The following is a 57,200-nucleotide window of genomic DNA, read 5'->3' as shown; positions in this document are numbered from 1 at the left end:
CAAACGGAACTGGTGCTGTACCGGGTCGCGCAGGAGGGGCTCACCAACGCCGCCCGGCACGCCGACGCGGCCCGTGTCGACCTGGTGCTGCGCCGTGTGCCGGACGGTGTGGTGCTGTCCGTGGAGGACGACGGGCGGGGCGTCGGCGTGGCCCGCGAGGGCGCCGGCATCCGGGGCATGCGGGAGCGCGCCCTGCTCTCCGGCGCCGCGCTCGACATCGCCCCCGGCCGCGGCGGCGGCACCCGGGTGTCCCTGTCCGTACCGGCCGCGGGGAGGCCCGCGTGAACACCGGCCGCGGGGAGGCCCGCGTGAACCGGCCCGGGGCCTCCGTCACCCGGATCCTGCTCGCCGACGACCACGCGCTGGTCCGGCGCGGCATCCGGCTCATCCTGGACGGCGAGCCGGACCTCCGGGTCGTCGCCGAGGCCGGGGACGGCGCCGAGGCCGTCGCCATGGCCCGCGAGCACCCCGTCGACCTGGCCGTCCTGGACGTCGCCATGCCCCGGATGACGGGGCTCCAGGCGGCGCGGGAGCTGTCGGCGCGCCACCCGGCGCTGCGGATCCTCATGGTGAGCATGTACGACAACGAGCAGTACTTCTTCCAGTCCCTGAAGGCGGGCGCCTGCGGGTACGTCCTCAAGTCCGTCGCCGACCGGGACCTGGTGGCGGCCTGCCGGGCGGCGATGCGCGGCGAGCCGTTCCTGTACCCGGGCGCCGTGACGGCCCTCGTCCGCGACTACCTGGACCGGGCCCGGCACGGCGGGGAGCCGCCCGACCGGGTCCTCACCGCGCGCGAGGAGGAGGTCCTCAAGCTGGTCGCGGAGGGCTACTCCTCGAAGGACATCGCGCAGATGCTGGTCATCAGCGTCAAGACGGTGCAGCGGCACCGGGCGAACCTGCTGCAGAAGCTGGGCCTGCGCGACCGCCTCCAGCTCACCCGCTACGCCATCAGGGCGGGCCTGATCGAACCGTGAGCGACCGCGCGGCGGGATAGGGACGACACGACGGGAGGGGGGAAAGGCCATGCCGCGGTACGACGCACCGGCCGCGCGCCGTGCCGCGGGCGCCCTCGGCGCGGTCGCGACGGCCGTGGCCGCCGTCCTCCTCGCCGTGCTCGGCGTCCTCGCCCCGGCCGCCCCCGCGCCCGCCCCGTCCCCGTCCGGGGCGCCCCGGGCCGTGGCCGTCGACGACCTGTGCGCGGCGGTCTGCTCGGCCGCGCCCCGCCCGTACGCGGACGTCTCCGGGACCCGGTCCGTCCCGCCGCCCACCAAAGCGGCCCCGCCCCCGGCTCCCCCGGACCTCGCACCGCCCGCCGCCCGCGCCGCCGCGCCGGTGCCGCGCCACGACGCCGCGCACGTCCACCGGCCCACGCGTCGCACCGGGCGCGCCCCGCCCTCCCCTCCAGTCGGCTGACCCTTCCCGTCACTCCTCCGCGCGCCGCCGGACGCGGCCGCGGTCCCGCCTGCTGGAGGCCCCTTTGACCCGCGCCATGCGGGTGCGAGCGCTGCTCGCCCTCGCCGTCGTCGCCCTGTCCGTGTACATCGCCGTGACCGTCCCCGCCCGGCTGGGCCTCGATCTGCGCGGTGGCACGCAGATCGTGCTGGAGACCCGCGACTCCCCCACCGCCACCGCCGACCCGAACGCCACCGACCGCACCCTGGAGGTCCTGCGCCGCCGCATCGACGCGCTCGGCGTCACCGAGCCCGTCCTCACCCGCTCCGGCGACCGCCGGATCATCGTCGAGCTGCCCGGCGTGCAGGACCCGCGCGAGGCCGCCGAGGTGCTGGGCCGCACCGCCCAGCTCGCCTTCCACCCCGTCACCGGCACGGCGGGCACGTCCCCGACCGGGTCCGCCGCGCCGGGGCCGGAGCGGCCCGGGGAGCTCGTCCTGCCCGACGAGGGCGGCCTCCGGCTGCGCCTGGGGCCGCCGTCGCTGTCCGGCGCCGACGTCGCCGAGGCGAAGGCCGTGCTCGACCCGAGCAGCGGCCTCGGCTGGTACGTCGACGTGGAGTTCACGGACGAGGGCGGCGACGGGTGGGCCCGGCTCACCGGTCAGGCCGCGTGCGCGGCGCCCGGCGACCCGGCCCGGCGCGTCGCGATCGTCCTGGACGGCGAGGTCATCTCGTCGCCGCAGGTCGACGAGGCGATCGGCTGCCGCGCCGGCATCGTCGGCGGGTCGACCCGGATCACGGGCGGCTTCGGTGGCGACGAGGCGCGCGAACTGGCGCTGCTGATCAACGGCGGCGCGCTGCCCGTCCCGGTGGAGACCGTCGAGCAGCGCACGGTCGGCCCGACGCTGGGGGCGGAGGCGATCAGCAGCAGCGCGCGGGCCGCCGTGATCGGCACGGCCCTCACCGGCCTGTTCATCATCGCCGCGTACCGGCTCCTGGGCGGTCTGGCCGTCCTCGCGCTGGCCTGCTACGGCGTCATCTCGTACGCGGCGCTGGTCGCCCTCGGGGCGACGCTCACCCTGCCGGGCCTGGCCGGGTTCGTCCTGGCGATCGGCATGGCCGTCGACGCGAACGTGCTGGTCTTTGAACGGGCCCGCGAGGAGTACGCGCGGCGCGCCGCCGCCCGCAGGAGCCTGCGCGCGGCGCTGGTGGCCGGGTTCCGGCAGGCGTTCGGCGCCATCGCGGACTCCAACGTCACCACGCTCATCGCGGCCGTCCTGCTGTTCCTGCTGGCGTCGGGGCCCGTCCGGGGCTTCGGGGTGACGCTCGGCATCGGGGTCCTCGCGTCGATGGTGAGCGCGCTGGTCGTCACGCGTGCCCTGGCCGACTTCGCGGTGGCCCGCACGGCGGTGCGGCGGCGCCCGCGCCTGTCCGGCATCGGGGACACGGGGGCCGTGCGGGACCGGCTGCTGCGGTGGGACCCGGACCTGATGGGCCGCCGTCGCCGCTGGCTGGCCGTGTCGGCGGCCGCCGTCCTCCTGTCGGTCGCCGGGATCGTCGTGCGGGGGCTGGACTTCGGGGTGGAGTTCACGGGCGGGCGGCTGGTGGAGTACGCCACCTCGTCGCCGGTGGACACCGACCGGGCGCGGGACGCGCTGGCCGACGCCGGGTTCCCGCGCGCCGTGGTGCAGTCCTCCGGGGAGGGCGGGCTGACGGTGCGCACGGACCGGATGTCGAACGGGGAGGAGGCGCGGATCGGCGAGGTGGTCGGCGCGCTGGCCGGAGGGGAGGCGGAGAAGGTCCGCGACGAGCTGATCGGCCCGAGCCTGGGCGCCGAGCTGCGGCGGGGCGCCCTCGTCGCGCTCGCGGTGGCGGTGGGCGCGCAACTGCTGTACCTGGCGGTGCGGTTCCGCTGGCGGCTCGGGGCGTCGGCGGTCGTGGCGATGGTCCACGACGCGGTGATCCTCGTCGGGGTGTTCGCCTGGCTGGGCAAGCCGGTCGACGGGGTGTTCCTGGCGGCGCTGCTCACGGTCATCGGCTACTCGGTGAACGACTCCGTCGTCGTGTTCGACCGGGTCCGCGAACGGTGGTCGGCCGGACGGGGAGAGTCCTTCGCGCGGGTGACCAACACGGCGCTCCTCCAGACGGTGCCGCGCACCCTGAACACGGGCATGGGCGCGGTGTTCATCCTGGCCGCGCTGGCGCTGCTGGGCGGCGGGTCGCTGACGGACTTCGCGCTGGCCCTGCTGATCGGCATCGTCGTGGGCACGTACTCGTCGATGCTGACGGCCGCGCCCCTGGCGGTGGAGCTCCACGCCCGCGGCGGGGAGCCGGCGCGGGGCGGCGCCCGGCGGCCGGCCCGGAAGGAGGAGCCGGTGCGCGCCTGACCGGTGCGGCCCGGTCCCCGGCGGGGCCGGGCCGCCTCAGCCGCCGTCCCGCGCGTCCGCCCGCGGCAGGTGCGTCACGACGAGGGCGAACGCGGCCAGCACGACGTTGCGGGTGGCCGCGTCGAGGCCGTTCCAGTCGGAGGACTGCCACATGGCGAACCACTCGCCGCCGATGGCGATGAACCCGAGCCCGAACAGCAGCAGCACCATGACCAGCCCGACCGTGCTCACCGCGCGGGCGCGCGCGTGGGTGCCGCGGCGTGGCGCGGCGCACCACAGGCCGGTGGCGAGGAGGAGGACGCAGGCGGCCAGGGTCTCCCAGACGATGATCGCCACGTAGGCGGCGTCCTGGAGGGCGGGCGACTCGACGGCCCGCCACATCAGGTCGGGGTCCTTGAAGGTGGTGTCCATGGCGAGGACGTGGCGGACGAACTCCCGGTTCGTCCCGAAGTCCGTGATGTTCCCGAAGGCGACCAGCGCCATGTAGACGGCGACGGTGCCGGTCAGCGCCGTCGCGGCGAACGTCACCGTGCCGAAGGTCCGCCGCCGCGCCCGTCGCCCGCCCGTCCGGGTCCCGTCGTCCGCCATGTCATCCGCTCCCGCCGTAGACGCCGACCTCGCGGAGCGAGTATCCCCACTCCGTGCCGCGTTCCCACCCGTGGACGCGGACGTACCGGGCCGGTGCGGCGGCGAAGTCCGCCGTGTCGAGGCCGCCGTTCCCGGCGGTGGTGGACCAGACGGTGCGCCAGTGCGCCCCGTCGGCGGAGACCTCCACGCGGTACGCCTTCGCGTACGCGTCCTCCCAGTCGAGGGTGACGCGCCGGACGTCGCGGAGGGTCCCCAGGTCGATCCGGAGCCACTGGTCGTCGCTCCACTCGCTGGCCCAGCGGGTGCGGGTGTCGCCGTCGACGGCCCTGCCGGGCGCGTGGCCGGAGAGGGGGTCCCACCCCTGCGTGGAGCTCGCCGTGGCGGTCGCGCCCGCCGCGAGGTTCGCGCCCGGGTCGTGGCGTTCGGAGGCGCTCCAGGTGCGGAGGTACGACTCGGCGCCGAGGAGCAGGTCGTCCACGACGTCCTGGCCGCCGGTGACCCGGATGTCCTCCAGCCAGTCGGGGACGAGCCCGTAGTGGGCGGCGCCGTCCGTGTTGAGGTCCCAGGTGCGTTGCCCGGTGGTCTGCCGGTCGACGAGGGAGCCCCCGTCGGCGCTGCGAAACGGGTACCGCACCGGGTCCGGGGTGTCGGCGCCGCGCGGGCCGGGCCAGCCGCCGACGCCGTTCATGTCGGTGCCGTACCCGTACCCGACGCCGTACCGGGCGCGCAGGGCGGCGGTGCGCCGCGCCTCCGCCGTGAACTCCTCGGCGCCGTGCATGTACTGGGCGACGAAGCCGCCGAGGCGGTAGACGCGCCCGGTCCATTCGGCGTCCATCCAGCTGTGCGAGGAGAGCACCCCCGGGTACGACGCGGACTCCAGGATGTCGAGGGCGCGGCCCGCGGCCTTGACGCTCATGTGGTCGATCTCCAGCATCATGCCGCGCCGCATCATCCCGCGCAGCGCGTACGCGCCGAGGTCGGTGAGGCCGCGGGTGTTGCACCGGGCGTCCTGCGCGTACGCGGGGACGGTGACGCCGGGCGGGAGCTTCGCTTCGGCACCGGGCGCGGAGGCGCCGCCGATGGGGTTGTCGTGCTGGGGCCCGGTGCACCGCTCGGTCTTCCAGAACGTGCCGGTGGACAGGAACTGGCCGACGTTGATCGCCGTGCCGAGGGCGCCCGAGTCGAAGCGGACGCCGCACAGGGCGTTGTCGAACTTGTGGCACAGGAACATGCTGCGCACCCCGAGCCGGTGCAGTTCGTCGAGGCCGCGGTCGATGTCCTCGCGGTCGCACCGCGCCACGTCCAGGACCTGTTTGCAGCCGAACGGCTCGGACGTCTCGACGCCGAGGACGACGGCGAGCTTCCCCTGCCGGACGACCTCGCGGGCCTGGGCGCTGTCGGTGACGATCCTGAACCAGCCCTTGCCGGGCCCTCCGTACATCCGGTCCACGTACGCCTGCATGTCGTACGTCTTTCGCGCCTGGAGGCGGATGGAGTCCATCTCGTCGCAGCCGCGGTCCTTGAAGACGTAGACGGAGCAGATCACGCCGTTGGTGACGAGGTCGTTGACGAGGACGCGCTGGCCGCCGCGCCAGGCGCGTTCGATCCAGGCGTAGTAGTTCTGCTGGTGGGTCAGGGAGTCGTGGGCGGGCCAGTCCTCGAAGGTGGGCCAGCCGTCCGGGTCGTGCCTGCCGTCGCCCCCGCGGGTGATGAAGTCGAACAGGGCGAGGGAGCCGTCGGGGTAGTGCTCGGGGCAGTCCTTCAGCGCGTCGGCGACGCCGTGCTCGGAGAACGGCTTGCCGCAGATCAGCCGGCCGCCGAAGCCTTCGTTGGACATGATGTGGTTGTGCGCGTCGACGAAGCCGCGCACCCGGCCCTGGGGGTCGGTGCCCCGGAAGGGCTCGCCGGTGACGTTCACCTCCGAGTCGGGGGCGGGCCGCGCGACCGGTTCCCACCAGCCGGGCGGCGACTCGGCGCCGGAGGCCGCGGTGGGGCCGAGGGCCAGGGCCGCCGCGGTGACGAGGAGCGACAGCAGCGCGAGGAGCCCGCGCCGGCCTAAGGGGGGTCGGGTCATGGGCGCACCGCCGATGTGTCATGTCCCGTCTGATGGTGTGACGAGGATCGCGGCGGTGCGACGAGCAGTCAAGTGCCGTGACGACGGCGCCCGCCGTGCGGGCACGGCGGGCGCGGGGCGGGTCGGCGGGATGTGTGCGGGGCGTGTGCGGCGGGCGGTCAGTCCGCCAGGTCCGCCTTGCCGAAGAGGACGGCGTAGCCGCTGGGGAGCTGGCTGATGATCTGGTTCAGCTCCCCGCCCGAGATGGCGTCGGCCAGGGTCGACAGGACGGCGCTCGCGTCCCACTGGGCGGTGCGGGGGCGTGCTCCGGTGCGTTCGCCGACGCGCCGGTAGAACTCCTCGATGCCGAAGCGCTCGGTCGGGCGCCCGCCGTCGGCGTCGGCGGTGAGCGCGTCACCGAGGTCGCCGGGCAGTTGCGCCGCCAGGTCGGCCGCCTCACCGGGCGTGATGCGGTGGCCGAGCACTTCCAGTACCGCCCGGGTGATCTGCGCGGCCTCGTCCTGGTCGTGGTACTCGCCCCGCTCCCGCACCCGGGCGAGGAACTCGTCGTGCCGCATCGTCTCTCCCTCCTGCCGTACGGCCCTCGGAGAGCCGCCCCCGCCACCGTAGAACCGGTCGGGGCGCCCCGCACATCAGGACGGGCCGTTCGCGGGCGCCGCCGGTGGCCGCGGGCCGTCGGCGGCGCGGCCGAGGGAGGCGCGGAGGCGGTCGTAGCGGTCGACGTCCGTCCACACGTCCATCGGGTGCGGCCGCGAGGCGTACCAGGCCCACAGGCTCGCGCCGAGGGCGGCCGTCAGCGGGACGAGCAGCCAGAGAAGCGGCTCCATGTGGTGGGGTCCCCCCTTCTTCGCGGTCGTCGGTCGTCGGGTGCCTCCCGCGGTCGCCGCCTGCGCGGCGGCACGGGGCCGCGCGGGCGGTGACCGCGGGTTGCCGGGTCGTCCGCCGGTCAGGGCCTCAGCGCCTTGCGGCCGGCCCCGCCGATCTGGATCCTGCGCGGCTTGGCGCGCTCGGCCACCGGGATCCTCAGGCGCAGCACCCCGGCGTCGTACGTCGCCTCGACGCCGTCCGCGTCGAGCGTGTCCCCGAGGAACAGCCGGCGGCTGAACGCGCCGGTGGGCCGCTCGGCGAAGAGCACCTCGGCGCCCTCCTCCACCGGCGATCCGCGCTCGGCCGTGACCGTCAGCACGCCCCGCTCGACCCGGAGGTCGATCGAGTCGGGGTCCACGCCCGGCAGGTCGAACGCGACCCGGACCGCGTCGTCCGTGCGCCAGGCGTCCATCGGCACGTCCGCCGGCCGGCGGACGTCGTCGAAGAGGTCCCGCGTGAGTCGGTCCAGTTCACGGAAGGGGCCCGTCCGCATCAGCATCCGTCATCGCCTCCTCGCACAGGTTTCGTACCGATGCTCCTCACAGCGATGGTTCTTATATAACTCGCGGCAGCGTTGTTGACAAGCACGGACTCAAGTTTTCTGGTGGCCCCGACCCCACCCCTTCTCGACGGGACCGCTTCCCACCGCTCCGGGGCCCTTCGCGCGCCCGCGCCCCGGGTCCGGACGCGCGAAGGGCAGGAATCGCGGCGGCCGTACGGGGCACCCGTGCGGCGGAACGCAACTGGGTGACGCACGAGACGTACAGCAGGAGGACTCCGTGGCCACCGGCCCGCCCATGAACGACGGCGCCGACCGGAGGGACGCCGACGACCTGGAGGCCCGCTTCGACGGGGCGCTGGAGGACGTGTCCGCAGCCAGACTCCTCGCCGACCGCTACCTCGACGCGCTGGAGCGGGCGGCGGCCCCCTCGGAGCCGGACCGGCGCGACGACGTGCTGCTCGTCGTCACCGAACTGACCGGCAACGCCGTGCAGTACGCGCCCGGCCCGTTCTCCCTGCGGCTGCGGCGCACCTTCGACGGCGTCCACGTCGTCGTGCGGGACAGCAACCCGCGTCCGCCGGTCCCCCGCCCCTGGTCGCCCGTCGACAACACCGGGTCCGTGGGCTGGTACCTGGTGAACGCCCTCGCCACGCAGGTGTCCGTGCTGACCCGGCCCGAGGGCAAGGACGTCCACGTCTTCCTGCCGTGGTGACTCACCCGGACGGACCGGCAGCGGCGGCGGCCGGACCGCGGGCGTGCTGGGCTGGGGGCAAGCGTCGTCCACCGCACGGGGAGCCGCCATGTACGAGATGCGCGTCGGTACGACCGCCACCGGTACCGGCCTGGTGTGGCACGTCGTCGGCCACGACCAGTCCTCCGCCCTCTGCGGGCAGCCCCTCCGGGAGGAGGGCGACGAGACGGACCGGCACTGCCTGTCGTGCATGTCGATGTTCCAGGAGCTGATGCGGCGCCCCGGCCGGGCCTGAGCGGGACGCGGCCGGAGCGGACGCCCGGCCGGGGGCCCTTCCCCGCGCGTCGACGCCCCGGTCCCCTTCGCGCCGGCGGGCCCGGTCGTGTCCGCCGGGCGCTTCCTAGGGCCGGGGCGCCTCGTGGTCGTCGCGGTGCGGCACGCCGTCGACGACGCGGTCGCGGGGGGAGGGGTCGGGCGGGGTGGAGGGAGGGGTGACCGCCGAGAGGACGACGGCGCCGACGAGGAGGGCCGTCACCCCGTACACCGTGCGGGTCAGGGCCCGCAGGCGGCGCTCGCTGCCGGTGCGGACGGACCGGGCCAGCGGGAGCGTCGCGGTCGACACCGCGGCGACCAGCCCGCTCAGCCACTCGCGCAGGTCGTCGGGGTCCGCGAGGCCGGGGACCCGCTGTCCGAGCGCGGTGCGCGCGTGGTGCAGCCGGCTCGTCGTGGCCGGGACGGTGGCCGCGGTCTCGGCCGCCGCCTCCTCCACGCTCAGGCCGAGCCCGTCGCAGAGCAGGACGGTGCGGCGGTACAGCGGCGGCAGTTCGAGCAGGGCGCGGTGCGCGGGGTCGGCCGGCGGGGCCTCGGGGCGCCCGGGCCGGCGCCGGAACCGGTGCCAGGGGGCGAGCGCGTACTCGTACGTCCGCGCCCGGACCCAGCCGGCCGGATCCGGGTCGAAGGCGACCTCCGGCCAGTGCTCCCAGGCGCGCTGGAAGGCGTGCTCGACGGAGTCGAAGGCGTGCCTGCGGCGCCCGGTGAGCAGGTACGCCTGGTGGACCAGCGCCGGGGCGGCGGCGGCGTAGAGCGCGTCGAAGGACTCGACGGGGGTGGGGGCGGGGGCGGACGGGGGCGGTGCGGTGCTCTGGCTCATCGGGACGACGACCCACTCCGAACGAAAAAGTGCATAGGCGCATCTTGACCCGGCACGGAGGTGCTACACGCATTGCGCCACGACATCCGACACTCCTGGCAGAAACGTTACTGTCGGCGGCCGGGACCGTGCCCCCGCGCGTCGGCGGGCGGCGGCGCGGCAGCCTCGGAGGGGGTCGGTTTTCGGCCGAGCGTGTGACGGAGGAAACCAAAGGGGCGGGTGGGAACGTCGTGGTGGGTGTTTTCCGCTGTCCGAGACGAAGGGGCCCTCATCGTGAATCCCGCCGGTGCACGTCCGAACCGCCGCGCCGTCCTCGCCACGGGGGCGGGGGCCGCGCTGGCCGCCGCCGTCGCGGTGGCCGCGCCCGCGCACGCCGCGCCGGGGCGGGCCGCGTCCGGGAGGGGGGCGCGCGCCGAGGGGCGGCTACGGGCGCTGGAGCGGACGCACGACGCGCGGCTCGGCGCGTTCGCGTACGACACGGGGACCGGCCGGACGGTGCTGTACCGGGCGGACGAGCGGTTCCCGATGGCATCGCTGTTCAAGACGCTCGCCGTCGCCGCCGTGCTGCGGGACCTGGACCGGGACGGCGAGGTGCTCGCCCGGCGCGTCCACTACACCGCGCGGTACGTGCAGGAGTCGGGCTTCTCCCCCGTCACCGGGCTGCCGGAGAACGTGGCGAACGGGATGACCGTCGCCGAGCTGTGCGACGCGACCCTCACCCGCAGCGACAACGCGGCGGGCAACCTGCTCCTGCGCGAGCTGGGCGGGCCGACCGCGGTGACCCGGTTCTGCCGGTCGGTGGGCGACGGCGTCACGCGGCTGGACCGGTGGGAGCCGGAGCTGAACTCGGCCGAGCCGTGGCGGGTCACCGACACGACCACGCCGCGCGCCATCGGCCGCACGTACGGGCGGCTGCTGCTCGGTGACGCGCTCGCGGCGCACGACCGGGAGCGGCTGACGCGGTGGATGCTCGCCAACAAGACGAGCGACGAGCGGTTCCGCGCGGGCCTGCCCGAGGGCTGGCTGCTGGCGGACAAGACGGGCGGCGGCGGGTACGGCAGCAACAACGACGTCGGCGTCGCCTGGCCGCCCGGCCGGCCGCCGGTCGTGCTGGCCGTCCTGACGACGCGGTCCACCCCGGACGCGGCGGCGGACAACGTGCTCGTGGCCCGGGCGGCGGAGCTGCTCGCGGAGGCCGTGGGCTGACGCGGGAGGGGCCGTGGGGGCGGGCGGGATGCCCCTCATGGCCCTGCACCGGCCGTCCCCCGCGGCGGGGCCGGGCCATGATGGGCGGTGGAGCCCGTTCTTCGCGCCCGTACCGTGTGCCCCCGGCGTTTGCGGGCACCCGGGCGGTCGACGACCAAGGAGACGCCGCCATGAGCCCAGGCACGGACCGCGGTCCGGTGGTTCCCGCGCTGCGGTCCGCGCGTGCCGTCGTGTTCGACACGGACGGGGTGCTCACCGACTCGGCGCGGGTCCACGCGGCGGCCTGGAAGGAGGCGTTCGACGCGTACCTGGGCGGCCTGCCGCCGGGCGCCGCGGACGCCCCGGCGCGGCGGCCGTTCGACGCGGCGGAGGAGTACCGGCGGTACGTGGACGGACGCTCCCGGCGGGACGGGGCCGCGGCGTTCCTCGCGGCGCGCGGGCTGAGCGCGGACCCGGCCGCCGTGGAGGCCGTCGCCGCCGACAAGGAGCGCCGCTTCACCGAGCGGCTGCGCGCCCGTCCCGTGGCCGCCTACCCCGGTTCGGTGCGGCTGCTGCGCGCCCTGCGCGCGGCGGGGGTGCCGATGGCCGCCGCCTCGGCGTCCCGGCACGCCCGCGAGGTGCTGGAGGGGGCCGGGGTCCTCGGCCTGTTCGACGCGCTGGTGGACGGGGTGGAGGCGGCCCGCCTGGGGCTGCCCGGCAAGCCGGACCCCGCGCTGTTCCTGGAGGCGGCGCGCCGGCTCGGCGTGCCGGCCGGGCGGTGCGCGCTGGTGGAGGACGCGCTGGCGGGGGTGGAGGCGGGGCGGCGCGGCGGGTTCGGCCTGGTCGTGGGCGTCGACCGGGCGGCCGGGGAGGGGACGGCAGAGGCGCTGCGCCGCCACGGCGCCGGCCTCGTCGTACCGGATCTGGCGGAGCTGCTCGCCGTACGGGAGGGACAGCCGTCGTGAGCGACTGGACGTGGAGGTTCGAGGGGTACGCCGCCGAGCGCGAGTCGCTGCGGGAGGCGCTGTGCACCCTGGGCAACGGCTACTTCGCGACGCGCGGCGCCCTTCCGGAGTGCGCGGCGGACGGGACGCACTACCCGGGGACGTACGCGGCGGGCTGCTACGACCGGCTCGTGTCGGAGGTGGCGGGGCGGCGGGTCGAGAACGAGGACGTGGTGAACCTGCCGAACTGGCTGCCCGTGCGCTACCGGGTGGCCGACGGTCCCGAGCCCGGGCCGTGGCTGGCGCCGGCGCACGAGTTCCTCACCGACCACGCGCTCACCCTCGACCTGCGCGGCGGCGTCCTGGAGCGGTGCAGCCGGTACGAGGACGACGACGGGCGGCGGCTGGCGGTGCGACAACTGCGGCTGGTCCACATGGGTGACCCGCACGTGGCGGCGCTGCGGACGGAGTTCACCGCCGAGAACTGGGCGGGGACGCTGGAGGTGGAGGCCGCCCTGGACGGCGCGGTCGCCAACACGGGCGTGGCGCGGTACCGGCAGTTGGCGTCGCGGCACCTGGCGCACGTCGAGACGGGCGAGGCGGAGGGCGGCCGGGTGTGGCTGTGCTGCCGGACGGCCACGTCCGACGTCCGGATCGGGCTGGCCGCGCGGACGACGGCGCCGAAGGACGCCGAGGTGGCGCACGGCGGCGGGCGGGTGGTGCAGCGGTTCCGGCTGGAGCTGTTGCCGGGCGCGGCGGTCGTGGTCGACAAGGTGGTGGCGCTGCACACCTCGCGCGACCCGGCGATCTCCGACCCGCTGCACGCGGCGGTGGACCGGGTGGGGCGGGCGGGCGGCTTCGGCGAGCTGCTGGCGTCGCACCGGACGGCGTGGCAGCAGCTGTGGCGGCGGGCCGAGCTGGAGGTGCCGGACAAGGCGGGCCGCATCCTGCGGCTGCACCTGTTCCACGTGTTGCAGACGCTGTCGCCGCACACCGCGGACCTGGACGTCGGCGTGCCGGCGCGCGGGCTGCACGGGGAGGCGTACCGGGGACACGTGTTCTGGGACGAGCTGTTCGTGCTGCCGTACCTGAACCTGCACTTCCCGGAGGTGTCGCGGGCGCTGCTGACCTACCGGCACCGGCGGTTGGGCCGGGCCAGGTCCGCGGCGCGGGACGCGGGCCGGGCGGGGGCGATGTACCCGTGGCAGAGCGGCAGCGACGGCCGGGAGGAGACGCAGCGGCTGCACCTCAACCCGCGTTCGGGACACTGGCTGCCGGACCACTCGCACCTCCAGCACCACGTGGGCTCGGCCATCGCGTACAACGTGTGGCGGTACTGGGAGGCGACCGGGGACGACGAGTTCCTGCACACGAAGGGCGCGGAGATGCTGCTGGAGATCGCCCGGTTCTGGGCGGACTCGGCGGCGTACGACGAGGCGCTCGGCCGGTACCGGATCCGCGGGGTGATGGGGCCCGACGAGTACCACGACGCGTACCCGGGGGCAGAGCGGCCGGGCCTGGACGACAACGCGTACACGAACGTGACGGCCGCCTGGGTGCTGGCGCGGGCGCTGCACCTGATGGCGGAGCTGCCGGAGCCGCGCCGGCGGGAGCTGGAGGAGCGCATCGGGCTGCACCACAGCGAGCTGGCGCTCTGGGAGGACGTGTCGCGCCGGCTGTACGTGCCGTTCCACGACGGGGTGATCAGCCAGTTCCACGGGTACGGGGAGCTGGCCGAGCTGGACTGGGAGGGGCTGCGGCGCAAGTACGGGGACATCCGGCGGCTGGACCGGATCCTGGAGGCGGAGGGCGACACGGTCAACCGCTACCGGGCGTCCAAGCAGGCGGACGTGCTGATGCTGGGCTACCTGTTCCCGCCGGCCGAGCTGCGGGGGCTGCTGCGGCGGCTGGGGCACGTGCTGGACGACGGGACGTGGTGGCGGACCGTCGACTACTACCTGCGGCGCACGAGCCACGGCTCGACGCTGAGCGTGCTGGTGCACGGGTGGGTGCTGGCGCGGGTGCGGCGGGCGGGGGCGTGGGAGTTCTGCCAGGAGGCGCTGGAGGCGGACATCGCGGACCTGCACGGCGGGACGACCGGCGAGGGCGTCCACCTGGGCGCCATGGCGGGCACGCTGGACCTGGTGCAGCGGGGGCTGACGGGGCTGGACACGCGGGGCGGGGCGCTGCGGCTGGACCCGGTGCGGCTGCCGGAGCTGTCGGAGTACGCGTTCACGCTGCGGTTCCACGGGCACTGGGGGGTGCGGCTGCGGATGACGCCGGAGAGCCTGCACGTGGCGGTGCCGGAGTCGGGGGTCGCGCCGATCGACATCGAGCTGCCCGGGACCGCGGTCTCCATCGAGCCGGGGCGGTCGGTGCGGCTGCCGCTGCCGGAGTAGGCGCGGCGCCCCCCGACCGGGTTCCGCCGGGGCGCCGACACGCCGCTCCCACCAGGGACGACACGAAGAAGGGGCGCACAACTGGGGGCGCGCGATGGCGGATTGGCGCCCTCCGCGCGCGGAACGCGCCGTCAGAAAGCCTTGATCTTTCTACAGGTTAGGCTAACCTAACCTTCCGTAGGCGGCGGTGGGCACCCCCACCGCGCCTGCCGCGTGCGCGCCTCGTGCGCGTCCTCCGCAACACGACCGAAGGGCATCCGCCATGCCGAACGGTGCGCTGCGCGCCGAGCTCCTCGAGCGCCAGGAGCGACGTGAGTCCTCCGCCCGTACCTACGCGAACACCCTGCCCGTCGCCCCCGTGCACGCCGCCGGCGCGGTGGTCACCGGAGCCGACGGGCGCACGTACCTGGACTGCCTCTCCGGCGCGGGCACCCTCGCGCTGGGGCACAACCACCCCGCGACCGTCGCCGCCCTCCAGTCGGTCCTCGCGTCCGGTGCGCCGCTGCACACCCTGGACATGATCACACCTCAGAAGGACGCGTTCTGCGGGGAGTTACTCCGGCGGCTGCCCGGCGGGCTGCGGGACACGGCGCGGCTGCACTTCTGCAGCCCGGCCGGTACGGACGCCGTCGAGGCGGCGCTGAAACTGGCCCAGCACGCGACGGGCCGGCGCGGGATCGTCGCCTTCACCGGCGCCTACCACGGGATGACGCTCGGCGCGTCCGCCGTGTCCGGGCCGTCCCGCATGAGCGGCGCGGTCGGCGCGGACGCCGTCCCGGTGACCCGCCTCCCCTACCCGTACGGGATGCGCTGCCCGTTCGGGACGGGCGACGGCGAGGAGTCCGGGAAGCTGTCGGCGCGGCTGCTGGAGAGCCTGGTCACCGACCCGAGCAGCGGGGTCGGCACGCCCGCCGCGGTCATCCTGGAGGTCGTCCAGGGCGAGGGCGGCGTCGTCGAGGGCCCGGACGGGTGGCTGCGGGAGGTCCGCCGGATCACCGAGGAGCACGGCATCGTCCTCGTGGTCGACGAGGTGCAGACCGGCGTCGGCCGCACCGGCCACTACTGGGCCTGCGAGCGCGCCGGGGTCACGCCCGACGTGCTCGTCACGTCCAAGGCCGTCGGCGGCGGGCTGCCGCTCGCCCTCATCGCGTACCGCCCCGACCTCGACACCTGGCGCCCCGGCCACCACGCGGGGACCTTCCGCGGCAACACCCTCGCCATGGTCGCCGGGGAGATCACCCTCCGCGCGGTCGCCGAGGAGCAACTGGCCGAGCGGGCGCTGAAGCTGGGCGAGCGGATCCGCCGCGGCCTGCGCGAGATCGCCGCCGCCGACCCGTCGGTCGGCGAGGTCCGCGGGCGCGGCCTGATGATCGGCGTCGAGCTGGTCGACCCGGACGGCGCCCCCGACCGGAACGGCGTCCCGCCCGGCGACCCCGCCCGTGCCCGGGCGGTCCGCGCGGCCTGTGTGGAGCGCGGGCTGATCCTGGAGCTGGGCGGCCGGGGCGACACCGTCGTACGGCTGCTGCCGCCCCTGGTCCTCACCGACGAGCAGGCCGACTCCGTCGTGGAGCGCCTCGCCTCCGCCGTGGAGGGCACCCGATGAGCCGCGGCGACGGGCACCCCGGCATACCCGGCCGCGGCGCGGACGGCGCCGGCCGCCCCGCCCCTCCGGCCGCGACCGCCGCGCCGGGAGAGGCCGACACCGCCGTCGCCGGGGACACCCAGGGACCCCTGGCCCTCGGGAAGCTGACCTCGGTGGTGCTCGACGCGCTCGCCGAGGGCGCCGCCGCCCGGGGCGGGCCGCTGCCCGGCGGCGGGCCCGGCGCGGTCGCCGAGCGGTTACGGGCCGCCTGCGCCCCCGTGCTCCCCGAGCACGGCACGGGCGCCGAGGAGGCGCTGCGCACCGTCGTACGGGCCGTCGCCGAGGGCGCCGCCGACCCCGCCGACCCCTGGTGCGCCGCCCACCTCCACTGCCCGCCCCTCGCGGTGGCCGCCGCGGCCGACCTGGCCGCCGCCGCCCTCAACCCGTCGATGGACTCCTGGGACCAGGCCCCCGCCGCCGCGGTCCTGGAACAGGAGGTCACCGCCGCCCTCGCCGCCCTCGTCTACCCCCGGTGGAGCGCGCCCGACGCGCTGATCACCAGCGGCGGCACCGAGTCGAACCTCGTCGCCCTGCTGCTCGCCCGCGAGCGGGCCCGCGCCACCCGCGCCGCCGGGGCCGCCGGGGTGCGGGTCGTGTGCGGCGGCAACGCCCACCACAGCGTGCGGCGCGCCGCCTGGCTGCTGGGCCTGCCCGAGCCCGTCGTCGTGGACTGCCCGGGCGGTCGGCTCGACCCGGCGGCCGTCGACCGGGCCCTCGCCGGCCTCACCGGGCCCGCCCTGGTGGTGGCCACCGCCGGCACCACCGACGAAGGGCTCGTCGACCCGCTCCCCCGGCTCGCCGCCGTGGCCGCACGGCACGGCGCGGAACTCCACGTGGACGCCGCCTACGGCGGTCCGCTGCTGTTCAGCGACCGGCTCGCGCCGCTCCTCGCGGGCCTGGAGTCGGCCGTCTCCGTCACGCTCGACCTGCACAAACTGGGCTGGCAGCCGGCCGCCGCCGGGGTCCTCGCCGTCCGCGACACCGAGTTGCTCGCCCCGCTGGCCCTGCGCGCCGACTACCTCAACGCCGAGGACGACGGCGAGGCCGGCCTGCCGGACCTGCTCGGCCGCTCCCTGCGCACCACCCGCCGCCCCGACGTGCTGAAGATCGCCGCCACGCTGCGCGCCCTCGGCCGGAGCGGGCTCGGCGCGCTCGTCGAGCACTGCGTGCGCACCGCACGGGACTTCGCCGTGCTCGTCGACGCGCACCCGGCGCTGCGCCGCCGCCCCGGCGGGATCGGCATCAGCACCGTGCTGTTCCGGCCCGTCGCCGCCGACGCGGCACCGCCCGCCGAGGGCGACGCGCTGGTCGCGGAGGTCCGCCGCCGGCTCCTCGCCGAGGGCCGGGCGGTCGTGGGGCGGGCCGTCGCCGAGGACGCCGACGGCACCCGGCGGCTGTGGCTGAAGGCCACCCTGCTCCACCCGCGGGCCACCGGCGAGGACCTGGCCGGTCTGCTCGACCTGGCCGCCGACGCCGCCGCCCGCATCCGCACGACGCACGCACAGGAACCGGAAGGACCCCGATGACGACCGAGCAAGCCGCCGAGGAACCGACGACCGTCGACCTGCTCGGCGTGGGCGTCGGCCCGTTCAACCTGTCGCTGGCCGCCCTGGCCGACGGGGTGGCCGGACTCGACGCCGTCTTCCTGGAGCAGCGGACCGCGTTCCACTGGCACCCCGGCCTGCTGATCGAGGGGGCCACGCTCCAGGTGCCGTTCCTCGCCGACCTGGTGAGCCTCGTCGACCCGACGAGCCGCTGGTCGTTCCTCAACTACATCCGCACCCAGGAGCGACTGTTCCCGTTCTACTTCGCCGAGCGGTTCCACATACCGCGCGCCGAGTACGACGCCTACTGCCGCTGGGTCAGCGGGCAACTGCCGTCCTGCCGCTTCGGGCACCGGGCCGACAGCGTCCGCTGGGACGAGGACCGACAGGCGTACGAGGTGGAGTTCACCCGCGTCGACGGGGCCGGCGCCGCCCTCGGCACCGGTCGGATCCTCGCCCGGCACCTGGCCCTCGGCGTCGGCACCGCCCCGCACGTGCCCGCGCCGCTGCGGGCCCTCGCCGACGACCCGGACGTGCCGGTGCTGCACTCCGCCGAGTACCTCGCCCACCGGGAGCGGCTGCTCGCCGCCGGGCACGTCACCGTCGTCGGCGCGGGGCAGTCGGGCGCCGAGGTGCTCCTCGACCTGCTGCGGGCCCGGCCCCGGGGGCGGGAGGCGCTGGCGTGGCTCGCCCGCACCCCGGCGTTCGCCCCCATGGAGTACAGCAAACTCGGGCTGGAGCACTTCACGCCCGACTACACCCGCTACTTCCGCGAACTGCCCGAGGCCGCCCGCGACCGGCTGCTGCCGGAGCAGTGGCAGCTGTACAAGGGCGTCAGCACCGACACCCTCGGCGACATCCACGACGAGCTGTACCGGCGCGCCCTGACCGGCGGCTGGCCGGACGTCACCCTCACCCCCGGCGTCGCCGTCACCGCCGCCGGCCGGCGGGGCGGCCGGGTGGAACTGGCCCTCGAGCACCGCGAGGAGGGCTCCCGGGCCACGCTCCTCACCGACGCCGTCGTCCTCGCCACCGGGTACGCGGAGCGGCCCGTCGACGGGCTCCTCGAACCGCTCGGCCCGCACATCGCCCGCGACGGCTCGGGCCGCCCCCTCGTCGACCACGACCAGCGGCTCGTCCTCGACGACAAGGTCGGCGGCGCCGTGTTCGTCCAGAACGCCGAGCGGCACACCCACGGCGTCGGCACCCCCGACCTGGGCCTCGCCGCCTGGCGCTCCGCCGTCATCCTCAACGCGCTGACCGGCCGGCCCGCCTACCCGCTGCCGCGCCGCACCGCGTTCACCACCTTCGGCCTCCCCCAGAACCACGCGAACGACGAGCAGAAAGAGTGCGCATGAGCCAGACCCAGCCCCTGGACCCCGCGGCGGAGGCCGACCGGTCCGCCGTCGACAACCTGCTGCGCTGCTGGGTGCGGGAGACCGCAGTGGAACGGCCCGCCGACGACGTGCTGCGCCTGGAGCTGCCCGCGACCGGCACGGCGGTCGAGGCGCCCGTCCTGTACTGGTCGTCCGTCGGTTGGCACCGCTTCGGGCCCGCCCGGCTGCCGTCCGGCGCCCCCGCCTCCGCCGCGGTGCTCGCCGCGCTCCTCGGCGTCGAGGCGGCCGACGGCGACCCGGAGTCCGTCGCCGACCTGACCGGGCGCGTCAGCGACTCCGTGCGCCGCGTCACCGAGTTCGTCCGGGTCCGGGCCGCCGCCCCCGGGGACCCGGCCGGCACGACGCCGTTCCTCGCCGCCGAGCAGGCCCTCCTCACCGGGCACCCGCTGCACCCGACGCCGAAGAGCCGCGAGGGGCTCACCGACGCGGAGGCCGCCCGCTACTCCCCCGAGACGCGCGGCTCCTTCCCGCTGCACTGGTTCGCCGCGGACCCGTCCGTCGTCAGCTCCGACTCCTCGCTCGACCGGAGCGCCGAGGACCTCCTCGCGGACCTCGTCGGGGAGGGCCCCGCGCGGCCCGGCGGCACGGTCCTCGTCCCCGCCCACCCGTGGCAGGCGCAGGACGCCGTCCACCGGCCCGCGGTACGGGCCCTGCTCGACGCGGGCCTGCTGCACGACCTCGGCCCGGCCGGCCCCCACTGGTCGCCCACCTCCTCCGTCCGGACGCTGTACCGGCCCGACGCGGACGTGATGCTGAAGTTCTCCCTCGGCCTGCGCATCACCAACTCGCGGCGCGAGAACATGCGGTCCGAGCTGCGCCGGGGCATCGCCGTCGACCGGCTCCTCACCGCGGGGCTCGACCGGGCCCTGCGCGCCGCCCACCCGAACTTCGCGATCGTCCGCGACCCGGCGTGGCTCGCGGTCGACACCGCGCCCGGCGGCGGCGACGGCACCGGCCTCGACGTGGTCGTCCGCGCCAACCCGTTCCCCGCGGACGCGGCGCCGCAGGGACTGTGCGTCGCCGGGCTCGTCTCCCCCCGCCCCGACCTGCCCGACGGCCGCTCCCACCTGGCGGCGCTCGTGCACGCCCTCGCCGAGCGGACCGGCCGGCCCGTCGCGGAGGTCGGCGAGGAGTGGTTCGTCCGCTACGCGGAGCGGGTCGTCGGCCCCGTCCTGTGGCTGTACGCCACGTACGGGATCGGTCTGGAGGCGCACCAGCAGAACACCCTCGTCGTCCTCGACGACGACGGCTGGCCCGCCGGCGGCCGGTACCGCGACAACCAGGGCTACTACTTCTCCCCCGCCCGCAGCGACGCCCTGTACGGCTGGGTGCCGGGCATCGGCCGGGACCTCGGCACGTACGTCGCCGACGAGGTCATCGACGAGCGACTCGCCTACTACGTCGGCATCAACAACATGCTCGGTCTCGTCGGCGCGCTCGGCTCCCAGGGCCTCGCGGACGAGGCGCGGCTGCTGCGCCGCGCCGACCGGTTCCTCGCCGGGGCCGCCGGCGAACACGGCGACCGGCTGCGGCTGGCGGCGCTGCTGCGGGACGAACCGACGCTGCGCTGCAAGGCGAACCTGCTGACGCGGGTGCGCGGCATGGACGAGCTGACCGGCCCCCTGGAGGCCCAGTCGGTGTACGTGGACATCGCCAACCCGATCGCGGAGGTGCGCAAGTGACGGGCGGTGGCCCCGTCGTCGCCGAGACGACGCTGGAGCAGGGCGTGTTCACGCTGCGCGCGGTCGACCCGGCCGTCGACGCGGGGCTGGTGCACGCGTGGATGAACGATCCGGAGGTGGCCGCGTTCTGGGAGATGGCCCAGCCCGTGGAGCGGATCGCCGCCTACCTGCGGGAGCAGGTGGGCAGCGCCCACTCCACGCCGTACATCGGCTGTGTCGACGGCACCCCGATGAGCTACTGGGAGGTGTACCGGGCCGACCTGGACCCGCTGCGCCACCACTACCCGGCCCGGCCCCGCGACGCCGGCGTGCACCTGTTGCTCGGCCCGTCCGCGTACCGGGGCCGAGGGCTCGGCACGGCGTTACTCCGGGCCGTCTCCGACTGGTTGCTGCGCGCCGACCCGTACGCCGAGCGCGTCGTCGCCGAGCCGGACGTCCGCAACGAGCGGTCCGTGCGGGCCTTCGAGCGGGCCGGGTTCCGGCTGGTCGGGCAGATCGACCTGCCGGGGAAGCGGGCGGCGCTCATGGTCCGCGAGCGCACGGCATGACGGGAGCGCGCGGGCGCCCGGTGCTGCTGGCGGCGGCCGGGCTGCACATGGTGACGCAGTCGGCGCTCGCCCCGTTCTACCCGGCGCTGTTCCGCGCCGCGTACGGGGTGGAGGCGCTGGCCGCGACCGGGCTCTTCCTGGTGCTGTGCCAGGTCTCGGCGGTCGCCGCCCTGCCCCTGTGGGGCCGGGCGAGCCGCCGCGTGCCGTTGGCCCGGCTGGTGACGGCCGGGCAGTCGGCAGCGGTGCTGCTGGCCGCCGCGCTGGTCCTCGCGCCCTCGTACGCGGTGTTCACCGGGGTGTCCGTGCTGCTCGTGGCCGCGAAGGCGGTCGTCCTGCTGGCGTATCCGGGGCTCGCCCGGAGCCACCCGCGCGGGGTGCTGCCCGGTGTCGTCCAGTACGTGGCCGTGCTGCACGCCGCGTCGGTCGCGGCGACGCTGCTGGGCGGGGTCGTCGTGTCCGTACCCGATCCGCGGTCGGCGCTGCCGCTGCTGGCGCTGCTGGAGGCGGTGCTGCTCGTGGCGTGCCTGCGGGTGCTGCGGCCCGGGGCCGGGGCGCCGGCCGGTGACGCCGGTGACGCCTCCGGGGCCGCTCGGGCCGCCGGCGGCGGGGTGTGGCGGCTGGCCGGGTACGTGCTGCTGACGGCCGTCGCCGTGTACGCGGCGCGGCCGTACTTCACCGAGTACGTGACCGGCGCGGGCGCGTCGGCCGGCACGGCGGCGGTGCTGTTCGTGCTGCCGCACGTCGCCGTGCTCGCGCTGCTGCCCGCCGCCGCGCGGCTGCGGGCGCGGCTGGGCGGGCGGCTGCTGCGGCACGGGATGCTCGTCGCCGCCGCGGGGCTCGCCGTGCAGGCGGCGGTCACCGAGCCGGGCTGGCTGGCCGCGGCGCGGCTGGTGTTCGGGGCCGGGCTGGCGATGGGCCAGGTCGCCCTCGACGAGCGGGTGATCGCCGCCAGCGGGTCGGGAGCGGCGTACAGCGTCGTCGCCGTGGGGCAGACGGCGGGGCTGCTGCTCGCGCCGCTCGTCGCCACCGGGACGGCGGCCGTGGCCCTGTGGGCCCCCCTGCTCGCGGGGGGCGCCCTGCTGTGCGTCCTGGCGCTCGCGGCGCCTGCGGTGCCCGCGGTGCCGCTTCGGCCCGCCGCCCTCCCGGACGGGTGGGCCGCGCTCCGGACCCCGCGCGCCCCGGGCCGCCCCGCGGAGCCGGACGCGCCGCTGCCGAGAGAGCTCCCCCATGCGCCGCTCGTGGCGCCGAAGGGGCGCGCGGAGGCCGGGAGGACGACCGTGCTCAGCGCTTCGCGCCCGCGCGCGGTCGCCGTCCCGGCGCCCGCTCACAGCGCCCCGGAGGCGGAACGAGCCGAAGAAGAAGGAATGACCTGCCATGACGATGCCCGGTAGTGCCCTGTCCGCCCCCGCCTCGCCGCTGCTCGAACCCGACCTGCTGGCCGCCGCCCCCGCCGGGCTCGCCGAGGTGGGGCGGCTGGTGGGCGAGATCGCCCGGGAGTGCGCCGACGGACTGCGCGGGCGCGGGGGGCCGCTGCCCGCGCTCAGCCCGGAGGACCTGACCGGCCTGGTCGACGCGCAGTTCCCCGACGGTCTCGTCCCGCGCGCCGGGGCCGGCCCGGACGCCGTGCTGGCGCTCGCCCGGGCCTGCGCGCAGACCACCGTGGACCTCGCCGACCCGCGCGCCGCCGCGCACCTCCAGCCGCCGTCGCTGGCCGTGGCCGCCGCGGCCGACGTGCTGGCGGGGATCTTCAACGCGTCCGTCGACACGTGGGACTCCGGCCCGTACGCCGTCGAGATCGAGCGGCGGCTCGTGAAGGGCATCTGCGGACTCGCCGGCTACGGGCCCGACTCGGGCGGTGTCCTCACGTCCGGCGGGAGCGCGTCCAACCTCCAGGCGCTGCTCGTCGCCCGCGACGCGGCGGCGGCCAAGCTGCGGGACGTGCGCAGCGGCGGCCTGGCCGGGTTCGGGCAGGAGCCGCTGGTGTTCTGCTCGGAGCTGGCGCACTTCTCGGTCGCCCGCGCCTGCGCCGTCCTCGGGCTCGGGGAGGGCGCGGTGCGGACCGTGCCCGTCGACGGGCGGCACCGGATGCGGCCCGAGGCGCTGGACGCGGCGCTGCGCCGGGTCGACCCGGACGCGCAGTTGCCCGTCGCGGTCGTCGCCACCGCCGGGACCACCGACTACGGCTCCGTGGACCCCCTGCCGGAGGTCGCCGCGGTCGCCCGGGAACACGGCGTGCGGCTGCACGTGGACGCGGCGTACGGGTGCGGCGCGCTGTTCTCGGACCGGCTGCGGCCGCTGCTGGACGGGATCGAGGAGGCCGACACGATCACCCTGGACCTGCACAAGACGGCCTGGCAGCCGGCCGCCGCGAGCGTCCTGCTCGCCCGGGACGCGGCGGACTTCGCCCCGACGACGGGGCTGCGGGTCGCGTACCTCAACCCGGACGACGACGGCGAGGCCGGATACGACGGGCTGCTCGGCCTGTCGCTGCAGACGACGCGCCGCGCCGACGCGCTGAAGGTCGCGGCGACGTTCCTGGCCCTCGGCACCGAGGGGCTGGGGGCGATGCTGGACGCCTGCCACGACCTGGCCCGGCACGCCGAGCGGGCCGTGGCGGCGCACCCGCGGCTGGAGCTGACCGCCGGGGCGACGCTGTCGACGGTCGTCTTCCGGTACGTCACCCGCGACCCGTCCGCGTCCGACCGCGTCAACGGCGCGCTCCGCCGCCGCCTGCTGCGCTCCGGCGCCGCGCTGGTCGGCCGGACCGACGCGCCGGGCGGCGACGGCCGCCCGGCCGTCCACCTCAAGCTCACCCTGCTGAACCCGCAGACCCGCACCACGGACGTGGACGGCCTGCTCGACGCGGTCGTCCGCGCCGGCCGGGCCGTCGAGGAAGGGAGCGCCGCATGAAGCGCCGCGAAGCGGAGCAGCGTAAGGGCCGGAAGAACAGCCGGCGTCCACACGAGAAAGGCATCGCCCGTATGACTGACGGCCACCCCGTCCCCGAACTCGCCGACGTCTCCCCCGAGTCGTGGCGCGAGGCGAACCGCAGGCTCCTCGCCAAGACGCTCTCCGAGTTCGCCTTCGAGGAGCTGGTCAAGCCACTGGAGCTGGAGGCGGAGGGCCGGTTCCGGGTCGACCTGGACAGCGGGGTCTCGTACGTCTTCTCCGCCACGCGCGGCGCGCTCGGCTCCTGGCGGGTCGCCAAGGACTCCGTGACGCGCGGCGCGGCGGGGCTCCTCGGCAACGAGATCGAGACCCCCGCGTGGGACGCGCAGCAGTTCCTCGTCGACTGCGCGGGCACCATAGGCACCGACGCGCCCACCCTCGGCATGTACCTCACGGAGCTGTCGGCGACCCTCGCCGTCGACGCGGCGCGCATCGAGCACGGCGGGCGGACGGCGGCCGAACTGCGCGAGCTGGGCCACGCGGAGCTGGAGTGCGCCATGACGGGCCACCCGACGCTCGTCGCCAACAAGGGCCGCATCGGCTTCTCCGCCGGCGACGTGCGGGCGTACGCGCCGGAGGCCCAGCAGACGCTCGCCCTCCAGTGGATCGCCGTGCACCGGGGGCTCGCCGAGTTCCGGGGCACGCCCGGGCTGAGCGAGGCGGCCGTCGTCGCCCACGAGTTGGACGGGGAGACCGTCACCGCGTTCCGCGCCCGGATCGAGGCGGTCGGCGGCGACCCCGACGCGTACGTGTGGATGCCCGTCCACCCGTGGCAGTGGGACCACGCCGTGCAGGTGCTGTTCGCCGGCGAGATCGCCCAGCGGCGGATCGTCCCGCTCGGCGAGAGCGCCGACGCGTACCTGCCGCAGCAGTCGGTGCGGACCATGACGAACGTGTCCGAGCGGGACCGGTACGACGTCAAGCTCCCCCTGAAGATCGTCAACACGCTGATCTGGCGCGGCATCCCGCCGCACTGCACGCAGGGCGCGCCGCTCACCACGCAGTGGCTGACGGGCCTGCTCGGCAAGGACCCGCTGCTCCGCGACGAGCTGCGCACCGTGTTCCTCGGGGAGGTCGCGTCGGTGACGGTCCGCCACCCGTACCTGGACCGGGTGCCGGAGATGCCGTACCAGCACCTGGAGACGCTGGGGTGCATCTGGCGGGAGTCGGTGTCGTCGCGGCAGGACGAGGGCGAGCGGGTCCGCACGTTCGCGTCGCTGCTGCACGTCGACGAGCACGGCACGTCGTTCGCGGCGGAGCTGGTCCGCGCCTCGGGGCTGCCCGCCGAGGAGTGGCTGTCGCGGCTGTTCGAGACGGTGATGCACCCGGTGCTGCACGTGATGTACACGTACGGCATCACCTTCAACCCGCACGGCCAGAACACGCTCATCGGGTACGACGCCGACGACGTGCCGCGGCGGCTGTTCCTGAAGGACTTCGTCGACGACGTGTCCGTGTCGCACACCCCGGTCCCGGAGCGCGGCCCGGAGCCGGACGGCTACGACCACGTGCTGCCCCGGAAGAACCCGGTCGTCATCCGCCAGCACGTCGTCGACCAGTTGCTGCTGGGCCACTTCCGGTACCTGGCGCCGCTCGTCGCCGAGCAGTTGGGCGTCCCGGAGGAGCGGTTCTGGCGGCTGGTGCGGCAGGCGGTCGTGTCGTACCAGAAGCGGTTCCCGGACCGGAAGGACCGGTACGCCGAGTACGACATGCTCGCGGACGAGTTCCCGCGCTACCCGTTCAACACCGACCGGCTCGTCGTCACCCGCTACGTCGACCGGGCGCTGCGGCACGCGCTGCGCCCGAACGGCACCGTCCCCAACCCGCTGTCATGAGCATCGAGATCAGCGCGCGGGAGCTCACCCTCGGCCACGGGGGCGAGCCCGTCGCCCGCGGCATCGGCGTCGCCCTGGCGCCCGGCGAGGTCACGGCGCTCGTCGGCCCGAACGGCTCCGGCAAGTCCACGCTGCTGCGGGCGCTGGCCCGGCTGCACACTCCGGACGCGGGCCGGATCGTGCTCGACGGCCGCGACCTGGCGGAGTACCGGCCGCGGGAACTGGCCCGGAAGCTCAGCTTCCTGACGCAGTCCCCGATCGTGCCCGCCGGGGTGACCGTCGAGGAGCTGATCGCGTACGGCCGCCACCCCCACCAGGGGCTGCTCGCGCGCGGCGACGGCGACGAGGACCGGGAGGCGATCAGTTGGGCGCTGGACGCCACGAACCTGCGGCCGCTGGCCGACCGCACCCTGGACCGGCTGTCCGGGGGCGAGCGGCAGCGGGCGTGGATCGCGATGGCGCTGGCCCAGCGGACCGGCCTGCTGCTGCTCGACGAGCCGACGACGTACCTCGACATCCGCTACCAGATCGAGGTGCTGCGGCTCGTGCGGCGGCTGGCGGACGAGCACGGCATCACCGTGGCGGTGGTGCTGCACGACCTGAACCAGGCCGCCGCGTTCTCCGACGCGATGGTCGTGCTGGCCGGGGGCCGGATCGTCGCGTCCGGCACGCCCGCGCAGGCGCTGACGGAGGAGACCGTCCGCACCGCCTTCCAGATCGACACGACCGTCACCCTCGACCCCCACACGGGTGTGCCGACCTGTCTGCCGACGTGGCGCGAGCCGTCGCCGGCAGCGGCCACCTGAGCACCACGGCACCACCGTTCGCACCACCCGATCGAGCAAAGGAACCATCGCCCATGCGCACTGCACCACGGGCCCGTACCGCCCTCACCGCGCTCCTCGCCGCCGCGGCGCTCGCCGTCACCGCCGTCGGCTGCGGCTCCGCCGCCGAGGAGGCGGGCGGCGGATCCCCGAAGGAGGGGAACGGCGGCGCCGGCCGGGGGGGCGGGGTCACCGTCTCCCACCTGAAGGGCTCCACCACGCTGAAGCAGCCCGCCCGGAAGGTCGTCGCCCTGGAGTGGACGTACGCCGAGGACCTGCTGGCCCTCGGGGTGTCCCCGGCCGGTGTGGCCGACGTGAAGGGGTACGACCAGTGGGTCACCGGCGGCCCCCGGTTCGGCGCGGACGTCAAGGACGTCGGGACCCGGCAGGCGCCCAGCCTGGAGACGATCAAGGCGCTGAAGCCCGACCTGATCATCACCTCCAAGGTGCGTTCGGAGGCCAACTACGAACAGCTGAACAAGATCGCGCCGACGCTGATGTTCGACCCGTACTCGACTGAGAGCGAGTACGGGGAGATGCGGGCCACGCTGAGGAAGATCGGCACCGCCGTCGGCAAACCGGAGGCGGCCGACACGGCGTTGAAGGAGCTCGACGAGAAGATCGCCGCCGCCCGGCAGAAGCTGGCGACGGCGAACAGGGACCGGGCCGAGGTGACCGTCGCCCGCGGCTACACCACGGACGGCGCCGCCGTGGTGGAGGTCCTCACCGACTCCACCATCCCCGGCGGGCTGCTGCCGCAGTTGGGTCTGAGGAACGCCTGGAAGGGCAAGGCCGACGCGTACGGCATGAGCAAGGTCGACATCGAGGGCCTCAAGCCCGTCGAGAAGTCCAGCCTCGTCTACGTCGCCGCGAAGGACGACGACGTGTTCGCCACGTCGCTGCCGAAGAACGCCCTGTGGCAGAACCTGGACTTCGCGAAGGGCAAGCGCGTCCACGCCCTCGACCCGGGCACGTGGTTCTTCGGCGGGCCGTTCTCGACCGCGCAGGTCGCCGACGAGATCGCGAGCGCGCTCACTTCATGACCGGGATCGCGACACGTCCTTCGGACACGGTGCCGGGGCGGACCGGGAGGGCGCTGCGCCTCCCGGCCGGCCCGGCCGCCATCGTCGCCGGCGGGGTGCTGGCGCTGCTGCTGGTGACCGTGGCGCACCTGGGGTACGGGCGCAGCGACGTCGGCCTCGGGGACCTGTTGGGGCTGCTGGCCGGCGGCGGGGACGCGGAGGCCCGGTCGGTGCTGCTGGGCGGGCGGCTGCCGCGCACCCTGGCCGGGCTGGTCGCCGGGGCGGCGCTGGCCGTCGCGGGCTGCCTGCTCCAGTCGTCGGTGCGCAACCCGCTGGCCTCGCCGGACACGCTCGGCGTGACGGCGGGCGCGTACCTCGCGGTGGCCCTCAGCGCGATCACCGGGTTCTCGCTGGGCGATCTGCCGCGCGGTGGCGTCGCGTTCGCCGGGGGGCTGCTCGCGGCGGCGCTCGTGCACACCGTGGCGGGCGGGTCGCGGGGGCGGCCCGCCCACCTGGTGCTGGCCGGGGTGTCGGTGACGCTGGCGCTGTCCAGCGTCACCGCGGTGCTGGTGGTGCTCTTCCAGGAGGAGACCGGCGCGGTGTTCTTCTGGGGGCACGGCTCGCTCGCGGTGGCCGACAGCACCCGGTCCCTGACGGTGCTGCCGCTGCTCGTGGCGGGGCTGCTGGGCGGGCTGCTGCTGGCGAGGCCGCTGGACATCCTCGGCACCGGGGACGAGACGGCCCGGGGCCTCGGCGTGTCGGTGGGCCGGGTGCGGCTGACGGCGGTGGTGCTGTCGGTGCTGCTCACGGCGTGCGCGGTGGCGGTGACGGGCCCGATCGGGTTCGTCGGCCTGGCCGCGCCGCACCTGGTGCGGCTCGCCGGGGTGCGGCGGCACGCGGCGCTGCTGCCGGCGGCGGCCGTGTGGGGGGCGACGCTGCTGTTGGCGGCGGACCTGCTGGCGCGGGTGACGTCGCCGACCGGCAACGAGGTCGCGGCCGGTGTGGTGACGGCGCTGTTCGGCGCGCCGCTGTTCCTGTGGCTGGCCCGGCGGCTGCCGGCGGAGCCGGCCGCGCCCGGCACGGTGATGCCGGGCCGGCGCGGGCGCCGGCTGCCGTACCCGCCGCTGCTGGTGGGCGGGGTCGCCGCGGTGGCCGCGCTGCTGGCGGGCGGGCTGGCGCTGGGCGACATCGCCGTGCCGTTCGCCGAGCTGCCGCGGCTGCTGGCGGGCGGCGGGGACGAGCTGCTGCGGGGCGTGGTGCTGGAGTACCGGCTGCCGCGGCTGCTGGTGGCGGCCCTGGCGGGGGCGCTGCTGGCGGTGGCGGGCGGCATCGTGCAGACCGTGTCGCGCAATCCGCTGGCGGACCTGACGGTGATGGGCGTCAGCGGCGGTGCCGGGTTCGGCGCGGCGCTGGTGCTGGTGGCGCTGCCCTCGGTGCCGTACGCGATGCTGCCGGTCGCGGCGCTGCTGGGCGGTACGGCGGCGTTCGCGCTGACGTACGGCCTGTCGCTGCGGAAGGGGTCGGTGGCGCCGGAGCGGCTGGTGCTGGTCGGCATCGGCACGTTCGCGCTGACCACCGCGGCGACCAACTACCTGGTGGTGGGGGCGCGTTTCCAGGTCGCGCAGGCGCTGACGTGGCTGTCGGGCTCGACGTACGCGCGGGACACGACCGACCTGTCCGTGCTGGCGGCGGCGGTGCTGGTGGGCGTGCCGCTGCTGGTGCTGTCGTTCCGGCGGCTGGACCTGCTGGCGCTGGGCGAGGACACGCCGCGCACGCTGGGGCTGCCGCTGGAGCGGACCCGGCTGGCGGTGCTGGTCCTCGCGGTGGCGCTGGCGGCGTGCGCGGTCGCCGTCGTGGGGACGGTGGCGTTCGTCGGCCTGGTCGCGCCGCACGCGGCGCGGATGCTGGTCGGTTCGCGGGCGCACCGGCTGCTGCCGGTGTCGGCGCTGCTGGGCGCGGCGCTGATGATCGCCGCGGACACGGTGGGCCGTACGGCCATCGCGCCCGCGGAGATCCCGTCGGGGCTGCTGGCGGCGCTGATCGGCACGCCGTACTTCGTGTGGCAGCTACGGCGCGGCCACCGCGCGGGCTGACGGCCCGCCCGCTCCCGGCGCACCGCCTTCGGCGGCCCCGCCCGGGCGGCCCCGCGGGTCGCCCGGAGGCGGGCCGGGGCCCACAGCGGGCGGGCGGCGCGGGCCCGGTCACGGGCGGGGCGGCTCCGCGGCTCGCGTACGGCCCCGGTGACGCGTCCGGCGTGGCGCCGGCCGTCCGGCGCGCCGCCTGCCCGCCGCGCGGCGAGCGGGCGGGGCCCCGTCACGGGTGGACGGCGAGACGGCCGCGCCGTGCCCGCGGGGCATCCCCGCGGCGGCGGGCGGCCGTGCGGCCGAAGGCGGGCGGCGGGCGGGGCGGCCGTGGTCACCGCGCCGCCCCGGAGCCGGAGCCGGCGGCGGCCTTCTCGGCGGCCCCGGTGATGTTGCGGGCCATGCCGCCGAACACGGCGGCGTGGAACGGGGCGACACCCCACCAGTACGCGTGGCCGAGCAGCCCGTGCGGGTGGAACAGGGCACGCTGCCGGTAGCGGGTGCGGCCCCGTTCGTCGCGGTCGGCGTACATCTCCAGCCAGGCGAGGCCGGGCAGGCGCATCTCGGCGCGCAGCCGCAGCAGCCGGCCGTGCTGGATCTCCTCGACCCGCCAGAAGTCCAGGGAGTCGCCGGCGCGGAGCCGCGCGGCGTCGCGCCGGCCGCGGCGCAGCCCGACTCCGCCGACGAGCCGGTCGAGCCATCCGCGCGCCGCCCAGGCGAGGGGGAGGGAGTACCAGCCGTTGTCGCCGCCGACGCCCTCGATGACCCGCCACAACTGCTCGGGCGGGGCGTCGACGAGCCGTTCCCGCTCGTCGGTGTAGAGGCTGCCGCCGGTCCAGTCGGGGTCGGTCGGCAGGGGGTCGCTGGGCGCGCCGGGCACGGAGGCGGACGACCAGCGGGTGGTGACGCGGGCCTCGCGGACGCGGCGCAGGGCGAGCGTGAGGGCCTCGTCGCAGCCGAGGGGGGCGCCGGGCGGGTCGGGGACGTGGCGGGCGATGTCGTGCTCGCGGCAGACCACCTCGTGGCGCAGCGAGTCGGCGAGGGGTCGGGCGATGGACGCCGGTACGGGCGTGACGAGTCCGATCCACAGGCTGGACAGGCGCGGCGTGAGCAGCGGCACGGGCAGGACGAGCCGCCGGGGCAGTCCGGCGACGGCGGCGTAGCGCGCCATCAGCTCGCGGTAGGTGAGCACGTCGGGGCCGCCGATGTCGAAGGAGCGGCTGACGTCGGGCGGCATCCCGGCGCTCCCGACGAGGTAGCGCAGCACGTCGCGGATGGCGATCGGCTGGATGCGGGTGCGCAGCCAGCGCGGGGTGACCATGAGGGGCAGGCGTTCGGTGAGGTAGCGGAGCATCTCGAAGGACGCGGAGCCGGAGCCGAGGATGACGGCGGCGCGCAGCACGGTGGTGGGGACGCCGGAGTCCGACAGGACGCGGCCGACCTCGGCGCGGGAGCGCAGGTGCGGGGAGAGGTGCCGCTCGGGCACGCCGGCGGGGGTGAGGCCGCCGAGGTAGACGAGGCGGCGCACGCCGGCGGCGCGGGCCCGGCGGGCGAAGACGGCGGCGGCCTCGCGGTCGGTGTCCTCGAAGCCGGGGCCGGTGCCGAGGGCGTGCACGAGGTAGTACGCGATGTCGGCGCCGCGCATCACGTCGCGCACCGACGCCTCGTCGGTGACGTCGCCGCGGACGATGTCGACGCGGTCCGCCCAGGGGTGGTCGCGGAGCTTGCCGGGGGTGCGGGCGAGGCAGCGCACGCGGTACCCGGCGTCGAGGAGTTCGGGGACGAGGCGGCCACCGACGTAGCCGGTGGCGCCGGTGACCAGGCAGAGCGGCGCGGTCGCGGGGGCCGGTCCCGGCCGGTCCGTGGCCGGGGACGGGGCGCTGCGGTCCGTCATGGGTGCCTCCGTCGCTCGGGGTGCTGCTCCCACCGTGGACCGCCCGGACGGTTTCCGCCCGTCCGGTGCCTTCGGATGCGGGAGGCGGGGTTTCTATAGGCTGACCAGGTGGTGACCAGGGACGACGACGGAACGGGCGAGGGGACGCGGGGTGAGCGGCAGCCCCCGGCGGACCTCCAGGCGTTCGCCGTGCAGCTCCGCCGGATGAACGGCGAGGTGAACCGGCTGGTGCACGGCTTCGCGGCGAGCCAGGGCCTGCACCCGACGGACGTGCAGGCGCTGGCCGCGATCCTCGACGCCGACGGGCCCATGACGCCGGGGCGGCTGCGCGAGCACCTGGGGCTGACCTCGGGGGCGGTGACCGCCTGCGTGGACCGGCTGGAGCGCGCCGGGCACATCCGCCGGTCCCGCGAGAGCACCGACCGGCGGGTGGTCCACCTGCACTACGAGCCCGGGGCGCAGGCCGCCGCGCGCGCGTTCTTCCGGCCCCTGGCGACGGCGGCGGAGGCCGCCACCGGGCGGTTCACGCCGGAGGAGCTCCACGTGGCGCTGCGGTTCCTGACGGCGCTCAACGAGGAACTGGGTTTGGAGACCCCACCGCGGCGGTAAGCGGGTGCTTCCGGCGCGTCGGGCCCCCGGTGCCGATGTATCTCAATCATTAAGATAGTTTTCCGTTGAGACAGTAGACGGATCCCCCTCCCGCAGGAGAACCATGCCCTCCTTCCCGGTCCTCGCCCGGCGGCTGCTGCCCGCCCTCCTCATCGCCGTCTGGCTGGCCGTCGGAGGCGGTCTCGGCCCGTACGCCGGGAAGCTGGGCGAGGTCGCCACCAACGACCAGGCGGCGTTCCTCCCCGAGGACGCCGAGTCGACCCGCGTCCTGGACGCGCAGCGGGCGTTCCGCCAGGAGGAGTCACTGCCCCTGGTCGTGGTGTGGACCGGGGACGGCGGGGGCGCCGTGGGCCCGGCCGGGCGGGAGGCCGCGACGCGGGCGCTCGCCTCCCTGGCGGGCACGCCCGGCGTGGTGGGCACGCCCTCCCCCGCCGTGCCGTCCGAGGACGGCGAGGCGCTGCAGGGCGCGCTCCGGCTCGCGCCCGACCTGGAGGACGAGCTGCCCGCCGTCCTCGAACGGGTCCGGGCCGCCGCCGGCGAGGTGCCCGGCACCCGGACCTGGCTGGCCGGCCCCGCGGCGACCCAGGCGGACCTGAGCGACGCGTTCGCCGGGATCGACGGGCTGCTGCTGGGCGTCGCCCTCGCGGCCGTCCTGTTGATCCTGCTGCTGGTGTACCGGAGCGTGCTGCTGCCACTCGCGGTCATCCTGTGCGCGGTGTTCGCCCTGGCCCTGGCGTGCGCGGTGGTGTACCTCCTCGCCGACGCGGACGTGGTGCGGGTCGACGGCCAGGTGCAGGGCATCCTGTTCATCCTGGTCATCGGCGCGGCGACCGACTACGCCCTCCTGCTGGCCGCCCGCTTCCGGGAGGAGCTGGTCCTCCACGAGGACCGCCGCGCCGCGATGCGCGCGGCGCTCCGCCAGTCGTACGGGCCGATCGGGGCGAGCGCCGCCACGGTCGCCCTCGGCCTGCTGGCCCTGCTCCTGAGCGACCTCACGAACAACCGGGCGCTGGGGCCGGTCGGGGCCATCGGCATCGTCTGCGCCGTCCTGGGGTCGCTGACCTTCCTGCCCGCCGTGCTGGTGCTGCTGGGCCGGGCGGCGTACTGGCCGGCCGCTCCGAAGCGGGCCGCGGCGGGCGCCGGGCACGGCGTGTGGACGAAGGTGGCCGCCCTCGTCGACCGCGCCCCGCGCAGGGTGTGGGCGGGGACGCTCGCCGTGTTGCTGGCGGGCGCGGCGTTCGCGCCGGCGCTCACCGCGAAGGGCGTGCCGCTGGACGAGATCTTCGTCGACGACGCGCCGTCCGTCGCCGCGGGGAAGGTGCTCGGCGAGCACTTCCCCGGCGGCTCGGGCAACCCCGCCGTCATCGTGGCGGACGCCGCGGCGCTGCCCGCGGTGACCGCGGCGGCCGAAGGTGCCGACGGGGTCGACTCGGTCGCGCCGGTCACCGCGTCCGGGCGGCCCGGCGGCCCGCCCCTGGTCGTCGGGGGGCGGGTCCAGCTCAACGCCACCCTGGAGGCCGCGCCCGACAGCGACGCCGCGAAGGCGGCGCTGGTCCGGCTGCGGACCGCCGTCCACGCCGTACCGGGCGCGGACGCCCTGGTGGGCGGCTACACGGCGCAGCAGTACGACACGCAGCGGACCGCCGAGCGGGACCGCGCGGTCATCGTCCCCGTCGTCCTGGTGATCATCCTGCTGATCCTGGTGGGGCTGCTGCGCTCGCTGCTGCTGCCGGTGCTGCTGGTGGCCACGGTGGCGCTGAACTTCCTGGCGACCCTGGGCGTCTCGGCGCTGGTCTTCGAGCGGCTGCTCGGCTTCAGCGGCACGGACGCCTCGGTCCCGCTGTACGGGTTCGTGTTCCTGGTCGCGCTGGGCGTCGACTACAACATCTTCCTGATGTCGCGGGTCCGGGAGGAGACGCTCCACCACGGCACGCGGCAGGGCGTGCTGCGGGGGCTCACCGCGACCGGCGGGGTGATCACCTCGGCGGGCGTGGTGCTCGCCGCGACGTTCGCCGCGCTCGCGGTGATCCCGCTGGCGTTCCTGCTCCAGATCGCGTTCATCGTCGCCTTCGGCGTGCTCCTCGACACCCTGGTCGTCCGGTCGCTGCTCGTGCCGGCGCTGGTGCGGGACATCGGGCCGGTCTCCTGGTGGCCCGGTGCGATCAGAACACGGACAGGCCCGTCAGGGTCGTGAACCGGTCGAGCGCGGCGACCCCGGCGACGGAGTTGCCGCGCTCGTCGAGGCCCGGGCTCCACACGCACAGCGTGCAGCGGCCCGGGACGACGGCGACGATGCCGCCCCCGACGCCGCTCTTGCCGGGCAGCCCGACCCGGTAGGCGAAGTCGCCGGCCGCGTCGTAGGTGCCGCAGGTCAGCATCACGGCGTTGACCTGCTTGGCCTGGCTGCGGCTGAGCAGCGACGAGCCGTCGGCGCGGATGCCGTGCCGGGCCAGGAACCCGGCGGCGCGGGCCAGGTCCGCGCACGAGGCCTCCAGGGAGCACTGGCGGAAGTACTGCTCCAGGAGGTCGGGGACGGGATTGCCGATGTTGCCGTAGGAGGCCATGAAGTACGCCAGGGCGGCGTTGCGGTCGCCGTGCGCGGCCTCCGACGCGGCGACTTCCCCGTCGAAGTCCAGCTCCGCGTTGCCGCTCTCGGCGCGCAGGAACGCGCGCAGCGCGCCGGACGCGTCGCCGGTCAGGGTGTGCAGCCGGTCGGTGACGACGAGGGCGCCGGCGTTGACGAAGGGGTTGCGGGGGATGCCGTTCTCGTACTCCAGCTGGACGAGCGAGTTGAACGGGTTGCCGGACGGCTCGCGGCCCACGTGCTCCCACAGCGCCTCGCCCTCCAGGGAGAGGGCGAGGGCGAGGGTGAACGCCTTGGTGATGGACTGCGCGGAGAACGGGTGCCGCCAGTCCCCCACCCCGTAGACCGTGCCGTCGAGCTCCGCGACGGCCATGCCGAAGCGGCGGGTGTCGGCCTCGGCGAGCGCGGGGATGTAGTCCGCCGGCCGGCCCCGACCCGGTCGGGCGGCGACGTCGGCCGCGATCTGGTCGAGGACGGACTGGAAGGCGGGGGCCACGGCGGTGCTCACTCCGGCGGGTGCGGGGGCGGGGACGTCCGCCCCATTGTGCCTCCCCCGTCCCCCGTGTCGGCGGGCGGGAGCCCGGCCCGCCGGGGGCCACCGCGCGCCGGCGGCCGGGCCGTTCGGGTGCCGGGCCGCTCAGGCGGCGAACCCCTCCTCGGGGTGGAGCGCGGGGAGCACCCGGTCCGGGGTGAGGGGCAGTTCCCGGAAGCGGACGCCCGTGGCGTGGTGGACGGCGTTGCCGACGGCGGCGGCCGCGCCGACGGTGCCGATCTCGCCGATGCCCTTGCTGCCCATGGGGTTGAGGAGGCCGTCGTCCTCCTCGATCCAGTACGCCTCCACCGCGGGCACGTCGGCGTGGGCGGGGACGTGGTAGGAGGCGAGGTCGCTTTCGGTGAAGTCGCCGTGGGCGGCGTCCACGGTGCTGTGCTCGGTCAGCGCCATCCCCAGGCCCATGACCATGCCGCCGATCAGCTGGGAGCGGGCGGTGCGCGCGTTGAGGATGCGTCCGGCGGCGAAGACGCCCAGCATGCGCCGGAGGCGCACCTCTCCGGTGACCGTGTCGACCTGCACCTCGGCGAACTGGGCGCCGAAGGCGTGCCGCGCGTACGGGGGTGTGCGGCGGACCTCGTCGGTCGTGTCGGCGGTGGCCGTCAGCCCGTCGTCGGGCAGCGGCCCGCCGTGCCCGGCGACGGCGGCGGCCAGGGCGTCGCACGCCCGGTGGACGGCCCACCCCCAGGAGGCCGTGCCGGAGGAGCCGCCGGCGAGGGGCGCGCGCGGGAGGCGGGTGCTGCCGATCTCGATGCGCACCGCCTCCAGGGGCGCGGCGAGCGCGGCGGCGGCGACCTGGGCGAGGACCGTGCGGGCGCCGGTGCCGATGTCGGTCGCGTTGACGCGGACGGTGTACGTGCCGTCGGGGTGGGCGGTGGCGCTCGCGGAGCACGGCGACACGAGCACGGGGTAGGTCGAGGCGGCGACGCCGGAGCCGATGAGGAGGGGGCCCTCGCGGCGGGCGGCGGGGCGCGGGTCGCGGTCCTGCCAGCCGAAGCGGCGGGCGCCCTCGCGCAGGCACTCGACGAGGTGGCGGCTGCTGAAGGGGCGGCCGCTGTCGGGCTCCGTGGCGGGGTCGTTGAGGATCCGCAGGTCGACGGGGTCCATGCCGAGGGCGTCGGCGAGCTCGTCCACGGCGGACTCCAGGGCGTACATGCCGGGGGTCTCGCCGGGGGCGCGCATCCAGGACGGGCTGGGCACGTCGAGGGGGACGACGCGGTGGGTGGTGAGGCTGTGCGGCGACCCGTACATGACGCGGGCGGGCACGGCGGCCTGCTCGACGAACTCGGTGACGCGCGAGGTGTGGGTGGTGACCTCGTGGCTGACGGAGACGAGGGTGCCGTCCGGTTCGGCGCCCAGGCGCAGCCGGTGCAGGGTCGGCGCGCGGTGCCCGGTGACGGACGGCAGGTGGCGGCGGGGCAGGGCCAGTTTGACGGGGCGGCCGGTGTGGATCGCGGCCATCGCGGCGAGGACGACGTGCGGGCGGGGGGTGCCCTTGCCGCCGAAGCCGCCGCCGACGTGTTCGGCGACGACGGTGACGCGGTCCTCGGGGAGGTCGAAGAGGGAGGCGAGGACGGCGCGGACGGCGTTGGCGCCCTGGCAGGAGTCGTACACGGTGAGCCGGCCGCCGGCGAAGTGGGCGGTCGCGGCGTGCGGCTCCATGGGGTGGTTGTGCAGCGGCGGCACGCGGTAGGCGACGTCGACGCGGACCGGGGCGGTGGCGAACGCGGCGGCGGCGTCGCCGCGCTCGCGGTGGGCGGGGTAGCCGCCGTTGGCCTTCTCGGGGGTGTACGCCTCGGGGTGGTCCTCGTCGAGGACGACGTCGTGCGGTTCGGGCCCGCCGCCGTGGCCGGCGCAGGCGACGCGGACGGCGGCGGCCACCGCGCGGGCGTTCTCCAGGGTGTCGGCGACGGCCAGGGCGACGTACCAGCCGCGGTGGGGGACGGCGTCGTACTGGAGCACGTCGAGCTCGGGGTCGTCGGGCGGGGCGGCGAAGCGGGGCGCGTTGAACGGGGTGAGGACGGCGAGGGCGCCGGGCTGGGCCATGGCGGCGGAGGTGTCGACGCGGGTGACGCGGCCGCAGGCGACGCCGACGGGGACGGGCCAGGCGTGGGCGCAGCCGGGCGGGGTGTGCTCGGCGGCGTAGCGGGCGGCGCCGGTGACCTTGTCGCGGCCCTCGATGCGCTCGGCGGGGGTGCCGAGGGGGTGCGGGGTGGCGGCCATGGGTGCTCCGGTTCTCCGGTCAGGTGCGGTGGGTGCCGGCGAGGCCGCCGACGACGGCTCCGGCGAGCCGGTGGGCGAGGGGGACCTTGTACGCGTTGTCGCGGAGCGGTTCGGCGGCGTCCAGTTCGGCGGCGACGGCGCGGGAGACGTTCTCGGGGGTGGGAGCGGCGCCCAGGAGGGCGGCCTCGGCGCGGCGGGCGCGCCAGGGCCGGTGCGCGAGCCCGCCGAACGCCAGGCCCAAGCGGCGCACCGCGCCGCCGGCGTCGAGGTCGAGGACGGCGGCGACCGAGACGAGGGCGAAGGCGTAGGAGGCGCGGTCGCGGGCCTTGCGGTACGCGGAGGGCAGCCCGGCGGTGGCGGCGGGCAGGGTGACGGCGGTGATCAGTTCCCCGGGCCGGATGACGGTGTCCAGTTCGGGGTGGGCGCCGGGGAGCCGGTGGAAGTCGGTGACGGGCACGGTGCGTTCGCCGTCCGGGCCGTGGAGTTCCACGTCGGCGTCGAGGGCGGCGAGGGCGACGGCGAGGTCGGAGGGGTGGGTGGCGATGCACAGGGGCGAGTGGCCGAGCACCGCGTGGTCACGGTGGACGCCGTCGCGGGCGCCGCAGCCGCTGCCGGGGACGCGCTTGTTGCAGGGTTTGGTGAGGTCCTGGAAGTAGGGGCAGCGGGTGCGCTGGAGGAGGTTGCCGCCGGTGGTGGCGGTGTTGCGGAGCTGTCCGGAGGCGCCGGAGAGGAGCGCGCGGGACACGGCGGCGTAGCGGGCGCGGACGAGGGGGTGCGCGGCGAGGTCGCTGTTGCGGACGGTGGCGCCGACGCGCAGCCCGCCGTCGGGGAGCTCCTCGACGGCGTCGAGCGGCAGGCGGCCGATGTCGACGAGGGTCTCGGGGGTCTCGACGCCGAGTTTCATCAGGTCGACGAGGTTGGTGCCGCCGGCGAGGTAGCGGGCGCCGGGGTGCGCGGCGTGGGCGGCGGTCGCCTCCTGGACCGTGCGGGCGCGGACGTACGCGAAGGGCCTCACCGGATCACGTCCTCGACGGCCTGGACGATGTGGGGATAGGCGCCGCAGCGGCAGAGGTTGCCGCTCATCCGCTCGCGGATCTCGTCCGGGGTGAGCGGGACGGGGCCCTGGGCGGGCGGCGCGTCCGGGTCGGTCGCCAGGGAGGGGTGGCCGGCGGCGGCCTCGTCGAGCATGCCGAGGGCGGAGCAGAGCTGGCCGGGGGTGCAGTAGCCGCACTGGAAGGCGTCGCGGTCGAGGAACGCCTGCTGGAGCGGGTGGAGCCGGTCGCCGCCGTCCTGGGCGACGCCTTCGACGGTGGTGACGTCGCAGCCGTCGAGGGCGACCGCGAGGAGCAGGCAGCCGTTGGCGCGGCGCCCGTCGACGAGGACGGTGCAGGCGCCGCACTGGCCGTGGTCGCAGCCCTTCTTGGCGCCGGTCAGGCCCAGCCCCTCGCGCAGCGCGTCGAGGAGGGTGGTGCGGTGGTCGACGGTGAGCGCGCGGAGCGTTCCGTTCACCCGCAGGGTGACCTCGGAGTGGTACGCGTCGGGCGGGGGCGTCGTCGGCTGCACGGGGCTGGGCCTTTCCGGTGGTGGGGTGGGAGGCGGGGGCCGGTCAGCCGCTCCGCTCGTCTCCGGTGTCCCCCCCGATCCCGGTGTCCCCCACGTACCCCCGGTCCCCCTCGCCCTCCTCGCTCGGCTCGGGTATGAGGTGGACGGCGGCCTCCTCGGCGGACGCGGCCCCGCCGTCGATGCCCACGTCCCGGCCCACGACGTCCTTCTCCGTGTCGGTGTGGGCGCCCTCGTCGGGCGCGACGAGCCGGCCCGACCGGTCCTGGCCGACCTGGTCGTCGTACGGCTCGCCCATGCCGCCGGGCAGGTCGCCGATGCCGTCGGAGGCCGCCTCGGCGTCGTCGGTGCGCAGGGCGGGGTCGGGAACCTCCCGGGACAGCCGCCGGTCGAGGGACTCGCCCTCGCGCTGCTCGCGGGCGGTGGTGCCGACGTCGTCGGCGGCGAGGGGCCGCTCCGGGGGCGAGTAGCCCTCCTCGTACGGGTTGGTGGCGCGGTCGGAGAGGGTGTCCTCGTCGTCGAGGATCCCGTGGTCCTCCAGGATCTCGCGGTCGTCGGTGGGGTCGGGCTGGTAGACCTCGTCGCCCATCGTCTCTTCGGTTCCCATGGCTGGCTCCCGGTCTGCTGCGGTTTCGCCTCCTCCGCGTATCCAGCCTGGACCAGGTCACACTTCCCGGCACCCGCGCGCGGTGCAAACGGGCGCCGGGCCCGCGCACGCGCACCGCCCCCGCACGGTGGCGTGCGGGGGCGGTGCGGCGCCGGCGGCCGGCCGGTTCAACGCTTGAAGGCGTCCTTGGCCTTCCGGCCCGCCTCGCGCAGGTCGGCCTGGGCGCGCTCGGTGCGGCCCTCGGCGGCCATGTCCTCGTTCCCGACCGCGCGGCCCACGTTCTCCTTGACCGCCCCCTTGGCCTGCTGGACCTTGGCGGGCGTCTTCCGTTTCGCGGACATGGTGCGTACTCCCTGTTCGTCGCTTCCCGGACGGGATACGCCTGCCCCGGTCCGGGGCGGTCACACCGGGGCGCCCGCCCGCTCGCGGCCGGCCCCGTCAGCGCACCCCCTCCTGCGTACGCCGTACGCACTCCGTGACGACGGCCCCCAGCGTGCCGTGCCGCCGCAGCAGCCGGCGCTGGACGCGGGCGCCGTTGCCGCCGCTCAGCAGGTCGTCGAGGGACTTGCGGGCACGGGCGTGGTCGCCGTTGTCGTCGAGCGCCTCCTCGACGTGCCGGAACAGCGCCCGGACGACGTGCTCGGCCGGGGCGGGCCGCATGGTGTGCGGGTGGACCAGCTCGCCGTCCAGCCCGGACCGGGCGGCCCGCCAGGCGGCGGCCCTCAGCAGCCCGATGCCGTGGTCCTCGGGCGGCCGGCCCTCCCTCCAGTGCCGCGCGGCCGTGTCGACGAGGGCCCGGGCGAGCGTCGCGACGAGGACGGTCGTCGAGGCGTCCAGGCAGACGTCGGCGGCGCGGATCTCCACCGTCGGGTAGTGCCGGGAGAGCCGGGCGTCGAAGTAGACCATCCCCTCGTCCTGGAGGACTCCCGTGGCGAGCAGGTCGCGCACCCGCCGGTGGTAGCCGTCGGCGGAGCCGAACAGCTCCACCGGCCCCACCGACGGCAGGCGGCCCCACACGCGGCTGCGGTAGCTGTGGTAGCCGCTGTCCCCGCCCTGCCAGAAGGGCGAGTTGGCGCTCAGCGCGACCAGTACCGACAGCCACGGCCTGATCCGGTCGAGCACGGCCACGCCCTCCTCGTCGGAGGTGACCGAGACGTGGACGTGGCAGCCGCAGGTGAGCTGCTCCAGGGCGGTCAGCCCGAAGTGCTCCTGGATCCACCGGTAGCGCCTGCCCTCGGTGACGGCGGGCCCCACGGGCAGCGGCGAGGTCGCCAGCGCCACGACGGCGGCGCCCGCCTCGGCGGCGAGCCGCGCCGCACCGGCGCGGCACCGCTCGATCTCTTCGGCCACCTCGCCCATGGTGGTCCGGGGCACCGTCCCGAACTCGAGCTGCTGGCCGTGCAACTCCTTGGTGAAGGCGTGGGCCCGCCCCTGGTGGTGCCTGGCCGCGATGGCCAACACCTCTTCGGAGAGCGCGCGCGGCTCCCCCGATCGCGGGTCCACGAGGAGGAGTTCCTCCTCCACTCCGACACTGCGCAAAAGAACCCGCCTTTCCGATCGCATCCTCGGGGGACAACTGACGGAACTGCCGGACTCGCCGGATCTGCTGGACTGCGGACGTACTGGGTCTCCGACGTGCTGGACGCACCATCATCCCCGGTGCGGCGGGCGTGCGCACGGCCCCGGAAGCCGCTCGCGGGGATCTGGCGGGTTCCCGTCGCACCCGGCCGGAAGGGCCGGTGGCCGCCCGCCCCGCGGTGGACCCGGTACGCCGCGCCCCGCCCCGGCACGGCGGCGGGCGGGGCGGGGGAAACCCGGGCGCGACCGGGGCGTTCGGCGTGCCAGAATCCCCCGCATGCCGATTCGCTACCCCCGTCCCCTGCGCCCCGGCGACCGGATCGCCGTCACGTCCCCGTCGAGCGGGGTGTCCGAAGAGCTCCGCGCGCGGCTCGACGTGGCGGTCCGCGCGGTGGAGGCACGCGGGTACGAGGTCGTGGTGGGCGACTGCATGGACGGCTCCGGGCACCTCAGCGCCCCGGCCGCCGACCGCGCGGCCGAGCTGACGGCGATGCTGACCGACCCGGACGTGCGGGCCGTCGTGCCGCCGTGGGGCGGGGAGACGGCGATCGACCTCGTCCCGCTGCTCGACTGGGACCGGCTGCGGGACGCCGAACCGACCTGGTTCGTGGGCTTCTCCGACGTCTCGACCCTCATCACCCCGCTGACCCTGCTCACCGGCACGGCCACGCTCCACGGCAACAACCTCATGGACACCCCGTACCGGACGCCGGAGGGGCTGCTGTCCTGGCTGGACGTGGTGGCGCTGCCGGAGGGCGGCCGGTTCGCGCAGACCCCGCCGGGCCGCCACCGCTCCTCCGGCTGGGACGACTGGGCGGCCGACCCGCACGCCGACGCGCTGGCACTGGACGCCGCCGGCACGTGGACGCGGCTGGACGGCGACGGCGACGTGGACGTCGAGGGGCGCCTGATCGGCGGCTGCGTCGACACGCTGTGCCACCTCGCCGGGACGCCGTACGGGGACGTGCCCGCGTTCGCCCGCGCCCACGCCCCCGAGGGGCTGCTCGTGTACGTGGAGGTCTGCGAGGACGACGCGTTCGGCGTCTGCCGCGCCCTGCACGGGATGCGGCTCGCCGGGTTCTTCGACGCCGCCAACGCCGTCCTGATCGGCCGCACGTCGGCGCCCGACTCGCCGTCGCTGACGCAGGCCGAGGCGGTGCTGGACGCGCTGGGGCCGCTGGGCGTCCCGCTGATCGCGGATGTGGAGTGCGGTCACGTGCCGCCGTACCTGCCGCTCGTCAACGGGGCCCGCGGCCGGGTCGTCCACACGGCGACCCGGCACGAGCTGACGCAGGTCCTGGACTGACCGGCCGGCGGCTCGGGGGCCGCCGGCCGGTCCGGCCGCGGCGCCTCAGACGATCGGCGGCTGGGCCAGCCGTACGAGCTCCAGGGCCTGCTCCGGGAACCAGGCGCCCGCCTTGGGGTCGACCATGCCGCGGGCGGGGTCCTCGGGGCCGGGGGTCCCGCGCAGGCACAGGCCGTCCGACTCGCCGGGGATCTTGATCCAGAGGCGCGCGTCGTGGAGCGGCTCGCCGGTGCGGGTCGTCGGGCGGGCGCCCAGGCCGCGGTCCGGCGGGTTGCACCACTCCTGCGGGTCCGGGTAGACGCCGGCGGGCGCGGTCCAGGGGCCGCGGCCGTTGCGGCTGGAGTCGGTGACGAAGTGCTTCATCCGCGCCGGGTCGGTGCGCACGTGCTCGGCGATCCAGGCGTCGGCCTCGGCGGGCGGCGTCCACTGGTCGGGGCAGTGCGCCGCGTCGCCGCCGTCGGCCGCGTACGCCAGGCAGGCGGAGATCAGCTTGCCGTAGCGGACGTTGGCCGCGTCGGTGTGGTAGTTCGAGACGTTCAGGTAGAAGCCGGTGGCGTCGTCGACGCCGCCCTTGAGGAGGCGGGGCACGAGGGAGCGGACGCCGTGCCAGCCGGGGTGCCCGGCGTCGAGGTAGACCTTGGTGCGGGGCAGCCCGGCGAGGAGGGAGGCGGCGTACCGGACCTCGGTGTAGCGGGCGGCGGTACGGGTGCCCTGGGCGTCGTCCTGGCCGCAGTCGGAGGGCAGCAGCGCGAGGGAGTCGGGTTCGAGGACGACGATCGCCTGGCGACCGCCGATGGCGCGGGCGACGGCGTCGACCCACGCCTGGTACTCGGCGGTGGTGGAGGCGCCGCCACCCGAGTAGTTGGAGCAGTCGCGGCCGGGGATGTTGTACAGGGCGAGCACCGGGACGGTGCCCTCGCGGGCGGCCTTGCGGACGACGGCGCGGACCTCGTCGTGGACCTCCTGCGGCGTCCCGGCGTGGTACCAGACGGCCTGCGGGGTGCGGACCATGCGCAGCAGCCCGACCGCGTCGGTGAACCGCCCCTCCCGTACGAGCTCCTTCACCTGGGTGAGGGCGCCCGGGTTGGGGGCGGGGACGTGCAGGGCGGCGCCGCGGGCGGACGGCGCGGCGCCCTCCCGCGCGGCGGCGCCCTCCTGGGCGGCGGCGCCCTCCTGGGCGGCGGCGGGGCCGGTGAGGAGGCCGGCGGTCAGGGCGAGCGGGAGGGTCAGCAGGGCGGCGGCGGCTCTGAGGCGGCCGGGGGCGCGGGTGCGCAGGCTCATGGACAGCCCTTCGTCATGGGTCGGAGGAGGCTTGGGAGCGCTCCCACCGAGACTCCCGCCCGTCCCGTGCGCCCGTCAAGGCCCTTACACCGCAGGAGTCGCGAGGGGGCGAGCCGGAGGCCGGGCGCGGCCCGTCCGGGCCGGGGCCGCCGACCGGCGTCTCCGGTGCCCGCGCGGACGCGGGCGGCGCCGCCGACCGGCGCTGGGTCCTCTCCGCCCGGCCCGGCACCCCGGACCGGGCCAAGGGGCCGTCTCCCGGGCGAAGCGTCAGGCGGCCGGCTCCATCCGGCCGTCGGTGGCGGTCGGCCCGTCGTGGTGGATCGGGGTGCGGGCGCCGGTCAGGGAGGCGCCGCTGCCGCCCCGGCGGTCGGCGACGATCTCGGCGCCGATCGACAGGGCCGTCTCCTCCGGGGTGCGGGCGCCCAGGTCGAGGCCGATCGGCGAGCGCAGGCGGGCCAGCTCGCGCTCGGTGACGCCGGCCTCGCGCAGCCGCCGCACGCGGTCCTCGTGGGTGCGGCGGGAGCCCATGGCGCCGACGTACGCGACGGGGAGGCGCAGGGCGCGCCGGAGGAGCGGGATGTCGAACTTGGCGTCGTGGGTGAGGACGCACAGCGCCGTGCGGGCGTCGACCTCGGTGGTGTCCAGGTACTCGTGCGGCCAGGCGACGGCGATCTCGTCCGCCTCGGGGAAGCGGGCGGGGGTCGCGAAGACCGGGCGGGCGTCGCAGACGGTCACGTGGTAGCCGAGGAACTTGCCGACGCGGACGAGCGCGGAGGCGAAGTCGACGGCGCCGAAGACGATCATGCGGGGCGGCGGGACGCTCGACTCGACGAGCAGGGTGAGCGGCTGCCCGCACCGGGCGCCCTCCGCGCCGACGGTGACCGTACCGGTGCGGCCGGCGTCCAGCAGGGCGCGGGCCTCGGCGGCGGCCGTGCGGTCCAGTTCGGGATGGCCGCCCAGGCCGCCCTCGTACGCGCCGTCGGGCCGTACGAGGAGGGCCGTGCCCATCAGCTCGCGCGGGCCGTCGACGACGCGGACGAGGGCCGCGGCCCGCCCGCCCGCGGCGGCGGCCAGCGCGTCGGCGTAGACCCCGCCGCGGACCGGGGTGACGAGGACGTCGATGACCCCGCCGCAGGTCAGGCCGACCGCGAAGGCGTCCTCGTCGCTGTAGCCGAAGCGTTCGACGACGGTCTCGCCGTCCTCGATCGCCTGCCGGCACAGTTCGTAGACGGCCCCCTCCACACAGCCGCCGGAGACCGAGCCGATCGCGGTGCCGTCGCGGTCCACGGCGAGCGCGGCACCGGGCAGCCGGGGCGCGCTGCCGGTGACCGCCACGACCGTGGCGACGGCGCACGCGCGTCCCTGCTCGACCCACGGGCCGAGCTCGTCGGCGATGTCCAGCATGGCGGCCTCCTTGGCTGCGAAACGGTGGTGGGGAGGGGGCGGGACCGTCAGTGTCCGGCGCCGGTGGCGAAGTAGAGGACGAACACCGCGGAGAGGATCCACATCAGGGCGCTGGGCTCGCGCCACCTGCCCTGTGCGGCCTTGATCGCGCAGTGGGCGATGACACCGGCGCCGACCCCCGTGGTGATCGTGTACGTGAACGGCATCAGCACGACCGTCAGGAAGACCGGCACGGCCACCGACCAGTCGCCCCAGTCGACGTGGCGGGCGTTCTGCAGCATCATCGCGCCGATCACGACCAGGGCGGCGGAGGCGACCTGGCCGGGGACGAGCTGGGTGAGCGGGGTGAAGAACAGGCAGGCGGCGAAGAGCAGGCCGGTGACCGAGGAGGACAGGCCGGTGCGGGCGCCCTCGCCGACACCGGTCGCGGACTCGATGAACACGGTCTGGCCGGAGGCGCTGGTGACGCCGCCGACCGCCCCGCCCGCCCCGTCGATGAACAGCGCCTTGTTGAGGCCGGGCATCCGGCCGCGGGCGTCGGCGAGCCCGGCCTCCTGGCCGACGGCGATGATGGTGGCCATCGCGTCGAAGAAGCCGGCCAGCACCAGCGTGAAGACGATCGTGCCGACGGTGGCGTAGCCGAGCTGCTCCCAGCCGCCGAACTCGACCTGCCCGAGGAGCGAGAAGTCCGGCATGGAGACGATGCCGCCGTGCAGGACGGGCGGCCGGCCGCCCCACGCCGTCTCCTCGATCAGGCCGGTCGCGGTGGCGGCGACGGAGGCGACCGTGCCGACGGCGATGCCGAGGAGGATGGCGCCGGGGACCTTGCGGGCCTGGAGCATGAAGATCAGCAGCAGGGTGACGGTGAACAGGACGACCGGCCAGCCGGTGAGCGAGCCGCCGACGCCGAGGGTGACGGGGCCGCCGCCCTGGCCCTTGCCGACGAAGCCCGCGTTGACGAAGCCGATCATCGCGATGAAGAGGCCGATGCCCATCGTGATGCCGTGCTTCAAGGCCAGGGGTATCGCGTTCATGATGACTTCGCGGACGCCGGTGACCACCAGCAGGCAGATCACCGCGCCGTAGACGACGCACATGCCCATGGCCTGCGGCCAGGTCATGTGGGGCGCGACCTGGGTGGAGACGACGCCCGCGACGCTGAGGCCCGCCGCCAGCGCGAGCGGGACCTTGCCGATGAGGCCCATCGCCAGGGTGGTGACCGCCGCCGCGAGGGCGGTGGCCGTGATCAGGGCGGGCTGGCTCAGCTCGTTCCCGAGCACGTCCGCGCCGCCGAGGAGCAGCGGGTTGAGCAGGAGGATGTACGCCATGGCCATGAAGGTCGTGACGCCGCCGCGCACCTCGCGCGCGACGGAGGATCCTCTGCGGGTGATGTGAAAGTACCGGTCGGGCCAAGACCGTCCGGCGGGGACGTGTGAGCCGTCGCCCGCGTCCTTCGACGCGGTCTCCGGCTCCACTGACGACTGGGTCATGGTGCCTACTCCCAAGGTTCACAGGGGCACCCGCGGGGCTCCGGTTCCGGGCCCCGTGCGCGGGATTTGGGATGCTGCCTGGCTGCACGACCCGGGGGACGGCCCGAGACGAACGGGGTGGTGCGTGGGGGGCTCCGGGCGGCGCGGGCCGCGGACCTGTGACGTTCCCGGTGGAGGCGCGCCGCCCGGAGGGCCGTGGGGTGCGGGGGGAGGGACCCCCCGCGGTCATGCCGTGCCGGTGAGGTGCTCGGGGCGCACCGGCGTCCTGTTCAGCTCCAGCCCCGTCGCGTTCCGGATCGCCGCGAGGACGGCCGGGGTGGACGACAGGGTCGGGGCCTCGCCGATGCCGCGCAGCCCGTAGGGGGCGTGCTCGTCGGCGAGTTCGAGCACGTCGACGGGGATCGTCGGCGTGTCGAGGATGGTGGGGATGAGGTAGTCCGTGAAGGAGGGGTTCTTCACCTTCGCGGTCTTCGGGTCGACGACGATCTCCTCCATGAGCGCCATGCCCAGGCCCTGGGTGGTGCCGCCCTGGATCTGGCCGACGACGGACAGCGGGTTGAGGGCCTTGCCGACGTCCTGGGCGCAGGCCAGCTCGACGACCTTGACGAGGCCCAGTTCGGTGTCCACCTCGACGACGGCGCGGTGGGCGGCGAACGAGTACTGGACGTGACCGTTGCCCTGGCCGGTGAGCCGGTCGAAGGGCTCGGTGGGGCGGTGCCGCCACTCGGCCTCGACCTCGACGACCTCGTCCTCCAGGACGTCCGCCAGGTCGGCGAGGACCTCGCCGTTGTCGGTGACGACCTTGCCGTTCTCCAGGAGCAGCTCGGCGTGGGCCCAGGCCGGGTGGTAGGTGCCGAACTTGCGGCGGCCCAGCTCCAGGACCTTCTCCCGGACCAGTTCGCAGGAGTTCTTCACGGCCCCGCCGGTGACGTACGTCTGGCGGGAGGCGGAGGTGGAGCCGGCGGAGCCGACGCGCGTGTCGGCGGGGTGGATCGTCACCCGGGTGACCCCCAGTTCCGTACGGGCGATCTGGGCGTGGACGGTGACGCCGCCCTGGCCGACCTCCGCCATCGCGGTGTGGACGGCGGCGACGGCCTCGCCGTTGACGACCTCCAGGCGCACCCGGGCGGTGGAGTAGTCGTCGAAGCCCTCCGAGAAGCCGACGTTCTTGATGCCGACGGCGTAGCCGACGCCCCGGACGACCCCCTCGCCGTGCGTCGTGTTGGACAGGCCGCCGGGCAGGGCGCGCACGTCGGCCCCCTCGGTGCTCTCCCACTGGCGCTCCGGCGGCAGCGGGCGGGCCTTGACCCGGCGCAGCAGCTCGGCGACCGGGGCCGGGGAGTCGACGCGCTGCCCGGTCGGCATGACCGTCCCCTGTTCCATGGCGTTGAGCCGGCGGAACTCGACCGGGTCCATGTCGAGCTTCGCGGCGAGCTTGTCCATCTGCGCCTCGTACGCGAAGCACGCCTGGACGGCGCCGAAGCCGCGCATGGCGCCGCAGGGCGGGTTGTTGGTGTAGAGGGCGAGCGCCTCGATGTCGACGGCGTCGATGGCGTACGGGCCGGCGGAGAGGGAGGCGGCGTTGCCGACGACGGCCGGGGAGGCGGAGGCGTAGGCGCCGCCGTCCAGCACGATCCGGCACTTCATGTGGGTGAGCCTGCCGTCCTTGGTGGCGCCGTGCTCGTAGTGCAGCTTCGCCGGGTGGCGGTGGACGTGTCCGAAGAACGACTCGAAGCGGTTGTAGACGATCTTGACGGGCTTGCCCGTGCGCAGGGCCAGCAGGCAGGCGTGGATCTGCATCGACAGGTCCTCGCGGCCGCCGAAGGCGCCGCCGACGCCGGAGAGCGTCATGCGGACCTTCTCCTCGGGCAGGCCGAGGACGGGGGCGATCTGGCGGAGGTCGGAGTGCAGCCACTGCGTGGCGACGTACAGGTCGACCCCGCCGTCCTCGGCGGGCACGGCCAGACCGGACTCCGGGCCGAGGAACGCCTGGTCCTGCATGCCGAAGGTGTACTCGCCCTCGACGATCACGTCGGCCCGCGCGCGGGCCGCCCCGACGTCGCCGCGGACGATCGGCTGGCGGTGCAGGACGTTCGGGTGCGGGACGTGGTCGGCGTGGTGGTCGTCGCGGTCCGGGTGCAGGACCGGCGCGCCGGGGGCGAGGGCGGACGCCTCGTCGGTGACGACGGGCAGCTCCCGGTACTCGACCTTGATCTTGGCGGCGGCGCGCCGCGCGGTCTCGGGGTGGTCGGCGGCGACCACGGCGACGGGTTCGCCGTGGTGGCGTACGACGCGGTGGGCGAGGACCGGGGTGTCGCGGATCTCCAGGCCGTAGTGCCTCACCGCGGTCGGCAGGTCGTCGTGGGTGAGGACGGCGTACACGCCGGCCTGGGCGAGGGCCTCGGAGGTGTCGATGGAGACGATCTCGGCGTGGGCGACGGGCGACCGGAGGATCTGGCCCCACAGCATGTCCTCGTGCCACATGTCGGACGAGTAGGCGAACTCGCCGGTGACCTTGAGGGTGCCGTCGGGGCGGAGGGTGGACTCGCCGATGCCGCCCCTGGTGCCCTGGGAGCCCTGGGTGACCTGGGTGGGGGTGCCGGCCGGGGCCGCGGCGGCCCGGGTGTTCTGCGCCGTGGTCATGGGGGTCAGACCGCCTCTCCCTGACGTTCCTGGCGGGCGGCCGCCAGGCGGACGGCGTCCAGGATCTTCTCGTAGCCGGTGCAGCGGCAGAGGTTGCCGGAGAGCGCCTCGCGGATGTCCTCGTCCGTCGGGGACGGGTTGCGCTCCAGCATCTCGTCGGCCGCGACGAGCAGGCCCGGGGTGCAGAAGCCGCACTGGACGGCGCCCGCGTCGATGAACGCCTGCTGGATGGGGGCGAGCGCCGCGTGCGGGGAGGGGGCGCCCGCTCCGGGCCGCGGGCCGGTGCCGTGCGCGGACCAGCCCTTGGCGTCCTCCGGGCTCGTGCCGCGGGCCCCGGAGGCGCCGGAGCCGCCCTCGGCGCGCTGCCGGGCGTAGTCGGCGAGGCCCTCGACGGTGACGACCTCGCGCCCCTCGACCTGGCCCGCGGCGACGAGGCACGAGCAGACGGGGACGCCGTCGAGGCGGACGGTGCACGAGCCGCACTCGCCCTGCTCGCAGGCGTTCTTGGAGCCGGGGAGGCCGAGGCGCTCCCGCAGGACGTAGAGGAGGGACTCGCCCTCCCAGACGTCGTCGGCCTGCTGCGGACGGCCGTTGACCGTGAAGTGGACGCGCATGGTCATGCCGCTCCTTCGAGTGTGCGGGCGCTGCCGCGGTACTGTTCCCAGGTCCAGCCGAGGGTGCGGCGGGCCATGATGCCGACGGCGTGCCGCCGGTACCGGGCGGTGCCGCGTACGTCGTCGATCGGGTTGCAGGCGGCGGAGGCCAGCTCCGCGAACTGCTTGGCGATCGACGGGGTGATGATCTTGCCGTTGTCCCAGAATCCGCCCTCTTCCAGCGCGGCGTTCAGGAACTCCTCGGCCTCCCGCGCCCGGATCGGGGTGGGGGCCGCGGAGCCGATGCCCGTGCGGACCGTGCGGGTCTCCGGGTGGAGGGCGATGCCGAAGGCGCAGACCGCGATCACCATGGCGTTGCGGGTACCCACCTTGGAGTACTGCTGCGGGCCGTCGGCCTTCCGGATGTGGACGGCCTTGATGAGCTCGTCCGGCTGGAGGGCGTTGCGCTTCACGCCCGTGAAGAACGCGTCGATGGGGATGAGGCGGGTGCCGCGCACCGACTCGACCTCGACCTCGGCCCCGGCGGCGAGCAGCGCGGGGTGGGCGTCCCCGGCGGGGGACGCGGTGCCGAGGTTGCCGCCGACGCCGCCGCGGTTGCGGATCTGCGGCGAGGCGACGGTGTGGGAGGCCAGGGCGAGGCCGGGCAGCTCGGCCCGCAGGTGCTCCATGATGCGGGCGTACGGGACGGAGGCGCCCAGCCGGACGGTCTCCTCGCCGACCTCCCACTCGCCGAGCGGCTCGACGCGGTTGAGGTCCAGGAGGTACTCGGGCCGCCGGTGATCGAAGTTGATCTCGACCATGACATCGGTGCCACCCGCGATGGGCACAGCCGTGGGGTGCTCCGCCTTGGCGGCGAGCGCCTCCTCCCAGCTGGCGGGGCGAAGGAAGTCCATGAGTGGCTCTCTTTGATCGGTGTGACCGGGATGTCCACCGGGGCTCGGGGACGGCCGGCCCTGGGGTGTTCCTGTGGTGTTCACGCTTGATGGGCTCAGTACACCCACCCGTGCTCCGCCCGGTGCAGTCACCGAAAACATGAAGGAATTGGCTGGCGGCGCCCACCGTCTTGTAGATTCGAACGAAAGACGGGGATCGGTAACCTCTTCGTTTTCCCCCGGAAACGGTGACGCGGGTCACCGCTTCCGACGAGACACCACGAGAAGGATCGGCGGCAAGGACATGCGGCTGCGCGCACTGCTGGAGACCGACGCGCTGGGGCTGCGGCTGCTCGGCGGCGAGGACGAGCTCGACCGCGCCGTGCGCGGCGTCATGACCACGGACCTCAGGGACCCCAGCCGCTACCTGTCCGGCGGTGAGCTGGTCCTCACCGGCCTGGCGTGGCGGCGGGACGCGGCGGACTCCGAGCCGTTCGTGCGGATCCTGGCGGCCGCCGGAGTGGCGGGGCTCGCGGCCGGCGAGGCGGAGCTGGGCGCCGTCCCGGACGACCTCGTGCAGGCGTGTTCGCGCCACCGGCTGCCCCTCTTCGCGGTCCACGAGTCCGTCGCGTTCGCGAAGATCACGGAACATGTCGTTCGACAGGTGTCCGGGGAGCGCGCCGGGGACCTCGCCGCGGTCGTCGACCGGCACCGGCGGCTGATGACCTCCGGTCCGGCCGGCGGCGGGCCCGAGGTCGTCCTCGACCTGCTCGGCTCCGACCTGGACCTGCGCGCCTGGGTCCTGTCTCCGACCGGGCGGCGCGTCGCGGGCGCCGGCGCGCCGCTGCCCGCCGACGTGGCCTCCGCCCTCGCCGGCGAGCACCTGGCTGCGGCCCGCGCCGGGCGGCGCGGCCCGCACCGGGCGCAGGTCGGGGGGACCACGTACTCGCTCTTCCCGATCCGCAACACCGGACGCGGCGCCGCACCGGCGGCCCGGGACGTGCGCGAGACGGTGCTGTCGGACTGGCTGCTCGCCGTGGAGGCGGACGCCGGTGACTGGCCGGCGGCGCGGCTGGACCTGCTCCAGGGCGTCACGCAGCTGATCGCCGTGGAGCGCGACCGCCGGGACGCCGCGCGCACGGTACGGCGCCGGCTCGCCCAGGAGGTGCTGGAGCTGGTGCAGGCGGGCGCCGCGCCCGCGGAGGTCGCGGCCCGGCTGCGGGTGGCCGCGCCGGTCCTGCTGCCCGGGCTGGGTACGGCCCCGCACTGGCAGGTCGTCGTGGCGCGCGTCGAGTGGAGCGGGGACGGCGCCGTCGAGGCGGGTCCGGTCGCGCAGTCGCTGCTGGAGGAGGTGCTGGTCGACCCGGCGGCGACGGGGGCGGACCCGGCCGACCGGATCGCCGTGGCGCACTCCGGGGACGAGGCGATCGCGCTCGTACCGCTGCCGGTCGCCGACCCGGCGCCCGCGTCCGACGAGGACACCGCGGCGGACGGCGGGGCGGAGCGGCCGGGCACCGGGGCGGCGGCGGACGGCGCCGGGCCCGGGCTGCACGCGGAGCGGCTGCTGGCCGCCGTGCGGGCGCCGCTGTCGGCGGGCCTCGCCGACGACGGGCGGCTCACGCTGGGCGTCAGCGCGGCCGTGCACTCGGCGGAGGGGCTGCGCGGCGCCCTGGAGGAGGCCCGGCACGCCCGCCGGGTCGCTGCGGCGCGCCCCGGCCGGGTCTGCGCGGCGGGCCACCACGAGCTGGCGTCGCACGTGCTGCTGCTGCCGTTCGTCCCGGACGACGTGCGCCGCGCGTTCACGGCGCGGCTCCTGGACCCGCTGCGCGACTACGACCGGCGCCACCGGGCGGAGCTGATCCCCACCCTGGAGGCGTTCCTCGACTGCGACGGCTCCTGGACGCGCTGCGCGACCCGGCTGCACCTGCACGTCAACACGCTGCGGTACCGCGTGGGCCGCATCGAGCAGCTGACGGGTCGCGACCTGTCGCGCCTGGAGGACAAGCTGGACTTCTTCCTGGCGCTGCGCATGTCCTGACGCCACGGCGGGCGGTCCGCCGGAACGGGCGCGAAGCGGACGGGCCCGTCGAGGACCCGTCCGCGCGGACCGGCGGGGACCCGGTGGGCGGGGTCGCGGGAAGGGGTCCGTCCCCCACCGGGTCGCCGTCGCCCGTACGAAGACGGGGGCGGCGAGCGCGGCGACGGCCCGGGCGCCGGCTCGGGAGGACGACGCCGAGCACGGCGACGGCCCGGGCCCCGGTGGCGCCCGCCGCGCGCACGGGCCCGGGGCCGGGGGGCGCCGGGGGGGGCCACCCGGCCGCGGGGGGGGGGCGGCGGGGCCCGGGGCGGGGGGGGCGGCCGCTGCGGGGCGCGGGTGGGGGGGGTCTCGGGCTGGGGGGGGCCCCCGCCCGGGCCCGCGCCCCCCGCCCGCCCCCGGGGCCGCCACGACCGGCCCGGCGGCGGGCGCCACCGGCGCGGCGGGTGCGGCGAGCGCGGCCCGGTCGCGGGGGCGGCCCGGTCGGCGGGGGCGGTGGCGAAGGTGCGCGCCGCCGTGGACCGCACCGCCCGGCCCCGGCGGGCGGCAGTGGCGGCTTGACGGAACGGACCGGCTCCACAGCCCCTCCCCCGGCCTCCGGTGGGCACCGGCGGCCGGGTCGCACGGGGCGCCGCCCGGGCGGGCCGCCGTGCCGCCGCCCGCGTCGCGCCACGCGCGCGTGCACCCCGGCCGCGGCGGGCCGGCGCTGCTCGCCCCGGACGCGCCCCGCGCCGCCGCGCGGCCGCGCGGGGCACGGTTGCCGCCGCGCCGCCGCGGGCGGCGTGCCCCGGCCGGCGGCGCGCCGCAGGGCGGGGCCCGGTGGTCGCCGCGCCCCCGCGCCCCGCCGGCCGCCGTCAGCCGCGGCGGCCACGCAGGGGTTCACCTTTTCGACGGAACGTCACCCGCCGCCACCCACGGGTTCCCGCCCCCTCGACGGTGGCGATCACCTGGCGCTGCCGCCCCCGGGCGGCGGCGCGCCCCGCGACCCCGCCGGCAGGTGATTGTGAATCAATTCACTCGACCCCTTGGCCGGGTGTGCGTTTCCGTGCTGTGATGCGTCCGGACTCAACAGCCCAACGGTGCGCTCGGGGAGGGCAATGTGGCGCATACCGCCATGTCTGGTTCCGGAACGACCGAAGGTGACGATCCTCTCCAGACCGCGGTATGGCGGCTGCGCTCCCGCGCCTGCTGGACCGACGCGGCCGCCCTGCTCGCCCCCGGCGCCGACGACCCGCCCGTCGCGGTGCAGCGGGCCGCGCTGCTGATCGAGCGGTGCCTCTACACGGAGACGGGGTGGGCGGAGGCCGAGGACGCGCTGCGCGCCGCCGAGGCCGTGGCCCAGGCCGACGACGACCGCGGCGCCGCCGCCTGCGAGCGCGGCTACCTGGCGTACGCGGCGACGCTGCACGGCGTACGCGACCGGGCGGACGAGGCGCGGGCGGCGCTCGGCCGGGCGGCGGCGCTGCTCGGGCCGTCCTCGCCGGGGCGCGCGCTGCTGGACTTCCGGCGCGGGCTGCTCTCCCAGTACCTCGCGGACGCGCCGCAGGCCGCCCGCGCCGCGTACCGGCGGGCCCACGCGGCGGCGACCGCGCAGGGCGACACGCTCCTGATGTCGTTCACCTGGCGCCACCTGGCCGGACTCGCGCTGCGCGAGGGCGAACTCGCCGAGGCCCGGCACGGGTTCGCGGAGTCGCTGCGGCTGCGCGAGGAACTGGGCTACCTGGTGGGCACGGCCCCGGCGCTGGCCGCGCTCGCGGACGCCGAGCCCGAGCCGGAGGCGAGCCGCCTGCGGGCGGAGGCGCGGCGGCTGTTCCACCTCCTGGGCGGCGTACCGACGTGGCTCGCCGCGCACCTGGCGCCGCACCCGGCGGTCTGACCCCGGCGGTCCCCGGCCGGTCCCGGCTGGACACGCCGGGCCGCCGCGTGGATCATCGCGCGGACGGTACGGCGACGGCACCACACGGGGGCGGACATGACGGACACCGGGCACACGCGCGCGCGGGAGCGGGCGGTGGAGGCGGTCGCGGCGCTGCGGTCCCTGGCCGCCCGCCGGCCGGACGACATCGCCCTCCTCGGCGGCTCCGCCGACGCCGTGCTCGACGGCTGGCCCGCGCCGGTGCCGGAGGCCGTCCGGACCGTGCTCCGCGAGACCGGCGGCATCACCGTCGGCGGCGTGCCGTACCGGTTCGGGCCGGGTCCCGCGCGCCACGACGGCCTGTGGGAGCTGGGCGCCCTGTCGCACGGGGAGGGCACGCTGTACGTCGGTGTCGGCAGCGGCAACGGCAACGGCAACGGCAACGGCAACGGCAACGGCAACGGCAACGGCAACGCCTCGGGGGACGTAGAGGGCGCGGAGGACACGGAAGACGCAAAAGGCACGGAAGGCGCAGGGGACGCGGAGGGGCGGGCCGACTGGGGCCCGGTCGTCTCCCTCCTCCAGCGGCTCGACGACCACGAACTGACGATCGAGGCACCGACGTTCACCGACTGGCTGCTCGCCGTGGCGGAGCTGCTCGGCGGCGGCGCCGAGGACCTCGACGACCGCCCGGCGCCGGCCGTCTCCGTCCCCGCCGTCCCCACCGTCGCCGTCGCGGAGGGCGGCGACCCCGAACTGGCCGCGCTCGTCGGGCGCGGCGCCTCCCTCACCGACCTGGTGGACCTGCGCACCCCGCCCGGCCACCCCTGCGCGGTCCGTTGGGAGCCGTACTACTCGCTGGGCCACGGCACCGCCGACACCGGCGGCAGCGAGACCGTCCTGCGGCTCGCCGGTGACGGCCGGGCGCTGCTGGTGCGCAGCGACGTCAGCGGCGACTTCCTCGACCGCCCCGTCACCCGGCACCGCGTCCCGGCGAACGCCCCGGCGCGGGCCGTCGCGGAACTGCGCGCGCTCGCCGCCGCGTTCCCGGACCGGGTGGTACTGGGGCCGGGCTGCGCGGACGCCGCCATGGACGCCTGGCCGGTGCCCGTGCCGGAGGACGTCCGGACCGTGCTCCGGGAGATCGGCGCCGTGGCCGTGGACGGCATGCCGCCGCTGCGGCTCCTACCGGGCGCGCCCGAGCACGCGGTCGACCCGGAGGCGCACCGCATGATGGGCGGCGACGGGGCGTACTGGCCGGTGGCGCTCGCCCGGCACGCGCGCCGGGGCGCCCTCGTACAGGTGCGTGTCGACGCGGAGAGCGGCACCTGGGGGTACGTCGTGTCGGTGCCGGCCGGTCCGGCCGAACTGCGCGAGGACCCGGAGGTGACCGTGCTCGCCGAGTCGCTGCCGCACCTGCTGCTGACCGTCGCCCGGTACGCACGCGAGGCGGCGGCGACCGGTGACTTCGCGCGCGCCGTGCGGGACGCCACGCGCTCCTTCTTCCCGAACACGGGCGAGCCCTGGACCCGCCCGGTGCCCGTCGAGGAGTTCGTAGGCTCCGGCGACCCCCTGACGGCCGCGCTCGCGGACCTGCCGGCCGGCACGCACGCGGCGGACCTGCGGGGCGCCCCGTTCCCCAGCGACGTCTGCTTCCACCGCGCCGAGGACTGGGGCCACCGGCCCCTCGACCGGCTTCTCTTCCCGGGTGCGGGCCGCCTGGTCGCGGCGGTGCCCGCGCCCTGACCGGCGCCCGCCCCCGGCCCGCGGGCCCCTTGGCCCCCGGCCGAGCGCGGTGGCGGGTTCCCGGGCAGGGGCGCGGGGGCGCGGCCGGTGGCGTCCCGCACCGGGGCGGCGGCTCGGGCACCGGGGCGGCGGCCGGTCGGGGCACGGCGCGTTTCGGGGACGGCGGCGGGGGCACACGTCCGGCGTCCGTCCCAGGGGATCCCCGGAGGTGATCTGCATGCCAGGGCGTGAGGAGTTGCCCTCGACGCTGGAGCGGTCCGCGGAGGACGTCCAACGGACCTGGATCAAGGCCCACGACTCGGCCGTCGAGCAGTACGGCGAGGGGGAGCGGGCCCACCGGGTCGCCTTCAGCGCGCTGAAGCACACGCACGAGAAGGTGGGCGACCACTGGGAGCGGAAGGAAGGGGGCCGCAAGGGCCCCTCCGACCCGCGCGCCGCGGCCCCGCGCGGCGAGCCGGCCCGCAGCGGCGAAGGCGTCGACGAGAACGCCTCGAAGCAGCACTTGTACGACATGGCGAAGCGGCTGGGCGTCGAGGGCCGGTCGCACATGTCGAAGGCGGAGCTGGTGGAGGCGCTGCGCAAGGAGAACCGCTCGCGGACCCGCCGGGCGCGGGAGAGCTGAGCGGCAGCGCCCCGGCGCGTCCCAC

At 76.1% G+C, this 57,200-nt stretch carries 47 protein-coding genes (1 of these 47 cut by a window edge); 27 read left to right on the top strand and 20 right to left on the bottom strand.

Going from position 1 to position 57,200, the window contains the following annotated elements:
• The 4 genes from AC07D6_RS23290 to secD form a co-directional block, all read left to right on the top strand.
• Positions 1-285, top strand: partial view of a HAMP domain-containing sensor histidine kinase gene (locus AC07D6_RS23290; protein WP_479047175.1) — the 3' end only. 669 nt of this gene lie to the left of the window's left edge; only the last 285 of its 954 coding nucleotides appear in the window; its start codon lies off the left edge, out of view; it ends in the stop codon at positions 283-285.
• Positions 282-974 carry a response regulator gene (locus AC07D6_RS23285; protein ID WP_479047172.1) on the top strand — a complete coding sequence of 231 codons (693 nt, stop codon included), beginning with the start codon at positions 282-284 and terminating at the stop codon, positions 972-974. Before AC07D6_RS23290 ends, AC07D6_RS23285 begins: the two co-directional genes overlap by 4 nt.
• A gap of 49 nt (positions 975-1,023) precedes the next feature.
• On the top strand, positions 1,024-1,413 hold the full coding sequence (locus AC07D6_RS23280; RefSeq protein ID WP_479047170.1) for a hypothetical protein: 390 nt from the start codon (positions 1,024-1,026) through the stop codon (positions 1,411-1,413).
• 76 nt (positions 1,414-1,489) lie between these two features.
• Positions 1,490-3,778 carry a protein translocase subunit SecD gene (gene secD / locus AC07D6_RS23275; protein ID WP_479047318.1) on the top strand — a complete coding sequence of 763 codons (2,289 nt, stop codon included), beginning with the start codon at positions 1,490-1,492 and terminating at the stop codon, positions 3,776-3,778.
• 36 nt (positions 3,779-3,814) lie between these two features.
• Here the strand turns inward: secD and AC07D6_RS23270 are convergent, their stop codons facing one another.
• The 5 genes from AC07D6_RS23270 to AC07D6_RS23250 all read right to left on the bottom strand — a co-directional run bounded on the left by AC07D6_RS23270 (position 3,815) and on the right by AC07D6_RS23250 (position 7,806).
• On the bottom strand, positions 3,815-4,366 hold the full coding sequence (locus AC07D6_RS23270; protein ID WP_479047168.1) for a DUF2165 domain-containing protein: 552 nt from the start codon (positions 4,364-4,366) through the stop codon (positions 3,815-3,817).
• A 1-nt stretch (position 4,367) separates the two neighbouring features.
• Positions 4,368-6,440, bottom strand: coding sequence for a galactose-binding domain-containing protein (locus AC07D6_RS23265; protein ID WP_315880397.1), 2,073 nt, complete (start codon positions 6,438-6,440; stop codon positions 4,368-4,370).
• Between the two features lie 158 nt (positions 6,441-6,598).
• Positions 6,599-6,997 (bottom strand): DUF2267 domain-containing protein, encoded by a 399-nt coding sequence (locus tag AC07D6_RS23260; protein WP_479047165.1) that lies wholly within the window; start codon positions 6,995-6,997, stop codon positions 6,599-6,601.
• 75 nt (positions 6,998-7,072) lie between these two features.
• Positions 7,073-7,267 (bottom strand): hypothetical protein, encoded by a 195-nt coding sequence (locus AC07D6_RS23255; RefSeq protein ID WP_315880399.1) that lies wholly within the window; start codon positions 7,265-7,267, stop codon positions 7,073-7,075.
• A 119-nt stretch (positions 7,268-7,386) separates the two neighbouring features.
• Entirely contained in the window at positions 7,387-7,806 is a 420-nt protein-coding gene (locus tag AC07D6_RS23250; RefSeq protein ID WP_479047163.1) for an Hsp20/alpha crystallin family protein, read from the bottom strand.
• Positions 7,807-8,086: 280 nt separating this feature from the next.
• Between AC07D6_RS23250 and AC07D6_RS23245 the strand changes: the two genes are divergently transcribed.
• Entirely contained in the window at positions 8,087-8,521 is a 435-nt protein-coding gene (locus AC07D6_RS23245; protein WP_391654109.1) for an ATP-binding protein, read from the top strand.
• Positions 8,522-8,609: 88 nt separating this feature from the next.
• Positions 8,610-8,795: a hypothetical protein gene (locus tag AC07D6_RS23240; RefSeq protein ID WP_479047160.1), complete on the top strand. Its 186-nt coding sequence runs from the start codon at positions 8,610-8,612 to the stop codon at positions 8,793-8,795.
• Between the two features lie 105 nt (positions 8,796-8,900).
• Here AC07D6_RS23240 and AC07D6_RS23235 read toward each other — a convergent pair whose 3' ends face one another.
• Entirely contained in the window at positions 8,901-9,650 is a 750-nt protein-coding gene (locus AC07D6_RS23235; protein WP_479047158.1) for a sigma factor-like helix-turn-helix DNA-binding protein, read from the bottom strand.
• 273 nt (positions 9,651-9,923) lie between these two features.
• On the opposite strand from AC07D6_RS23235, the gene bla reads away from it, so the two are divergent.
• The 14 genes from bla to AC07D6_RS23165 all read left to right on the top strand — a co-directional run bounded on the left by bla (position 9,924) and on the right by AC07D6_RS23165 (position 29,714).
• Entirely contained in the window at positions 9,924-10,856 is a 933-nt protein-coding gene (gene bla, locus AC07D6_RS23230) for a class A beta-lactamase (RefSeq protein WP_479047155.1), read from the top strand.
• A 170-nt stretch (positions 10,857-11,026) separates the two neighbouring features.
• Positions 11,027-11,800, top strand: a complete 774-nt coding sequence (locus tag AC07D6_RS23225) for an HAD family hydrolase (protein WP_479047152.1) — start codon at positions 11,027-11,029, stop codon at positions 11,798-11,800.
• Entirely contained in the window at positions 11,797-14,178 is a 2,382-nt protein-coding gene (locus AC07D6_RS23220) for a glycoside hydrolase family 65 protein (protein WP_479047150.1), read from the top strand. The genes AC07D6_RS23225 and AC07D6_RS23220 overlap by 4 nt, the downstream gene beginning before the upstream one ends.
• A 262-nt stretch (positions 14,179-14,440) precedes the next feature.
• Positions 14,441-15,781, top strand: coding sequence for a diaminobutyrate--2-oxoglutarate transaminase family protein (locus tag AC07D6_RS23215; RefSeq protein ID WP_315880406.1), 1,341 nt, complete (start codon positions 14,441-14,443; stop codon positions 15,779-15,781).
• Complete coding sequence (locus AC07D6_RS23210; protein WP_479047148.1) at positions 15,778-17,346, top strand: pyridoxal phosphate-dependent decarboxylase family protein; 1,569 nt, start codon at positions 15,778-15,780, stop codon at positions 17,344-17,346. The genes AC07D6_RS23215 and AC07D6_RS23210 overlap by 4 nt, the downstream gene beginning before the upstream one ends.
• Positions 17,343-18,722: a lysine N(6)-hydroxylase/L-ornithine N(5)-oxygenase family protein gene (locus tag AC07D6_RS23205; protein ID WP_479047145.1), complete on the top strand. Its 1,380-nt coding sequence runs from the start codon at positions 17,343-17,345 to the stop codon at positions 18,720-18,722. Before AC07D6_RS23210 ends, AC07D6_RS23205 begins: the two co-directional genes overlap by 4 nt.
• Positions 18,719-20,443, top strand: coding sequence for an IucA/IucC family protein (locus AC07D6_RS23200; protein ID WP_479047143.1), 1,725 nt, complete (start codon positions 18,719-18,721; stop codon positions 20,441-20,443). The genes AC07D6_RS23205 and AC07D6_RS23200 overlap by 4 nt, the downstream gene beginning before the upstream one ends.
• Positions 20,440-20,991: a GNAT family N-acetyltransferase gene (locus tag AC07D6_RS23195; RefSeq protein WP_391654114.1), complete on the top strand. Its 552-nt coding sequence runs from the start codon at positions 20,440-20,442 to the stop codon at positions 20,989-20,991. The genes AC07D6_RS23200 and AC07D6_RS23195 overlap by 4 nt, the downstream gene beginning before the upstream one ends.
• Positions 20,988-22,382 (top strand): hypothetical protein, encoded by a 1,395-nt coding sequence (locus AC07D6_RS23190; RefSeq protein WP_479047141.1) that lies wholly within the window; start codon positions 20,988-20,990, stop codon positions 22,380-22,382. Before AC07D6_RS23195 ends, AC07D6_RS23190 begins: the two co-directional genes overlap by 4 nt.
• On the top strand, positions 22,366-23,901 hold the full coding sequence (locus AC07D6_RS23185) for a pyridoxal phosphate-dependent decarboxylase family protein (RefSeq protein ID WP_479047138.1): 1,536 nt from the start codon (positions 22,366-22,368) through the stop codon (positions 23,899-23,901). Before AC07D6_RS23190 ends, AC07D6_RS23185 begins: the two co-directional genes overlap by 17 nt.
• 71 nt (positions 23,902-23,972) lie before the next feature.
• Entirely contained in the window at positions 23,973-25,775 is a 1,803-nt protein-coding gene (locus tag AC07D6_RS23180; RefSeq protein WP_479047135.1) for an IucA/IucC family protein, read from the top strand.
• A complete protein-coding gene (locus AC07D6_RS23175; RefSeq protein ID WP_479047133.1) occupies positions 25,772-26,581 on the top strand; it encodes an ABC transporter ATP-binding protein in 810 nt (269 codons plus the stop codon). Before AC07D6_RS23180 ends, AC07D6_RS23175 begins: the two co-directional genes overlap by 4 nt.
• Before the next feature lie 53 nt (positions 26,582-26,634).
• Complete coding sequence (locus AC07D6_RS23170; protein WP_479047130.1) at positions 26,635-27,642, top strand: ABC transporter substrate-binding protein; 1,008 nt, start codon at positions 26,635-26,637, stop codon at positions 27,640-27,642.
• Positions 27,639-29,714, top strand: coding sequence for an iron ABC transporter permease (locus tag AC07D6_RS23165; RefSeq protein WP_479047128.1), 2,076 nt, complete (start codon positions 27,639-27,641; stop codon positions 29,712-29,714). Before AC07D6_RS23170 ends, AC07D6_RS23165 begins: the two co-directional genes overlap by 4 nt.
• Positions 29,715-30,036: 322 nt before the next feature.
• Here the strand turns inward: AC07D6_RS23165 and AC07D6_RS23160 are convergent, their stop codons facing one another.
• A complete protein-coding gene (locus tag AC07D6_RS23160) occupies positions 30,037-31,596 on the bottom strand; it encodes an SDR family oxidoreductase (RefSeq protein ID WP_479047125.1) in 1,560 nt (519 codons plus the stop codon).
• Between the two features lie 108 nt (positions 31,597-31,704).
• Here AC07D6_RS23160 and AC07D6_RS23155 point away from each other — a divergent pair, with 108 nt between their 5' ends.
• Together AC07D6_RS23155 and AC07D6_RS23150 are read left to right on the top strand one after the other, a co-directional pair.
• Positions 31,705-32,205 (top strand): MarR family winged helix-turn-helix transcriptional regulator, encoded by a 501-nt coding sequence (locus AC07D6_RS23155; protein WP_391654118.1) that lies wholly within the window; start codon positions 31,705-31,707, stop codon positions 32,203-32,205.
• A 103-nt stretch (positions 32,206-32,308) separates the two neighbouring features.
• Entirely contained in the window at positions 32,309-34,399 is a 2,091-nt protein-coding gene (locus tag AC07D6_RS23150) for an MMPL family transporter (protein WP_479047123.1), read from the top strand.
• On the opposite strand, the gene AC07D6_RS23145 is transcribed toward AC07D6_RS23150, so the two are convergent.
• The 7 genes from AC07D6_RS23145 to AC07D6_RS23115 all read right to left on the bottom strand — a co-directional run bounded on the left by AC07D6_RS23145 (position 34,368) and on the right by AC07D6_RS23115 (position 41,268).
• Complete coding sequence (locus AC07D6_RS23145) at positions 34,368-35,285, bottom strand: glutaminase (RefSeq protein WP_479047120.1); 918 nt, start codon at positions 35,283-35,285, stop codon at positions 34,368-34,370. The genes AC07D6_RS23150 and AC07D6_RS23145 overlap by 32 nt on opposite strands.
• A gap of 141 nt (positions 35,286-35,426) precedes the next feature.
• Complete coding sequence (locus tag AC07D6_RS23140; RefSeq protein ID WP_479047118.1) at positions 35,427-37,562, bottom strand: xanthine dehydrogenase family protein molybdopterin-binding subunit; 2,136 nt, start codon at positions 37,560-37,562, stop codon at positions 35,427-35,429.
• A gap of 19 nt (positions 37,563-37,581) precedes the next feature.
• Positions 37,582-38,577, bottom strand: a complete 996-nt coding sequence (locus AC07D6_RS23135) for an FAD binding domain-containing protein (RefSeq protein ID WP_479047116.1) — start codon at positions 38,575-38,577, stop codon at positions 37,582-37,584.
• Positions 38,574-39,125 carry a 2Fe-2S iron-sulfur cluster-binding protein gene (locus AC07D6_RS23130; RefSeq protein ID WP_315880421.1) on the bottom strand — a complete coding sequence of 184 codons (552 nt, stop codon included), beginning with the start codon at positions 39,123-39,125 and terminating at the stop codon, positions 38,574-38,576. The genes AC07D6_RS23135 and AC07D6_RS23130 overlap by 4 nt, the downstream gene beginning before the upstream one ends.
• A 43-nt stretch (positions 39,126-39,168) precedes the next feature.
• A complete protein-coding gene (locus AC07D6_RS23125) occupies positions 39,169-39,729 on the bottom strand; it encodes a DUF5709 domain-containing protein (RefSeq protein ID WP_315880422.1) in 561 nt (186 codons plus the stop codon).
• A gap of 167 nt (positions 39,730-39,896) precedes the next feature.
• Positions 39,897-40,070: a CsbD family protein gene (locus tag AC07D6_RS23120; protein ID WP_315880423.1), complete on the bottom strand. Its 174-nt coding sequence runs from the start codon at positions 40,068-40,070 to the stop codon at positions 39,897-39,899.
• A gap of 97 nt (positions 40,071-40,167) precedes the next feature.
• The gene (locus tag AC07D6_RS23115) at positions 40,168-41,268 is read right to left on the bottom strand and encodes a glutamate--cysteine ligase (RefSeq protein ID WP_315880424.1); all 1,101 of its coding nucleotides are present in this window, start codon (positions 41,266-41,268) and stop codon (positions 40,168-40,170) included.
• 316 nt (positions 41,269-41,584) lie between these two features.
• Here AC07D6_RS23115 and AC07D6_RS23110 point away from each other — a divergent pair, with 316 nt between their 5' ends.
• Positions 41,585-42,613, top strand: a complete 1,029-nt coding sequence (locus tag AC07D6_RS23110) for a S66 family peptidase (RefSeq protein WP_479047113.1) — start codon at positions 41,585-41,587, stop codon at positions 42,611-42,613.
• Between the two features lie 45 nt (positions 42,614-42,658).
• Here the strand turns inward: AC07D6_RS23110 and AC07D6_RS23105 are convergent, their stop codons facing one another.
• The 6 genes from AC07D6_RS23105 to AC07D6_RS23080 all read right to left on the bottom strand — a co-directional run bounded on the left by AC07D6_RS23105 (position 42,659) and on the right by AC07D6_RS23080 (position 50,938).
• On the bottom strand, positions 42,659-43,894 hold the full coding sequence (locus tag AC07D6_RS23105) for a glycoside hydrolase family 6 protein (RefSeq protein ID WP_479047111.1): 1,236 nt from the start codon (positions 43,892-43,894) through the stop codon (positions 42,659-42,661).
• Positions 43,895-44,161: 267 nt separating this feature from the next.
• Positions 44,162-45,298 carry an XdhC family protein gene (locus AC07D6_RS23100; RefSeq protein ID WP_479047109.1) on the bottom strand — a complete coding sequence of 379 codons (1,137 nt, stop codon included), beginning with the start codon at positions 45,296-45,298 and terminating at the stop codon, positions 44,162-44,164.
• A 47-nt stretch (positions 45,299-45,345) separates the two neighbouring features.
• Positions 45,346-46,788: an NCS2 family permease gene (locus tag AC07D6_RS23095; RefSeq protein ID WP_479047106.1), complete on the bottom strand. Its 1,443-nt coding sequence runs from the start codon at positions 46,786-46,788 to the stop codon at positions 45,346-45,348.
• Positions 46,789-47,013: 225 nt separating this feature from the next.
• Positions 47,014-49,431 carry a xanthine dehydrogenase subunit D gene (pucD, locus tag AC07D6_RS23090; protein WP_315880429.1) on the bottom strand — a complete coding sequence of 806 codons (2,418 nt, stop codon included), beginning with the start codon at positions 49,429-49,431 and terminating at the stop codon, positions 47,014-47,016.
• Between the two features lie 5 nt (positions 49,432-49,436).
• On the bottom strand, positions 49,437-50,045 hold the full coding sequence (locus tag AC07D6_RS23085; protein ID WP_479047315.1) for a (2Fe-2S)-binding protein: 609 nt from the start codon (positions 50,043-50,045) through the stop codon (positions 49,437-49,439).
• A gap of 2 nt (positions 50,046-50,047) precedes the next feature.
• The gene (locus AC07D6_RS23080; protein ID WP_479047103.1) at positions 50,048-50,938 is read right to left on the bottom strand and encodes an FAD binding domain-containing protein; all 891 of its coding nucleotides are present in this window, start codon (positions 50,936-50,938) and stop codon (positions 50,048-50,050) included.
• A 283-nt stretch (positions 50,939-51,221) separates the two neighbouring features.
• On the opposite strand from AC07D6_RS23080, the gene AC07D6_RS23075 reads away from it, so the two are divergent.
• From AC07D6_RS23075 to AC07D6_RS23060, 4 genes are all read left to right on the top strand, one after another.
• Positions 51,222-52,955 (top strand): PucR family transcriptional regulator, encoded by a 1,734-nt coding sequence (locus tag AC07D6_RS23075; RefSeq protein ID WP_479047100.1) that lies wholly within the window; start codon positions 51,222-51,224, stop codon positions 52,953-52,955.
• A gap of 1,111 nt (positions 52,956-54,066) precedes the next feature.
• Positions 54,067-54,828, top strand: a complete 762-nt coding sequence (locus AC07D6_RS23070; protein WP_315880432.1) for a hypothetical protein — start codon at positions 54,067-54,069, stop codon at positions 54,826-54,828.
• Between the two features lie 96 nt (positions 54,829-54,924).
• Positions 54,925-56,553: a hypothetical protein gene (locus AC07D6_RS23065; protein WP_479047097.1), complete on the top strand. Its 1,629-nt coding sequence runs from the start codon at positions 54,925-54,927 to the stop codon at positions 56,551-56,553.
• 217 nt (positions 56,554-56,770) lie between these two features.
• Entirely contained in the window at positions 56,771-57,175 is a 405-nt protein-coding gene (locus tag AC07D6_RS23060) for a ChaB family protein (RefSeq protein WP_479047095.1), read from the top strand.
• Positions 57,176-57,200 lie beyond the last annotated feature (25 nt).

Source organism: Streptomyces sp. NPDC045287 (genome assembly GCF_056432325.1).
Note: the sequence above shows the minus strand (reverse complement) of the source record. Positions and strands in the feature narration are given on the sequence as shown.

Coding starts and splice junctions, on each gene's coding strand:
- AC07D6_RS23280 (WP_479047170.1), top strand. CDS start 1,024: ATGCCGCGGTACGACGCACCGGCCGCGCGCCGTGCCGCGGGCGCCCTC.
- secD (WP_479047318.1), top strand. CDS start 1,490: ATGCGGGTGCGAGCGCTGCTCGCCCTCGCCGTCGTCGCCCTGTCCGTG.
- AC07D6_RS23270 (WP_479047168.1), bottom strand. CDS start 4,366: ATGGCGGACGACGGGACCCGGACGGGCGGGCGACGGGCGCGGCGGCGG.
- AC07D6_RS23265 (WP_315880397.1), bottom strand. CDS start 6,440: ATGACCCGACCCCCCTTAGGCCGGCGCGGGCTCCTCGCGCTGCTGTCG.
- AC07D6_RS23260 (WP_479047165.1), bottom strand. CDS start 6,997: ATGCGGCACGACGAGTTCCTCGCCCGGGTGCGGGAGCGGGGCGAGTAC.
- AC07D6_RS23255 (WP_315880399.1), bottom strand. CDS start 7,267: ATGGAGCCGCTTCTCTGGCTGCTCGTCCCGCTGACGGCCGCCCTCGGC.
- AC07D6_RS23250 (WP_479047163.1), bottom strand. CDS start 7,806: ATGCTGATGCGGACGGGCCCCTTCCGTGAACTGGACCGACTCACGCGG.
- AC07D6_RS23240 (WP_479047160.1), top strand. CDS start 8,610: ATGTACGAGATGCGCGTCGGTACGACCGCCACCGGTACCGGCCTGGTG.
- AC07D6_RS23235 (WP_479047158.1), bottom strand. CDS start 9,650: ATGAGCCAGAGCACCGCACCGCCCCCGTCCGCCCCCGCCCCCACCCCC.
- AC07D6_RS23225 (WP_479047152.1), top strand. CDS start 11,027: ATGAGCCCAGGCACGGACCGCGGTCCGGTGGTTCCCGCGCTGCGGTCC.
- AC07D6_RS23215 (WP_315880406.1), top strand. CDS start 14,441: ATGCCGAACGGTGCGCTGCGCGCCGAGCTCCTCGAGCGCCAGGAGCGA.
- AC07D6_RS23210 (WP_479047148.1), top strand. CDS start 15,778: ATGAGCCGCGGCGACGGGCACCCCGGCATACCCGGCCGCGGCGCGGAC.
- AC07D6_RS23205 (WP_479047145.1), top strand. CDS start 17,343: ATGACGACCGAGCAAGCCGCCGAGGAACCGACGACCGTCGACCTGCTC.
- AC07D6_RS23200 (WP_479047143.1), top strand. CDS start 18,719: ATGAGCCAGACCCAGCCCCTGGACCCCGCGGCGGAGGCCGACCGGTCC.
- AC07D6_RS23190 (WP_479047141.1), top strand. CDS start 20,988: ATGACGGGAGCGCGCGGGCGCCCGGTGCTGCTGGCGGCGGCCGGGCTG.
- AC07D6_RS23185 (WP_479047138.1), top strand. CDS start 22,366: ATGACGATGCCCGGTAGTGCCCTGTCCGCCCCCGCCTCGCCGCTGCTC.
- AC07D6_RS23180 (WP_479047135.1), top strand. CDS start 23,973: ATGACTGACGGCCACCCCGTCCCCGAACTCGCCGACGTCTCCCCCGAG.
- AC07D6_RS23175 (WP_479047133.1), top strand. CDS start 25,772: ATGAGCATCGAGATCAGCGCGCGGGAGCTCACCCTCGGCCACGGGGGC.
- AC07D6_RS23170 (WP_479047130.1), top strand. CDS start 26,635: ATGCGCACTGCACCACGGGCCCGTACCGCCCTCACCGCGCTCCTCGCC.
- AC07D6_RS23165 (WP_479047128.1), top strand. CDS start 27,639: ATGACCGGGATCGCGACACGTCCTTCGGACACGGTGCCGGGGCGGACC.
- AC07D6_RS23160 (WP_479047125.1), bottom strand. CDS start 31,596: ATGACGGACCGCAGCGCCCCGTCCCCGGCCACGGACCGGCCGGGACCG.
- AC07D6_RS23150 (WP_479047123.1), top strand. CDS start 32,309: ATGCCCTCCTTCCCGGTCCTCGCCCGGCGGCTGCTGCCCGCCCTCCTC.
- AC07D6_RS23140 (WP_479047118.1), bottom strand. CDS start 37,562: ATGGCCGCCACCCCGCACCCCCTCGGCACCCCCGCCGAGCGCATCGAG.
- AC07D6_RS23125 (WP_315880422.1), bottom strand. CDS start 39,729: ATGGGAACCGAAGAGACGATGGGCGACGAGGTCTACCAGCCCGACCCC.
- AC07D6_RS23120 (WP_315880423.1), bottom strand. CDS start 40,070: ATGTCCGCGAAACGGAAGACGCCCGCCAAGGTCCAGCAGGCCAAGGGG.
- AC07D6_RS23110 (WP_479047113.1), top strand. CDS start 41,585: ATGCCGATTCGCTACCCCCGTCCCCTGCGCCCCGGCGACCGGATCGCC.
- AC07D6_RS23105 (WP_479047111.1), bottom strand. CDS start 43,894: ATGAGCCTGCGCACCCGCGCCCCCGGCCGCCTCAGAGCCGCCGCCGCC.
- AC07D6_RS23100 (WP_479047109.1), bottom strand. CDS start 45,298: ATGCTGGACATCGCCGACGAGCTCGGCCCGTGGGTCGAGCAGGGACGC.
- AC07D6_RS23095 (WP_479047106.1), bottom strand. CDS start 46,788: ATGACCCAGTCGTCAGTGGAGCCGGAGACCGCGTCGAAGGACGCGGGC.
- pucD (WP_315880429.1), bottom strand. CDS start 49,431: ATGACCACGGCGCAGAACACCCGGGCCGCCGCGGCCCCGGCCGGCACC.
- AC07D6_RS23085 (WP_479047315.1), bottom strand. CDS start 50,045: ATGCGCGTCCACTTCACGGTCAACGGCCGTCCGCAGCAGGCCGACGAC.
- AC07D6_RS23080 (WP_479047103.1), bottom strand. CDS start 50,938: ATGGACTTCCTTCGCCCCGCCAGCTGGGAGGAGGCGCTCGCCGCCAAG.
- AC07D6_RS23075 (WP_479047100.1), top strand. CDS start 51,222: ATGCGGCTGCGCGCACTGCTGGAGACCGACGCGCTGGGGCTGCGGCTG.
- AC07D6_RS23070 (WP_315880432.1), top strand. CDS start 54,067: ATGTCTGGTTCCGGAACGACCGAAGGTGACGATCCTCTCCAGACCGCG.
- AC07D6_RS23065 (WP_479047097.1), top strand. CDS start 54,925: ATGACGGACACCGGGCACACGCGCGCGCGGGAGCGGGCGGTGGAGGCG.
- AC07D6_RS23060 (WP_479047095.1), top strand. CDS start 56,771: ATGCCAGGGCGTGAGGAGTTGCCCTCGACGCTGGAGCGGTCCGCGGAG.